The organism is Photorhabdus sp. RM323S, assembly GCF_042879375.1.
Taxonomy (GTDB): domain Bacteria; phylum Pseudomonadota; class Gammaproteobacteria; order Enterobacterales; family Enterobacteriaceae; genus Photorhabdus; species Photorhabdus tasmaniensis.
Window position 1 is genome coordinate 1 of sequence record NZ_JBHFKZ010000019.1, and the last position, 57,671, is coordinate 57,671.

General features: G+C 44.5%; 36 protein-coding genes (1 of these 36 running past the window's edge). 29 read left to right on the forward strand and 7 right to left on the reverse strand.

Translation table 11 applies throughout. The features are described from left to right. The coding region (locus tag ACGF7G_RS10410; RefSeq protein WP_387465254.1) for an amino acid adenylation domain-containing protein at positions 1 to 2,955 on the reverse strand (2,955 nt) is incomplete at its 3' end. Positions 2,956 to 5,347: 2,392 nt separating this feature from the next. Here ACGF7G_RS10410 and ACGF7G_RS10415 point away from each other — a divergent pair. From ACGF7G_RS10415 to ACGF7G_RS10440, 6 genes are all read left to right on the forward strand, one after another. Continuing rightward, positions 5,348 to 5,857: a fimbrial protein gene (locus ACGF7G_RS10415; RefSeq protein WP_387465255.1), complete on the forward strand. Its 510-nt coding sequence runs from the start codon at positions 5,348 to 5,350 to the stop codon at positions 5,855 to 5,857. A gap of 50 nt (positions 5,858 to 5,907) precedes the next feature. Continuing rightward, the gene (locus ACGF7G_RS10420) at positions 5,908 to 6,576 is read left to right on the forward strand and encodes a molecular chaperone (RefSeq protein WP_387465257.1); all 669 of its coding nucleotides are present in this window, start codon (positions 5,908 to 5,910) and stop codon (positions 6,574 to 6,576) included. A 23-nt stretch (positions 6,577 to 6,599) separates the two neighbouring features. Further along, positions 6,600 to 9,080 (forward strand): fimbria/pilus outer membrane usher protein, encoded by a 2,481-nt coding sequence (locus ACGF7G_RS10425; protein WP_387465259.1) that lies wholly within the window; start codon positions 6,600 to 6,602, stop codon positions 9,078 to 9,080. A gap of 27 nt (positions 9,081 to 9,107) precedes the next feature. After that, a complete protein-coding gene (locus ACGF7G_RS10430) occupies positions 9,108 to 10,073 on the forward strand; it encodes a fimbrial protein (protein WP_387465262.1) in 966 nt (321 codons plus the stop codon). 221 nt (positions 10,074 to 10,294) lie between these two features. After that, positions 10,295 to 11,308 (forward strand): fimbrial protein, encoded by a 1,014-nt coding sequence (locus ACGF7G_RS10435; protein WP_387465264.1) that lies wholly within the window; start codon positions 10,295 to 10,297, stop codon positions 11,306 to 11,308. A gap of 45 nt (positions 11,309 to 11,353) precedes the next feature. After that, a complete protein-coding gene (locus tag ACGF7G_RS10440; RefSeq protein WP_387465265.1) occupies positions 11,354 to 12,097 on the forward strand; it encodes a 4'-phosphopantetheinyl transferase in 744 nt (247 codons plus the stop codon). 77 nt (positions 12,098 to 12,174) lie between these two features. On the opposite strand, the gene hpaR is transcribed toward ACGF7G_RS10440, so the two are convergent. Next, positions 12,175 to 12,621 carry a homoprotocatechuate degradation operon regulator HpaR gene (gene hpaR, locus ACGF7G_RS10445; RefSeq protein ID WP_133813621.1) on the reverse strand — a complete coding sequence of 149 codons (447 nt, stop codon included), beginning with the start codon at positions 12,619 to 12,621 and terminating at the stop codon, positions 12,175 to 12,177. Positions 12,622 to 13,007: 386 nt separating this feature from the next. Between hpaR and ACGF7G_RS10450 the strand changes: the two genes are divergently transcribed. The 18 genes from ACGF7G_RS10450 (at position 13,008) to ACGF7G_RS10535 (ending at position 28,323) form a co-directional block, all read left to right on the forward strand. Beyond that, positions 13,008 to 13,640, forward strand: coding sequence for a fumarylacetoacetate hydrolase family protein (locus ACGF7G_RS10450; protein ID WP_387465267.1), 633 nt, complete (start codon positions 13,008 to 13,010; stop codon positions 13,638 to 13,640). Next, positions 13,637 to 14,401, forward strand: a complete 765-nt coding sequence (locus tag ACGF7G_RS10455) for a fumarylacetoacetate hydrolase family protein (protein WP_387465268.1) — start codon at positions 13,637 to 13,639, stop codon at positions 14,399 to 14,401. Before ACGF7G_RS10450 ends, ACGF7G_RS10455 begins: the two co-directional genes overlap by 4 nt. Continuing rightward, positions 14,398 to 15,864: a 5-carboxymethyl-2-hydroxymuconate semialdehyde dehydrogenase gene (hpaE, locus tag ACGF7G_RS10460; protein WP_387465270.1), complete on the forward strand. Its 1,467-nt coding sequence runs from the start codon at positions 14,398 to 14,400 to the stop codon at positions 15,862 to 15,864. The genes ACGF7G_RS10455 and hpaE overlap by 4 nt, the downstream gene beginning before the upstream one ends. 64 nt (positions 15,865 to 15,928) lie before the next feature. Further along, positions 15,929 to 16,807 carry a 3,4-dihydroxyphenylacetate 2,3-dioxygenase gene (hpaD, locus tag ACGF7G_RS10465; RefSeq protein ID WP_387465273.1) on the forward strand — a complete coding sequence of 293 codons (879 nt, stop codon included), beginning with the start codon at positions 15,929 to 15,931 and terminating at the stop codon, positions 16,805 to 16,807. A gap of 13 nt (positions 16,808 to 16,820) precedes the next feature. Next, positions 16,821 to 17,207 (forward strand): 5-carboxymethyl-2-hydroxymuconate Delta-isomerase, encoded by a 387-nt coding sequence (locus ACGF7G_RS10470; RefSeq protein WP_387465275.1) that lies wholly within the window; start codon positions 16,821 to 16,823, stop codon positions 17,205 to 17,207. 2 nt (positions 17,208 to 17,209) lie between these two features. Then, a complete protein-coding gene (locus ACGF7G_RS10475) occupies positions 17,210 to 18,439 on the forward strand; it encodes a Bcr/CflA family multidrug efflux MFS transporter (RefSeq protein WP_387465276.1) in 1,230 nt (409 codons plus the stop codon). Then, positions 18,429 to 19,901 carry an NAD-dependent succinate-semialdehyde dehydrogenase gene (locus tag ACGF7G_RS10480; protein WP_387465279.1) on the forward strand — a complete coding sequence of 491 codons (1,473 nt, stop codon included), beginning with the start codon at positions 18,429 to 18,431 and terminating at the stop codon, positions 19,899 to 19,901. The genes ACGF7G_RS10475 and ACGF7G_RS10480 overlap by 11 nt, the downstream gene beginning before the upstream one ends. Before the next feature lie 4 nt (positions 19,902 to 19,905). Next, positions 19,906 to 20,709: a 2-oxo-hept-4-ene-1,7-dioate hydratase gene (gene hpaH / locus ACGF7G_RS10485; protein WP_133813613.1), complete on the forward strand. Its 804-nt coding sequence runs from the start codon at positions 19,906 to 19,908 to the stop codon at positions 20,707 to 20,709. Between the two features lie 11 nt (positions 20,710 to 20,720). Continuing rightward, positions 20,721 to 21,527, forward strand: coding sequence for a 4-hydroxy-2-oxoheptanedioate aldolase (gene hpaI, locus ACGF7G_RS10490; protein WP_387465281.1), 807 nt, complete (start codon positions 20,721 to 20,723; stop codon positions 21,525 to 21,527). A gap of 98 nt (positions 21,528 to 21,625) precedes the next feature. Continuing rightward, entirely contained in the window at positions 21,626 to 23,002 is a 1,377-nt protein-coding gene (hpaX, locus tag ACGF7G_RS10495) for a 4-hydroxyphenylacetate permease (RefSeq protein WP_387465284.1), read from the forward strand. A gap of 26 nt (positions 23,003 to 23,028) precedes the next feature. Then, the gene (gene hpaA / locus ACGF7G_RS10500; RefSeq protein WP_387465286.1) at positions 23,029 to 23,919 is read left to right on the forward strand and encodes a 4-hydroxyphenylacetate catabolism regulatory protein HpaA; all 891 of its coding nucleotides are present in this window, start codon (positions 23,029 to 23,031) and stop codon (positions 23,917 to 23,919) included. Between the two features lie 365 nt (positions 23,920 to 24,284). Further along, a complete protein-coding gene (locus ACGF7G_RS10505; protein ID WP_133813609.1) occupies positions 24,285 to 24,602 on the forward strand; it encodes a YjeO family protein in 318 nt (105 codons plus the stop codon). 388 nt (positions 24,603 to 24,990) lie between these two features. Further along, on the forward strand, positions 24,991 to 25,470 hold the full coding sequence (locus ACGF7G_RS10510; RefSeq protein ID WP_387465288.1) for an Hcp family type VI secretion system effector: 480 nt from the start codon (positions 24,991 to 24,993) through the stop codon (positions 25,468 to 25,470). Between the two features lie 2 nt (positions 25,471 to 25,472). After that, complete coding sequence (locus ACGF7G_RS10515) at positions 25,473 to 26,342, forward strand: RNase A-like domain-containing protein (RefSeq protein ID WP_387465290.1); 870 nt, start codon at positions 25,473 to 25,475, stop codon at positions 26,340 to 26,342. Between the two features lie 16 nt (positions 26,343 to 26,358). Next, positions 26,359 to 26,649 carry a contact-dependent growth inhibition system immunity protein gene (locus ACGF7G_RS10520; RefSeq protein WP_387465292.1) on the forward strand — a complete coding sequence of 97 codons (291 nt, stop codon included), beginning with the start codon at positions 26,359 to 26,361 and terminating at the stop codon, positions 26,647 to 26,649. Positions 26,650 to 26,690: 41 nt separating this feature from the next. Next, positions 26,691 to 26,999 carry a contact-dependent growth inhibition system immunity protein gene (locus tag ACGF7G_RS10525; protein WP_387465295.1) on the forward strand — a complete coding sequence of 103 codons (309 nt, stop codon included), beginning with the start codon at positions 26,691 to 26,693 and terminating at the stop codon, positions 26,997 to 26,999. Positions 27,000 to 27,044: 45 nt separating this feature from the next. Continuing rightward, positions 27,045 to 27,359, forward strand: coding sequence for a hypothetical protein (locus ACGF7G_RS10530; RefSeq protein ID WP_387465298.1), 315 nt, complete (start codon positions 27,045 to 27,047; stop codon positions 27,357 to 27,359). A gap of 217 nt (positions 27,360 to 27,576) precedes the next feature. After that, positions 27,577 to 28,323 carry an SDR family oxidoreductase gene (locus tag ACGF7G_RS10535; protein ID WP_387465301.1) on the forward strand — a complete coding sequence of 249 codons (747 nt, stop codon included), beginning with the start codon at positions 27,577 to 27,579 and terminating at the stop codon, positions 28,321 to 28,323. A 271-nt stretch (positions 28,324 to 28,594) separates the two neighbouring features. Here ACGF7G_RS10535 and ACGF7G_RS10540 read toward each other — a convergent pair whose 3' ends face one another. From ACGF7G_RS10540 to ACGF7G_RS10555, 4 genes are all read right to left on the reverse strand, one after another. Further along, a complete protein-coding gene (locus tag ACGF7G_RS10540; RefSeq protein WP_387465304.1) occupies positions 28,595 to 31,609 on the reverse strand; it encodes a PfaD family polyunsaturated fatty acid/polyketide biosynthesis protein in 3,015 nt (1,004 codons plus the stop codon). Between the two features lie 2 nt (positions 31,610 to 31,611). Beyond that, a complete protein-coding gene (locus ACGF7G_RS10545) occupies positions 31,612 to 35,862 on the reverse strand; it encodes a beta-ketoacyl synthase N-terminal-like domain-containing protein (RefSeq protein ID WP_387465306.1) in 4,251 nt (1,416 codons plus the stop codon). A 127-nt stretch (positions 35,863 to 35,989) separates the two neighbouring features. Beyond that, positions 35,990 to 42,619: an SDR family NAD(P)-dependent oxidoreductase gene (locus ACGF7G_RS10550; protein WP_387465308.1), complete on the reverse strand. Its 6,630-nt coding sequence runs from the start codon at positions 42,617 to 42,619 to the stop codon at positions 35,990 to 35,992. A 137-nt stretch (positions 42,620 to 42,756) separates the two neighbouring features. Continuing rightward, positions 42,757 to 42,915, reverse strand: coding sequence for a hypothetical protein (locus ACGF7G_RS10555; protein ID WP_387465310.1), 159 nt, complete (start codon positions 42,913 to 42,915; stop codon positions 42,757 to 42,759). Between the two features lie 1,155 nt (positions 42,916 to 44,070). Here ACGF7G_RS10555 and hpaB point away from each other — a divergent pair. The 3 genes from hpaB (at position 44,071) to dtpB (ending at position 47,996) form a co-directional block, all read left to right on the forward strand. After that, a complete protein-coding gene (gene hpaB, locus ACGF7G_RS10560) occupies positions 44,071 to 45,633 on the forward strand; it encodes a 4-hydroxyphenylacetate 3-monooxygenase, oxygenase component (RefSeq protein WP_387465312.1) in 1,563 nt (520 codons plus the stop codon). Positions 45,634 to 45,653: 20 nt separating this feature from the next. Continuing rightward, positions 45,654 to 46,172, forward strand: coding sequence for a 4-hydroxyphenylacetate 3-monooxygenase, reductase component (gene hpaC, locus ACGF7G_RS10565; RefSeq protein WP_046975371.1), 519 nt, complete (start codon positions 45,654 to 45,656; stop codon positions 46,170 to 46,172). Positions 46,173 to 46,526: 354 nt separating this feature from the next. Further along, positions 46,527 to 47,996 (forward strand): dipeptide/tripeptide permease DtpB, encoded by a 1,470-nt coding sequence (gene dtpB, locus ACGF7G_RS10570; protein ID WP_387465314.1) that lies wholly within the window; start codon positions 46,527 to 46,529, stop codon positions 47,994 to 47,996. A gap of 240 nt (positions 47,997 to 48,236) precedes the next feature. On the opposite strand, the gene ACGF7G_RS10575 is transcribed toward dtpB, so the two are convergent. Continuing rightward, positions 48,237 to 48,956, reverse strand: coding sequence for a class I SAM-dependent methyltransferase (locus ACGF7G_RS10575; protein ID WP_387465317.1), 720 nt, complete (start codon positions 48,954 to 48,956; stop codon positions 48,237 to 48,239). Between the two features lie 1,070 nt (positions 48,957 to 50,026). Between ACGF7G_RS10575 and ACGF7G_RS10580 the strand changes: the two genes are divergently transcribed. Both ACGF7G_RS10580 and ACGF7G_RS10585 read left to right on the forward strand, forming a co-directional pair. Then, complete coding sequence (locus tag ACGF7G_RS10580; RefSeq protein WP_387465319.1) at positions 50,027 to 56,968, forward strand: neuraminidase-like domain-containing protein; 6,942 nt, start codon at positions 50,027 to 50,029, stop codon at positions 56,966 to 56,968. Between the two features lie 410 nt (positions 56,969 to 57,378). Next, positions 57,379 to 57,671, forward strand: partial view of a neuraminidase-like domain-containing protein gene (locus ACGF7G_RS10585; RefSeq protein WP_387465321.1) — the 5' portion only. Its footprint extends 7,174 nt past the window's final position; the window shows 293 of its 7,467 coding nt (coding positions 1-293); the start codon lies at positions 57,379 to 57,381; its stop codon lies beyond the right edge, outside the window.

The window sequence follows — 57,671 nt, forward strand, 5'->3', positions numbered from 1 at the left end:
GGCCAAATCCCCAGAGCGATACATCCGTTCGCCGGATACCGGACTAAAAGGATCCAGCATAAAACGTTCCACGCTCAACGCTGGCCGGTTGAGATAACCCCGAGCCACACCCACACCACCAATGTACATCTCGCCCACGCAACCCGCAGGTACCAGTTCGCCATATTTGTCCAACAGATAGATACGGGCATTTTTAGCCGGTCGGCCGATAGAACGGGCATCTTCCGGGGATAACACATCCTTATAGGTCACCGTCACGGTGTTTTCCGTCGGACCATAACCATTCAATAGCCGGGGCTGGTGGCCTGCCTGCTTAAACCACGCCTGAATGGCGCTCTTTTTCACCGCCTCACCCCCAATGATGATGAGCCGGAGACAATCCGGCAGCGGTAATCCCGGATCTCTGGCCGCCAGTTCAGACCAGAATAAAGTCGGCAGTGACATCACCGTAATACGATATTGCCGGGTTAAGGCAACAAATTCTGGTATCGAAGCCAGCCAACTATCATCCCGGATAACCAGTGTGGCCCCGTTGCATAATGACGAGAAGAAATCTTCCACTGAAACATCAAACGCAAACGCGGCAAATTGCAATAGCCGGTCTTGCGGGGTAACGGCATAGGTATCATTAAAGCCCAGATAACGTTGATAAATCGCCTGATGTTCCACCATTACCCCTTTCGGCTGCCCGGTTGAACCGGAGGTGTAAATCACATAGGCCAGATGCTGGGGCGTCAACGTCGGGATCTGCGGGTTGCTGTCAGGCTGGTTAAGTTGAATATTCGGGTCGAATATCGTCACGCCTACCAGCGCCTGTTCGCCCAGCGCCGCCCGGCCAGCTTCATCAACCAGCACCACTGACGGCGCACTATCACTCAGAATATACGCCAGACGTTCCCTCGGATAAGTTGAATCCAGCGGCACATAAGCCCCGCCAGCTTTCAGCACTGCCAGCAATGACACCACCATCATCGGGGAGCGCTCCACACAAATCGCTACCCGCCGGTCCGGTGTGACGCCCAACGCAATCAGTTGATGAGCCAGCCGGTTAGCACGGGTATTCAGTTCCGCATAACTGAGGGTCTGTTCTTGATATTCCAACGCTGTGGCGTGCGGGGCCTGTTCTGCCTGTTGCTCGAATAATTGGTGAATACATAATGGATCAGGATAAGGGGTTTCCGTGGCGTTCCAGGTTTCCAGTAGCAAGGTACGTTCAGCTTCAGACAACAAATTAAGCTGCCAGACAGGAACTTCCTCTCCCTGCCTTTTTGACTCTGCCAGCATCTGTAAATGTTCACCCATGCGCAGAACCTTTTCCGTGCTCAAGCGGTTTTCATCGTAGATCCAACGAAAACCGCCCTGCGCATTGATTTGCAGCGTCAGCAATTCGCCCGGCACCGCCTGATCACACGATTTGTCATCCTGTATCACAGAAACGGCGATCTGCCACGGTCGGCTTGTTCTTAATTCCGGGATAGCCCGCAGTGAAGGAGAACGGGAAAGAAGATCACGACTAAATGTGCAGTGCCGTGCCAATTGGATAAGCTCGTTATCAATCCAATCAGCTACCACAGACCACGGCTTATCAAACGCTACCTCAACAACCATCGGCACCACCGATGACAACCCGGTCAATATATCTGATTTATCTTCTGCCCCATCCACACACCAGCCGATTTGGAGTTCAGTCTGCTGAGTCAAGCGCGCAAGATAGATAACGAATACCTGCAATAATGCCTGTAATGGATCTTCTCCAGCATTTTTTAGTAATGGAGGCTGCCAGGGGCTCATCCCCCATCGGGGTTCTACCTGTTCCCCAATCATTTCAAAAGGCAACTGGAGTGGTTGCAATGAAGCAAGACGCTCATACCAAAATGGTTCACTGGGTGCGAGTACTTGAAGGGTATCTTTTACATTCTGCGCTTGTTGTGAGAAGAATAAAGGAAGCTGTTTGCCCGGTCTAAGTTCCGATATATCGGCAAGCTCTCTGGCAGACAGCAACTGACCTTCAAGGGTGGCGAATCCCCCAATCCGGACATCCTCACTGCCGGTCGTCACCTGCCAGGCATCCTCCTCCACACTAATCAACGTACCGGGTACGCTATCAGAGCACGTGTTCAACCGCTGAAGCCAGGAAATTTGTACCGGGCCCTGTTTCAGTAATAGCTTCGGGCAACCCAATGGATTTAAATAATTCTCCCCAAAATCTAATGCCCGCACTAAAGCTGACAGGACTTCTCCCGACTGCTCCCAACACAAATATCCCCCCCAATCGGGGCGACGTGACTGAGCATAAAAACTCCGTTGCAAGAGATCCTGAGGATAAGTCACCAGTGCGTCGCGTCCCAGATTTTTCAGTAGTTCAACAAATCCTTTTTGAGCCGCCTGATAGCATTTCAGATTCAATAAGAAAACCGTATCCCGTTCTTCAATCGATACCGGCCATTGCACCGCGATGTTTCCGGCATTCACATCGCCTTCAATACAGAGCCAAGAAACGGCATACGATGTTTCCCTCGCTAACAGCGCCCAAGACGTTGCATGACTGCCCGCATAACGAGGCAAAGGACTATCATGATAATTAAAAGCCCCGCCACGAATTTGTTCAATGAGCGACACCGGCAGGATGATTGGATTAACGATTGAAAAAAGCCAATCGGCAGGGTGTAACGTAATTTGTTCCTGTAATGCATCAACTGAGTTCACACAAACAATCCCTTGCTGGGCAGCCCATGTTTGTAGAACAGTATCAGTAGGCAGCACTGCTTGTATGGTATGTCCAGCCGCCAAAATTTGCTCGACGCAAAACACCGCCAGGGTTGTTCCCCCCACCACAATGCATTCTCGTGGTGGAATCGATGTATCATACGTATTATGAGTTATATTTTCACATGACATCTGAGAGAGAGCTTCGTCTTTAAGAACATTTCCCGCTGTAGCAATGTTACCTTTCATCTATTACCTCAACGAATTTGTTAGATATTTGAAGACTATTAATCCCGGGAGTCACCACAGACGTTTTTTCCTACTTTTTGTCTATTTGACTGGAGAAGAATGCAACGAACACATCAAGCATTAATTAAGATACTTAGGCAGCACTTTCTATCAGGCTTTAAATGCAATAGCCCGATTAATAGTTATAAAATCAACAACTACGTAACAATAATTTTCCTAACAACAAAGTAAATGATTCTTCTGGTGAATCGGAATAAGACATTCCATTTCTGTTCCTATTTTTTAGATAAACTCCTTCAACTTTTATTGACTGCACTTATCATGTGAATCCGCCACATTCGGTATTATTTCATGGCAATTAATACAATAAAATATTGCTTGTAATGAGATGTATTACAGTTAGATCGTTCCTTGATGCGATTTTTCAGACGTTCAGAAGTATTTACCAACACATGGTTCAAACTAAAACGAAATTCAATTCATATGCTCCTCCCAACATATTCATTTAGATTGCTCTCTACTGCGTTTTCACTCTTATTGTCTATTCCATAGGGTTATTTTATTTGTCATTATTTTTAATAAAGAACGAACCTATACAGTACTCAGACAAAAAAGAGCGCTTTTGAACGCATTTTAGTGTGGTCCGAAGGACCAACAAAGCAAATCGTTCTTACATACTGCATGTACGCACCGACAAGAAATATTTCCAATAATAACTCTACAATTAAGCATATGGTTTTGATACTGGGACGATCAACAAAACAAACTAAAACTAATAATAAAACTCGATTTAGATCACATAATAGATAATAACAGCAATAATAACGAAGAAATCTGACCAAATAATTTACATGGCAGTTATCATTTCCCTTATTTAGTTTCAATGTGAAAAAATCCGGTATAAAAAACACATACTGGATTATCATAGTTTGTTTTTCATTCAGGTACATACCGTTAAACTGCCGATGCAGGTCAGAGATGGAGGCGGTACAATTTCCTTTGCTCAACGCGGCTATCAGACTAAGAACCGGAGACTGTGGCCCAATATTTCTGAGTCGTCCGATAAAGTCACATCTGCGGACGGTTTTTTCAAGAAAAGTGTGACTGGAAGAATGGCATTAACTGAAGTTTTGTGGCGATAATTGTCATCGGCTTTATTCTCTGATCTCGGTATTTTGTTTGGCGACAATTATCAGATCATAAATAAAGCCTTTTTCTATCTAAAATAACAGGTTGGCGCTAAAGATCCTGTTTATGAGCCCTTGCTAACACAGTTATTTCTGCCTAGTTAATGATTAAATCTTCACAATTAAAGCTATCGATAATGATTTTGATCATAAAATACACGGACAGTTCATTAACAATAGAATATTCCAACAAACTACCAGAAAAAACGAACTAAATCGTCTGATTCATATCATTATTAATGATAAAACATTAGATTAGATAATAAATATCACTACTATTTACTCTGTTCGAATCATTCAATCAGTTGTTTAAATCTGAAAGTTACATACAAACACATCAAATCAAACGATTAATTTATAATTATAACATTATGAAATAACAAGATATTTTTATAAAACAGAAAAAAAACACTCTTTTTTAATTTAAGTTGTTGAAAAAGATCATATTTTAGTTAATACTCCTCTCCATCGCATGAGAATAGCCCTAAAGAAAGATGAAAGCTCCAACTTGAAAACAAGTTAATGATATTAAGAAAAATTCGTTGCTATCGTAGTTATAATCAAGATGGCAATTTGTCTAATTGTATTAATACTACAGCACTATGATTGACTCAGTCAGAACATTGGTGTAAATCTCTGTGTAAGATACATGTACCGAGCTTAACAGTGATAGTTCGTTTTTATTAATGCAGTTATTTCACTAGTGGACATCCGCTCAACAGACAATAAAAATAAATTTATCCATGTATATATCTTGCCCACAAGAGCTTTTCACTACATTATAACAATTACCTTGTAAAAATTTCGTGATTGGTATGAAAATTTATCGTGTCTTAACACTCGCGATATTTTAATAAGAATAAGAATCATTATTAATAACATTAAGAAACTTTCAGTCATAAATGATATTTTGGAGAAAAATCACTTCTTGGGTTAAAATTAATATCAAAGATTATTATTAACAAACATGATGATGTATATAGAAAAAATCACAGAAATTACTGATGAATTATTTATCAGTAAAAAACGCTGCGTAAAAAATCAAAGGCATATAAAAATAGGGGTAGAAACTCAATCGAGTTATATATCACTATGTAAATTAATTCAATTATATAATCAACCATTAAATTATAACTCTGGTTTGGTATATAGTTTTATTGTACAAAAAAATCACACACATCTTTATTAAGGTAAGGTATTTTTAAATGAGAAAGAATTTTATTTGGGTTTCTTTGGCTATGGTATTGGGGATTTTTACCAGTTTCAATGCGTTGTCTTATGATGGAGTCATTAAATTCAGAGGGACAATTATTAATAACGGCTGTACTATTAGTAGCAGTGGCGGGAAAGAGCAAACAATTGATTTTGGAAAAATATCTAAAAGCGCTCTTGGAAGTACACTAGGAACTGTGGCAATTACTAAGAGTTTTTCTATAGAACTAACTAGTTGCCCAGGTTCAGCTGTTGGTATCGAATTTATTGGCACAAAAGATGCTCATGATCCTACTCTATACTCCACAAAGGTTTCTGGTGCAGGTATTCTTCTAGCTAAAGATAATGGAACTAAAATAGATGCCAATACAAAAGTATCCGGTTATACAATCACAGCACAAAAAGCCACAATTCCTCTTATAGCAAAATTACAATCGACCCATACTACAATAGGTGATGGTGAGATTAATTCAGATGTAAACTTCACACTTATCTACCCATAAAATTTAGTTAAAAATTTTATTAAAGTTTATTTACAACTAAAGGAGTAAAAATGCTTCGCTTTATTACTCCCTTTTTACTTGTCCTTTTTATGGGACAAGTACAAGCAGGGATTACCTTAGGCGGCACTCGCCTTATCTATAATGGCTCACAAAAAGAAGCCACTATTTCTATCACCAACTCGGACACAGAAAGACCTTATCTTGTTCAGTCGTGGGTAGATAATATCGATAACAGTCAAAACAAAGTACCGTTTGTTATTACGCCACCACTGTTTAAAGTGTCGAAAGAGAGCGAACATCAGATCCGTGTTTCATATATCGGTAATCATCTGCCATCTGATCGGGAATCGATATTTTTGCTAAATGTCAACGCGATTCCAGCAGTGGAAAAAAATGACAACAGCAAAATGATTATCACGATAAAAAACATTATCAAACTGATTTATCGTCCAACTGGGCTATCTGATAATGACGCTAATAATGCAATCAATCGTTTGGAAATATCACGTAATACCAATGGTATTCAGTTAACCAACCCCACTGCCTATTACGTTAATCTTAATGAGATGAAAATTGATGGGAAATCAATCGATAAACCCGGATTTATCCCGCCTTTTAGCGATAAGGTATTTCCAACCAAAAGTAGCATAAAAAGGGTGACTCTGACTGCTATCAATGATTACGGCGGCACAACAGAAGAGCGCCTGTTTAGTTTCTAATAAAATGATCTGATGAGAGTATTGTGAAAAAGATAATCAGCTTTGCTTTAATTGCTTATTGTTTATCATTACCAGTATATGCAGAGCTGTACTTTGATATCAATGCATTACAATTATCAGATGAAGACCGAGAAAATATTAACCTGGATAGCTTGGCAAAAACAAACTCTCACATTCCAGGCATCTATAAAGTGAATGTTATTGTCAATAAGAAAGATATCGGCATTAAAAATCTCGCCTTTATTGAGTGTGGAAATAAACTTTGCCCTGAGTTATCTGTCAGCTTTCTAAAGGAAATTGGGGTAAAAATAGAAAGCTTTCCTGAATTAGCGTCACTTTCTGAACAAGAAATCATTTCTCAACCAGAGAAATATATCAAACAGGCATCAACAGAACTGGATTTAAGCCAGCTTACTTTGCACCTGAATTTTCCTCAGGCGGCAATGAGATCACAAATCAGGGGTGATATCTCTCCTGATCAGTGGAATGATGGTTTGCCCATGTTTTTCACCAATTATCATCTGACAGGGATGCAATCCTGGAATAAAAATCAACGTGAACAGAATCAATATCTGAATTTACGCAGTGGTGTTAATTTAGGTCCGTGGCGTGTTCGCCATAGTAGTTATTACAGCCGTAATAACACAACATCTGAATGGAAATCACTTAAAGCCTATGCTGAACGGGATATTCGCCCATTAAGATCCCGTTTGGTATTGGGTGAAACATCAACCGACAGTATGGTATTCGATAGTTTCACTTTTAATGGTGTCAAATTGATGTCTGATAGCCAAATGCTGCCAGATAGCCAGCAAGGTTTTGCTCCTGTTGTTCGCGGTATTGCCATGACTCACGCCAGAATAGAAATCCATCAGAAAGATAATCTTATTTATCAAACTTTTGTTCCACCGGGTGCTTTTGAAATTATCGATATTTATCCCAGCAACCTAAATGGTGATCTGGAAGTATCTATTTATGAAGAAAATGGCAAAGTCAGGAAATTTACTCAACCCTTTTCTGCCTCACCGTTGATGATCCGTGAAGGCCAAATAAAATACCTGGCTAATCTCGGTAAATTCAGTGGCGGCAAACAAACCAGTAAAAAAAGGTTTATTCAGACAGAGGCGATTTACGGGCTATGGGACAGCACCACGATTTATGGTGGCACCATTATTTCTCCTGACTATTTAGGCAGTGCATTAGGCTTAGGGCATAATCTCGGCTCATTTGGTGCAGTGTCAATAGATGTAACAAATGCAAAAACGCATTTCCCAACCGGAGAAAAGAAAACCGGCCAGTCTTATCAAATCCGTTACAGCAAAGGTTTTACCGCGACCAATACAACAGTGACATTAGCGGGTTATCGCTACAATACCAATGGTTATTACAGCTTTAGCGATGCCAATAATAACCACCAATTTACTGATAATCACCAAAATAACTCGCCAAAAAACCGGATGCAAATAACAATGGGCCAGAGTTTAGGTCAATATGGCAATTTTTCATTATCTGCCTGGCAACAAGATTACTGGCAAGATAAAACCAGCAAGAATCAGTCATATTCTATGTCTTATAACACCAGTATTCATGATATCTCTTTATCGTTGAGCTACAATTATTACCGTAATCGTTCACGAATTAATAACGATCAGGTTTTTTTACTCAATATCAGTGTTCCTTTGGACAAGTGGCTGCCATCAGGTTATCACAGTGCAACCGTAGATTATAACACCTCTTATAATACAAACGGTGACAGCCAGCATTCGATGACATTATCCGGTTCTTTACTGGAACAACAAAATCTAACTTATACGGTGTCTCAGGATTACAGTTACCAAAAATCAGAGAAAGAAAAAGAATCAGGTAATGCCGCCAGCCTGCATTATAGAGGTTCATATGGTTCAATTAATGCCGGTTACACCACGGATCATGGTAAAAATCAACGCATTAATTATGGATTAGAGGGAGCAATTATTGCCCATCCCTATGGCGTTACACTGGCACAAAATATCAGCGAAAGCGGTGCCAGTGCCTTAATCCGCGCCCCTGGGGCAGTCAACGCAAAAGTACTTAATAATACTTCTATCAGTACAGATTGGCGGGGATATACCGTTGTTCCTTATATATCGCAATATCGGGAAAACTCGTTATCTCTTGATACAAATACATTCGGTGATGACGTCGATATTGACAACCCGACAGCTAAAGTTATTCCAACCAAAGGCGCATTGGTACTGGCGGATTATTCGATTCGCGTGGGTCATAGAGTATTTTTAACTTTACAGCATAAAGGTAAAAAACTCCCTTTCGGAACGGTCATCACCGGTAAGAATGGCGTCGACGGTATGGTGAATGAAAGAAGTGAAGTCTTCCTTAGTGGCGTCAGCGACACAGCAGAATTAAAAGCTGATTTAGGCGATAAACAAAGCTGTTATATTAATTTCGACAGTAAATTATATCAGAAAAATAATGGTATTATCCTGGCTTCATTGAGTTGTCAGTAACTAAAATAATATTTATCCCGGAACAATATGAAAAATAAATTAATTATACTGGCAATATCAATACTGACACTACTCAATATTACAGAATCAATTGCTACATGTACATTAAACAAAAAATTTAAAGCTATTGATTTAAATGTTAATATAAATGAAATTATCAATGCGGATTTTAATATTCGAAGACCTATTACCATCGCTGAATATGGCCCAATGGAGCTGGCTAACAAAGCGGAAATTAAAGCCGATGCAATTGTTGCTACCTGTGATAATAATGAAAACATAGTTTATAGAACAAAATCAGGTGAAATTAAACTATCTAAAGATAGTGGCTGGATAAATACAAGTGTAGATAATTTATATTTTTTCGTATCTTATGATGGAAATGGTAGTTCTCATGATGGTATCAATAAAAAAATAACCTTAAGAGATATTGGGAAAATAAAAATTGAGCTTATTCAAGAAAGAGATATCCGATCAGGCTCTATACTAAAAAAAGGACTGATATCTTCTTTATCAACAGATGATGGTAAAAAATTAATAAATATCGTATATAACAAGGACAATATCATTGGCAGTCAAAGCTGCATGACATCAACCCCCTATAAAGAAATAAAACTCGGAAAAATTCATTCTTCTGCATTTAAAGGTAAAGGTTCTATAGCCGGTGGTAATGATTTTTATATTGTGATTCAATGTAAAGATGAAAATATCCCTGATATTAGTTTCTCAGGGGAGGTAGTAAGCCCAAGCCTAAATAACATTATTAAACTGCATCAATACGGCGATGGGAATACAGCCAACGGTATTGGTGTTCAATTGTTACATGAAAATAGACCTGTTTATATGAACACACCTCTTAATATAACCAAATGGGGAAGTAGTGAAGAAAAGCTCTATTATTTACCACTTACTGCCCACTATTATCAAACCGGTGATGAAATAACTGGGGGAAAAGCGAATGCCACAGTACATTTTACAATTGAATACAAATAGCTTTACAACTCCCTCTATTGAGATTAGCATATTAACATTATGTTAACATATAAAAAGCGAAACTCTCCGCAGTCGTGTTAACCTGGAATTAGACGCAGACTTATACAACAAATAAGTCTGCTATATTAATTTCATCAGTAAATTACATCAGAAAGATAATAGCATTATTCTGGCTTCATTGAATTATCGGTAATTAAGAATAAATCTCAACTGGAATATATATGAAACGCTACTTAATGATAATCACAATATTTACATTAATATTACTCAGTATTACAGAAACATACGCACGCTGCTTATTAAATGCAAGACAAATCAGCTTAGATATTGAACTTAATAGTGTTAACATTAATCCCAATATAAATGAGAAAAAAAGCATTCTTGTTGGCGAGTTCAGACCATTGCAACTCGCCCAACTGATGAATATTAATGAAAACACACCTCTTCTTAATCCCCATAATTGTGATCCAACCGGAGAGCCTCTTATTTTTATGGGAGATGTATATCCATCTAAACCTGGAAATACGCCTCATGGCACAGGCATGATAACCACAGGAATAGATAATCTCTATTTCTATCTTATTGCCTCTGGAGAAGAAGAAAATATGAAATTACCCACAACAAGCGGCAGTAATTACATTTATAAATATAAAGATGGAATAACCTTAAAAGATATAGGAAAAATTAGTGTCTATCTTTACCAAGCAGGGATGTTACCATCAGGGCAAGTACTCAGGCCAAGAAAGATTGCTATATTACAGACATTTACAGGTACAGAATTAATAAGAATAAAAACTAGAACTAACTATACGATAAAAACACAAACTTGCTCAACAACAACCCCAAGGCCAATGGTAGATTTTGGTCGTGTGAATAGTTCTTTATTTAAAGGTATAGGCTCTACTGTGGGTAATGCGGGTTTTAATATCGAAATTAAATGTACAAAAAATGTTAAGCCCAAAATTACTTTTTCAGGAGAAAAAGTAAATTATGCCCCAGATAGTGTTATTCAATTAAATAACCATAATAGTAAAAATACAGCTAAAGGCGTTGGTATACAAATCTTATATATGGGAACAACACCTGTTTCTCTGGAAAGTCCGCTAGTTTTCGGATATGCAACAGCAAACACTACCTATACATTACCTTTCACCGCCCGTTATTACCAAACCGATGAGAAAATAACAGGTGGAAAAGCTAACGCTATCGCACATTTCACAATTCAATATGAGTGATATTAAGTATAGACTGTAGCATATTTCATTATCAGGATAATCAACATGGAACAGACAGTTATACACACCGCTCAGGCACCGCTGCCAGAATATGGCAATGGCTTTATCACTCGAATCGAGTATGGAACCGTTATTCAGTATCCTCAGGTACATCTTTGGCAAGCCCGTTTTGATCTGTCACATTATCACGATGAACTGTTCGAACAGTTAGATCTCCCCTTCCCAGCTCAATTAGCCAAAGCCGTCAATAAACGGCGGGCTGAATATCTGGCAGCACGTTATTGCGCCAGACAACTTTTAGCACAATTAGGGCAACCGGAGTTTAATCTGATCTCAGGCAATGATCGCGCCCCAATCTGGCCTAAGGATATTTGCGGTTCTGTTTCTCATTCAGCTCATTGTGCAATTGTGCTGGCAGCACCGCAAACGAATAACAGATTAATTGGTGTCGATATCGAAACTATTGTTAGCCGTCAAAATATGGATGAACTCACAACAATGATCGTGAATGACCGGGAGATTCAACTCCTGAAACATTGTCATTTACCCTTTGAACAGGCGTTTACTCTCGCTTTTTCGGTAAAAGAAAGCTTGTATAAAGCACTTTATCCACAAGTAAAACGGTTCTTTGGCTTTGACGCGGCTGAAATTACTGCCCTATCCCTCGAAAATAATGAAATAACATTAGTGTTACGGGAAACACTCTCCCCTTATTATCCAGCAGGTACAATATTCCGTGGGCAATTTATTATCTATCCACAGGAAATATTAACGCTGATTATTCAGTAGTCCGAAATAATAATTGCTGATACCGCCCTGATCAGCAATTTTACTGTTATTCATCATCATCATTTTGAATAAAATTTTTATTTCGTTTCCTTATCCATATTTCCCGGCGAATTCTTACCTATAGCAATTAACTCCTCCAACAATACTGAAAGCTGAGCCATCTTCTCCGGTGAAAAGGCTTTTTCAATGGCCTGATATCCCTGTTCTACCTGCTCTTTCGCCTTTTCATAAAGTTTCTGACCATCCTGCGTCAAAGAGACATAAAGTTTGCGCTGGTCATTCATCGGTTTAAGACGAAAAATCAATCCATCACGTTCCATGCGAGTCAATATCCCCGTCAGACTTGGACGAAGAATACAGGTCTGGCAAGATAAATCATAAAAATCAATTGACCGGTTATCAGACAACACACGAATAATACGCCACTGCTGTTCAGTCAAATTATGACTCTTAAGGATTGGGCGGAAAAAACCCATCGCGGTTTCCCGCGCCTGAAGTAATGCAATTGTCAGAGATTCATGCATGGGTAATGAAGGCTCTCATCTTAGTTAATCACTGATTTACTCTCTGTCGAGAGTGTCTATGTCACTCTATAACCACAATAAAAAAGACTAGCACGTCACTCTATCAACCACAAAGAAAAAATCATAAAAATATTAATAAGTAAACAAAAATAAACCCTGAAAACGAGGTGAATAAAAAGTTAATACAATAGTAATGATTTTATTTGTAAAAATATTAACATGTTGATTAATAATGATAAAAAACAAATTTAGCAGAGATATTGTTACTGAGATCACAATTAAAATTAACAAACACATTAACATATTGCAACAAATCGATTTATGATTTATTAATATATTAATAAATGCATCTTAAAGCTGTCTGTTTAAGCTCAGAGGAGTCGTTAATGAAAGGCACTGTCTTCGCCGTAGCCCTCAACCATCAGAGCCAGGTCGATTTCTGGCATAACTCATTTCAACAAGCGCCTTATAACACCCTTCCTAAGACCCCGGTATGGTTTATCAAACCGCGAAATACCGTTATTACCTCCGGTGACGTTATTCCCCATCCTGCGGGGGAAGAGGTTCAGAGCGGCGCAACACTGGCGCTGGTGATAGGTAAAGCCGCACGTAAAGTCACCGCTGAAAACGCAGCCGAATATATCGCAGGTTATGCATTAGCCAATGAAGTCAGCCTGCCTGAAACGGCGTTCTATCGCCCGGCTATTAAAGCAAAATGTCGTGATGGTTTTTGCCCTATAGGTCAAATGATCAATCCTGAATCAATTGATGCGCTGGATATCATTACTGAAATCAATGGTCAGGAAGTTGATCGCTGGTCAACAACCGATCTGGTGCGTTCAACTACGGAATTGGTCGCAGCATTAAGTGATTTCGCCACCTTGAAAGAAGGTGATGTGATCTTGCTTGGCACTCCGCATCAACGGGTTTCCATCAAACCAGGTGACAACGTGGTTATCCGGGCAGCAGGTTTCCCATCGCTGGAGAATCAGGTTGTGCAAGCAGGAGAAAAAGCATGAAACACGCAAGAGTTCGTTATCAGGGGCAGGATCTGAATGTGACGGTTGATGATCAGGAAAATGTCTGCCTGCCGGATGGCAACAAAGTCAGCAGTGAATCCGTCCAATGGCTGCCACCCGCAGACGGAACCCTGTTTGCCCTCGGCCTGAACTACGCCGATCACGCCACTGAACTTGAATTCAAACCACCGCAAGAACCCCTGGTTTTTATCAAGGCAGCCAATACGCTGATCGGCCATCGTCAGGTTTCCGTCCGCCCGGATCATGTGGAATACATGCATTATGAATCCGAGCTGGTGGTTGTCATCGGTAAAACCGCCCATAAAGTCGCCAAAGAACAGGCGATGGATTACGTTGCCGGATACACGGTTTGTAACGACTACGCGATCCGTGACTATCTGGAAAACTATTATCGCCCTAACCTCCGGGTAAAAAGCCGCGACACGCTAACCCCCATCGGCCCGTGGATCATTGATAAAGAAGAGGTCTCGGATCCGCATAATCTGACATTAAACACCTGGGTCAATGGTGAATTGCGTCAGCGCGGCACCACCGCCGATCTGATTTTCGATATCCCATTCCTGATCGCCTATCTGAGCGACTTTATGACGCTGCAACCGGGAGACATGATCGCCACCGGGACACCCAAAGGACTGTCTGATGTGGTACCGGGAGATGAAGTTATTGTTGAGGTTGAAGGCGTTGGGCGTCTGGTCAATCGTATTGTCAGCCAGCAAGAATATGAGGATAGCCTGTCATGACAATGATTAATCATTGGATCAACGGCAAAAACGTCAGCAGTAAAGAGTATTTTGCAACCACCAACCCGGCTAGCGGCGAAGTGCTGGCAGAAGTGGCTTCCGGTGGTCAGGAAGAGATTGATCAAGCGGTGGCCGCAGCAAAAGAAGCCTTCCCCAAATGGGCTGATCTGCCGATGAAAGAACGTGCACGCCTGATGCGCCGTTTGGGTGAGCTGATTGATGAGAATGTGCCTGAAATCGCAGCAATGGAAACCAAAGATACCGGCTTGCCTATTCATCAAACGCAAAATGTCCTGATCCCACGCGCTTCTCACAACTTCAACTTCTTTGCTGAGATTTGTCAGCAAATGAATGGCCGGACCTATCCGGTTGACGACAAGATGCTCAACTATACGCTGGTGCAGCCAGTCGGTGTTTGTGCGCTGATTTCGCCGTGGAATGTGCCATTTATGACCGCGACCTGGAAAGTCGCCCCCTGTTTGGCACTGGGTAACACTGCGGTGCTGAAAATGTCAGAACTCTCCCCATTAACTGCAAACCGTCTGGGAGAGCTGGCGTTGGAAGCAGGTATCCCTGCCGGTGTTTTAAACGTAGTGCAAGGATACGGCGCCACTGCCGGGGATGCATTAGTGAAACACCACGATGTTCGAGCGGTTTCTTTTACCGGCGGTACCGCAACCGGCCGCCAGATCATGAAAAATGCCGGCCTGAAAAAATACTCAATGGAGCTGGGCGGCAAATCGCCGGTTCTGATCTTCGAAGACGCCGATATTGAACGCGCACTGGATGCCGCCCTGTTCACCATTTTCTCTATCAATGGTGAACGTTGTACCGCTGGTTCACGCATTTTTATTCAAGAAAGCATCTACCCTGAGTTTGTGCAGCGTTTTGCTGAACGTGCGAATCGTCTGCGAGTTGGCGATCCACAAGATCCAAGCACGCAGGTTGGTGCGCTTATCAGCAAACAGCATTGGGAAAAAGTCTCCGGTTACATCCGCCTGGGCATCGAAGAAGGGGCAACGCTGCTGGCCGGCGGCCCAGATAAACCCACTGATTTGCCGGAACACCTGAAAGGCGGCAACTTCCTGCGTCCAACAGTTCTGGCGGATGTCGATAACCGTATGCGCGTTGCGCAGGAAGAGATCTTCGGCCCTGTCGCGTGTTTGTTGCCATTCAAAGATGAAGCCGAAGGCCTGCGCCTGGCGAATGACGTGGAATATGGTCTGGCTTCTTACATCTGGACGCAGGATGTCAGCAAAGTATTGCGTCTGGCCCGTAATATTGAAGCCGGCATGGTATTCGTCAATACCCAGAATGTCCGCGACTTGCGCCAGCCATTCGGCGGAGTGAAAGCCTCCGGTACCGGTCGTGAAGGCGGTGAATACAGTTTTGACGTGTTTGCAGAGATGAAAAACGTCTGTATCTCTATGGGGGATCATCCAATCCCACGTTGGGGGATATAACGGTTTCATCAGCGTTAACCACGGCGAATTCCGGTTCGCCGTCCTGATATCAAATGAGGATTTTATGGGTAAGTTAGCGTTAGCGGCCAAAATTACACATGTGCCATCAATGTATCTTTCTGAACTGCCGGGAAAACATCATGGTTGCCGTCAGGGAGCCATTGACGGACACAAAGAGATCAGCCGTCGTTGCCGTGAAACGGGTGTCGATACGATTATCGTGTTTGATACCCACTGGCTGGTAAACAGTGCCTATCACATCAATTGTGCCGACCATTTCTCCGGTATTTACACCAGTAATGAATTGCCACATTTCATCCGCGATATGAGTTATGAATATGACGGCAACCCTGAATTGGGACAAATGATCGCGGAAGAGGCACGCAATATGGGCGTGCGCGCTCAGGCGCATGAAATCCCAAGCCTGACACTGGAATACGGCACGCTGGTACCAATGCGTTACATGAATAGCGACCGACATTTTAAAGTCATCTCTATCTCCGCATTCTGTACTGTTCATGCTTTTGAAGACAGCCGTCGTCTTGGGGAAGCCATTCTGAAAGCGATTAAGAAATATGACGGCACAGTTGCTGTGCTGGCCAGCGGCTCTCTTTCTCACCGCTTTATTGATGATCAGCGCGCAGAAGAGGGCATGAACAGCTACACCCGCGAATTTGATGAACAGATGGATCGCCGGGTGGTACAGCTTTGGAAAGAGGGCAAATTCAAAGAGTTCTGCAAGATGCTGCCGGAATATGCAGATTACTGCTACGGCGAAGGCAATATGCACGATACCGTGATGCTGCTAGGCCTGCTTGGTTGGGATAAATATGACGGTAAGGTAGAATTCCTGACCGAACTGTTCCCCAGTTCCGGCACCGGGCAAGTCAACGCGGTATTCCCGTTGCCTGATGACATTACCGATGCGCAAGCCACAGCCTGATTTGGAGTCACCTATGCCACATTTTTATGCTGAATGTACGGAAAATATCCGTGAACAAGCCAATCTGCCAGCGCTGTTTGCCAAAGTGAATCAAGCGCTGGCAGATACCGGCATTTTTCCATTAGCGGGAATACGCAGCCGTGCTGTCTGGCTGGATACCTGGCACATGGCTGACGGTCAACATGATTACGCTTTCGTCCATATGACGCTGAAAATCGGTGCCGGGCGCAGCCTTGAAAGTCGTCAACAGGTTGGCGAGATGCTGTTCAGCCTGATCAAAGAACATTTTGCCTCACTGATAGCACAGCGTTACCTCGCCCTCTCTTTTTCGATGGAAGAATTGGACCCAGTACTGAACTACAAACAAAACAATGTTCACGCTTTATTTCGTAAGGAATAGTGATGCCGAAGCCCTTTAATCAACATCCCCCGCGCTGGCTGATCCCATTATTGGGTGCGCTGGTGGCATTCGGGCCTTTGTCGATTGATATGTACCTGCCAGCCTTGCCGGAAATGGCAAGGCAACTACAGGCGACACAAGGGCAAATGCAATATACTCTGGGCGCATTTTTCGCCGGCTTTTGCATTGGCATGCTGTTATATGGCCCATTGAGCGACCGTTTAGGACGCAGAAAGCTGTTGCTCAGTGGCATGGCGTTATTCGTCGTCGCCAGTGTGGCATGTACATGGGTGACGCAAGTTGAACATTTGATTTTACTGCGTGCATTACAGGCATTTGGCAGCGGCGCGGCAGTTGTTATGGCCCGAGCCATCGCCCGTGATATCTATCGCCCAGCGGAATTACCCCGGGTGCTGTCACTGATGACGCTGGTGACAATGATCGCGCCACTTATCGCCCCCTTACTCGGGGGTTTACTATTAACCTATTTCAACTGGCAGGCCATATTTATTTTGCTGACGCTGGTCGGTTGTATCAGTGGGTTATTATTATTATTTTTGTTGCCAGAAACGCTGCCTGCTAATAATGATAGTGGAAAACTTATCACCGCGTTTAAAAACTACGGCAAATTGCTGGCTGACCGTGAAGCAATGGCAACTATCGGCACATTGGCATTCACTTGCGCCGCCATGTTCGCTTTTATCAGTGGTTCACCTTTCGTCTATATCAATTACTTTCAGGTTCCGGCGAACTACTATGGATTACTGTTCGGCTGTAATGCACTAGGCATGATAGCGATGGTGCTGATCAATGTTCAGTTACTGAAATTTTATAACCTTTCTGGTCTGTTATTTATCCAAACCAGCGCTCAATTACTGTTTGGTATTTTGCTGGTTATTTTTTATCAGCAAAATCTGACTGTTATCGTTATTTTGGTCATGCTGGTAATATCGCTGGTTAATGCCATTGGTACTAACGGCCTCTCCCTATTGCTTCAACATCGTGGTCAACTTGCCGGCAGCGCTAGCGCACTCGCTATCTCTTCGCAATTCGCGATGGCAGCACTCGCCAGCGTTGCCGTCTCTTTATTACAAGATGAAACCCCTTTTGCTATGGCCCTTGTGATGGCCGTTTGCGCCGGGTTGAGTTGGTTATGCCAGCTACTGGCAACTTCTTACCAACAGACGCAACTCATCCAAGTGTTTTCAGGAGAAAAAAACAATGACAAATAATGTGAATACAGAACTATTGCGCCAGCAGGCTTATATCAACGGGCAATGGATTGATGCCGATAACAAAGTCACGTTTAAGGTGACTAACCCGGCAAATGGCGAGGTTATTGCACACGTCAGTAATATGGGCGCGGCGGAAACAGAACGGGCAATTGCCGCTGCTCAACAAGCCCTGCCTGCCTGGAGAGCAATGACCGCCAAACAACGCAGCCAGCTTCTGCAACGCTGGTTTCGGTTAATGATGGAGAATCAACAGGCTCTGGCAGAATTGTTGAGTCTGGAGCAAGGGAAACCGCAGGCGGAAGCGATGGGAGAGATCGCTTATGGCGCCAGTTTCATCGAGTGGTTTGCGGAAGAAGGTAAACGGACCTATGGTGAAACGATCCCAAGCCCGCTGCCCGGTCGCCGGATCATCACGATCAAACAGCCTATCGGCGTTGTCGCCGCCATTACGCCGTGGAACTTCCCTAATGCCATGATCGCCCGCAAAGTTGGCCCGGCACTGGCCGCTGGCTGTACTGTGGTACTGAAACCCGCCGCAGAAACACCACTTTCAGCTCTGGCTTTAGCCGCACTGGCTGAACAAGCAGGCATCCCCGCTGGCGTACTGAATGTTGTCACGGGAAAAGATGCTAAGGCTATCGGCGGTGTTATGACCCAAAGCCCGATTGTGCGCAAACTCTCGTTTACCGGCTCAACGAGTGTCGGCAAATTACTGATGGCCCAAAGCGCCGATACGGTGAAAAAGCTGTCACTGGAACTGGGTGGCAATGCGCCATTTATTGTTTTCGATGACGCAGATATTGATGCCGCTGTACAGGGTGCACTTACCGCTAAATTCCGCAACAGCGGTCAAACATGCGTTTGCGCTAACCGTATCCTGGTTCAGGAAACCGTTTATGACACCTTCTCAGAACGTCTGGCACAAGCAGTCAATGCGTTGCAAGTTGGCCCGGCCAGCGATGTCAAATCACAGCAAGGCCCGCTGATCAATCAAGCAGCTGTCGATAAAGTGCAAGAACACCTCAGTGATGCCGTTGCTCATGGCGCACGCATACTGGCTGGCGGCAAATCACACGCTCTGGGCGGTTTATTCTTCGAACCTACCGTGCTGGTTGACGTCACTGAATCCATGCTTATCTCCCGTGAGGAAACATTCGGGCCTATCGCACCCCTCTTCAAATTCCGTGATGAGGCAGAAGCCATTCATCTGGCAAATGATACTGAATTCGGCCTGGCGGCTTATTTTTACTCCCGTGATATCGGCCGGATCTACCGTGTGGCGGAAGCGCTGGAAAGCGGTATGGTCGGCATCAATGAAGGTTTGATTTCTAATGAAGTCGCGCCATTTGGCGGCATTAAACAATCTGGACTGGGACGTGAAGGTTCACGTTACGGTATCGAAGATTATCTGGAAGTGAAATACCTCTGCTTTGGTGGCATAGAAGACACAGGAGCTTAACCGCATGTTACAGAAAGAAGTCGTATCACAGGTTGCACACCGTCTGCATCAGGCAGAGAAAAGTCGTGTGCAAATACGCCAGATCTCGTTAGATCACCCTAAAATCACCATTGACGACGCTTATGCCATCCAGCGTGAATGGGTGAATTTGAAAATTGCGGAAGGTCGCGTACTCAAAGGCCACAAAATTGGCCTGACCTCCAAAGCCATGCAAGCCAGTTCACAAATCAGCGAACCAGACTATGGCGCTCTGCTGGATGATATGTTTTTCCCTGATGGCAGCGATATTCCATGCGACCGCTTTATTGTGCCCCGTATTGAAGTCGAACTGGCATTCATACTGGCAAAACCGTTGCGTGGCCCGAATTGCACCCTGTTTGATGTTTACAATGCGACAGATTATGTCATTCCGGCGCTGGAATTGATCGACGCCCGTTGCCACAACATCGATCCGGAAACCCAACGCCCACGCAAAGTGTTCGATACGATTTCTGATAATGCCGCCAACGGCGGTGTGATTATGGGTGGCCGCCCGATTAAGCCAGACGAGTTTGATCTGCGCTGGATCAGCGCCCTGCTCTATCGCAATGGCGTGATTGAAGAATCAGGGGTCGCAGCAGCAGTACTTAATCACCCGGCTAACGGTGTTGCCTGGTTAGCAAACAAACTGGCACCACACGGTGTTCAACTTGAAGCAGGGCAAATCATCCTTGGTGGATCTTTTACCCGCCCAGTTCCGGCACGTAAAGGGGATACTTTCCATGTGGATTACGGCCCACTCGGTTCCATCAGTTGCCGTTTCGTTTAAGGGGGAGAAATATGGATCGATTAACCAACAAATTTAAACAGGCGTTAAAAGCAGGACGTCCACAAATCGGCTTATGGCTGGGGCTTTGCAGCTCCTACAGCGCAGAATTAGTGGCCGGAGCCGGTTTCGACTGGCTGCTGATCGATGGCGAACATGCGCCGAACAACGTTCAGACTATTCTGAGCCAATTGCAAGCAGTCGCACCTTATCCAAGCCATCCGGTTGTACGCCCGCCCTGGAATGATCTGGTGATCATCAAGCAGCTACTGGATGTGGGGGCCCAAACCTTACTCATACCCATGATACAAAATGCCGAACAGGCTTACGAAGCGGTTCGCGCCACCCGTTACCCACCGGAGGGTATTCGTGGCGTGGGCAGCGCTCTGGCAAGAGCTGCCCACTGGAACCGGATCCCTGATTACCTGCATCGCGCCAACGATGAAATATGCGTTCTGGTTCAGGTAGAAACCCGCGAAGCACTGCGTAACTTGCCGGAGATTCTTAAAGTAGACGGTGTGGATGGTGTTTTTATCGGCCCGGCGGATCTAAGTTCCGATATGGGTTTTACCAATAATCCACATCACCCCGAAGTGAAAGCGGCGATTGAGCAGGCTATCGCTCAAATCAAAACGGCGGGTAAAGCACCGGGTATTCTGATGTCAGCACCTGATGTTGCTGAACATTACCTGAAACTCGGCGCGTTGTTTGTCGCTGTTGGTATCGACACAACGTTACTGGCTCGTGCGGCAGAAGCGCTGGCGGCACGGTTTGGCGCAGGTAAAGACCTTCCGGCAGCACCTGCATCCAGTGTCTATTAATCTCAGCAATCACAGTATTAACAACCAATTTACCCGATAAGCTTTTGATTTCCTAAACAACGTAATACATATAAAACAGTAGATTAAGGAAAATGACAATGAGCGATTCATCCACTGCCGCGCAACAGCCGGATCTCCCGGCGGGTCAACATAAACAGCTAACGGCACAACAGCAATCTGTCATTAACAAGCTATTCCGTCGCCTGATTATTTTCCTGTTCGTCTTATTTGTATTCTCGTTTCTGGATCGAATTAATATCGGGTTTGCCGGCCTGACCATGGGCAAAGATCTTGGGCTGAACGCGACGATGTTCGGTCTGGCCGCAACGCTGTTCTATGCCACTTATGTCATCTTCGGTATTCCCAGCAATATCATGCTCAGTATTGTCGGGGCGCGACGCTGGATAGCCACGATCATGGTGCTCTGGGGGATCTCCTCCACCGCCACCATGTTCGCCACCGGGCCAACCAGTCTGTACATCTTGCGTATGCTGGTCGGTATCGCCGAAGCGGGCTTCGTACCGGGTATCCTGTTCTATCTGACCTACTGGTTCCCGGCTCACTATCGCGCCCGTGCCAATGCGCTGTTTATGGTGGCAATGCCGGTGACCATGGCGTTTGGTTCTCTGGCTTCCGGTTACATTCTGGCAATGGATGGCCTGATGAACCTTCACGGCTGGCAATGGCTGTTCCTACTGGAAGGTTTTCCTTCGGTCTTACTGGGGATTATTGTTTGGTTCTACCTTGATGATTCACCAAAGCGAGCCAAATGGCTGACTGATGAAGATAAAAAATGCTTACAAGAGATGATGGATAACGACCAACCTGCTCCGGCTCAACCGGCAGGCTCATCAACTCATCAAGCTATGCAAAAACGCAGTATATGGCATGAAATTTTCACGCCGATTATGCTGATGTATACCCTGTCCTATTTCTGCCTGACTAACACACTGAGCGCGATTAATATCTGGACGCCACAGATTGTGCAAAGCTTCAATCAGGGCAGCAGTAACATCACGATCGGTATTTTGACCGCCATTCCTCAGTTTTGTACCATCATCGGGATGGTTTACTGGAGTCGCCGTTCAGACCGGTTACAAGAACGTAAAATGCATACTGCTCTGCCCTACTTGTTCGCTGCTGTGGGCTGGATATTGACCTCACTGACCAACCACAGTCTCATTCAGTTGATTGGGATTATTATGGCTTCAACCGGTTCATTTACCGCAATGGCGGTCTTCTGGACAACGCCGGATCAAGCTATCAGCTTACGCGCCAGAGCGATCGGCATTGCAGTTATTAGCGCCACAGGTAACATAGGTTCAGCCCTCAGCCCATTATTAATCGGCTGGCTGAAAGATCAGACAGGAAGCTTTAATACGGGTCTCTATTTTGTTGCCGGATTACTGGTCATTGGCGCAGCCATTATTTGTGCGATCCCAATGAAACATTTCAGACCGAGAGCAACAACGTAATTTTCAATAATAAAGGAAAAACCCTCATGACCGGGCCTATCATTGCCAATATTGATATCAGTAAAGATTATGATGAGACCCAAGGCACAGATGATGTGCATTACCAAACTTTTGGCCGGATGGCGGCATTTTTCGGTCGTAATATGCAAGCTCATCGTCATGACGGTTTCTTCCAGCTTCATTTTTTGATCACCGGCCATATTGAATTGCAGCTGGATGATCAACACTATTCTGTACAAGCACCGCTGTTTATTCTGACGCCGCCCTCCGTTCCTCATGCTTTCTTTACTCAAGATGACAGTGACGGATATGTACTTACCGTGCGGCAGGAATTGATATTGCCGCTATTAGAATCCCTCTATCCGGCCAACAAAGATATTCTGGATATTCCGGCGATTTGCTTATCTGTCGCAGATAAACCGGAAGAGCTGGAAGCTTTTAACCATTATTGGGCGTTAATAGCTCGCGAATCATCCAATAACTTTATCGGGAGGACACAATCACTGACATTTTTGGCACAAGCACTATTCGCCCTGCTATTGCGCAATATTCCCCTTGATGACCACCCCGTTAATGGGGTACGCGGGGAAATTAGATTATTTCAGCGATTTCACCAATTAATAGACAACTATTATCGTAATCATCTTTCCGTACCGGAATATGCCCATAAGCTAGGAATTACCGAATCGCGGTTAAAGGATATGTGCCGTCGGTTTGCCAATCGCCCACCTAAACGATTGATTTTCGACCGTCAACTACGTGAAGCCAAACGGTTATTACTCTTCAGTGATTGCGCTGTATTTGAAGTTGCTTATCAGCTTGGATTCAAGGATCCCGCCTATTTTGCCCGCTTTTTTAATCGATTAGTAGGCTGTTCTCCCAGCCTTTGGCGGGAAAAAAATACTCGCGAAACATAAACAGCAATACTCTTTATAGCACGATAGGCACTTTTTATTCTAACCGTAATGAAAATATGAAACTTGAAAGTTTTAATATCGATAAAAAATCTTTACCTTAAACTACAAATGAGGTGACGATTACTACGCTATCTATCTTTTAAATCTTTATATTTCCCGCTATCAGATCACCCAAAATTTAATCATTTTTGTTACAAAATCTCTTCCCAGAATTAAAATTATGAATATACTGGAGTTATATGACTTACTGGAACTATTAAGGATAAGTTAATGGCGACTGGAGGGCTGATACTAAGGAAAAACCGCTATTTTACTATTTGTGGAAATAGAGAAAAGACAATGCATTTAATAATGAGAGTTTCAGAATGAGCAAATTAGCTATCGCTTTAGCTTTAAATATCAGTTATGCCATTTTTTGCGCGTTATTTATATTTTTGATGTCTTATTTAGAAGAAGAACACTACGTAGTTGGTAAGGATTTAAATAACATCTGTGCTATTTATAGAGCACTTATAGATGATAACCGTGATCTATTTGCACCAACATGCTTACTGATTATATCGCCATTAATTTATGCAACTGCAAAGAAAAGATTCAAATCACGTTCCCTTAATGTCATTACATTTACGTTACTGGGATATTGGATATGGCGGTTTTTTATCAGACTAATGGTGTGTATTTAAAATAATGTCAAATAAATAGGTAGCAGCTATCAGACGCTACCTAAATAGCCTGTCGGGTTTAAAATCCGTTTTATACTTTGATTTTATGACAATCATGGCATTTGAAAACCACGTATTTCCTAATATTCAAATCACATAGAAATCACAGAATTAAAAATGTCTTTATAAACACCTCGTTATGAAAAAAATAACTATCTCATTATCACTAACCATATGATATAAAAAAATAAATAACCTAATGACATTGATAATATCGACCCTATTTTTTCGCCATATTTCTTCTGTATCCGCCTTATTAATGTAAATTATTTCAAATTTATAAATTTTTGGTTGACTTTTCTACACACCCTACATAAGAATCAAACAAACAGTATAAGGAGTAACCAATATGGCGAATATAATTTATTTAACACTGAAAGGTAAAAAACAGGGTTTGATCTCCGCTGGCTGCGGCTCTTTAAACTCTATCGGCAATCATTACCAGCATGGTCATGAAAATGAAATCTTCATTTACACGCTTCAACATTTAATGACCCGAGAGCAACATGCTTCTCATCATCCGGTCATGATAATAAAGCCTATCGATAAATCTTCGCCTTTATTGGCACAGTGTTTTTCTGAAAATGAAGAACTGGAATGTTTATTTGAATTGTACCGAACATCGCCAACCGGAGGGTTAGAAAAATACTATTCTATCAGGCTAGGCTATGCTTTTATATCCAGCATAAAATCCAATTACCCGCACTCCAAAGACAATAATGCAGGCACACCACAAGAAGTTATCTGTTTCACTTACAAGAATATCACCTGGAACAATCTTGCTTGTTCAACAGGTTCTTATAGCTTCTGGGATGACAGGATCTATTAACTATGAATAACGTCAATTATTTGACTGATGATGCTGTTGATTCAGAATCTGAAAATGGGTTACGCATTGTTTTTTCGCCGGTTCAGTTGGCAGCAGTTCTGTCGGATAATACCGTTACTGAAGAAGAAACCTGGAGTAACCGAATATTAGGGGGTGCGGGTTTAGCCGCCGGGGTAGTTGAACTTATTGGCGCCGGCGGTCTTTGTCTGGTACCCGACCCGACCACACTCACTAAAGCGGCCTGTGTTATTGTCGGGGCACATAGTCTTGATGTAATGAATGCTTCTGCCAGTCAAATGATAACCGGCAGAGAAACAATGACGGAAACTTATCGCGCGGCGGTAGATTTAGCGAAAGAATTTGGTGCTGATGACTATACCGCGTCTGAAATAGGTCTTACCGTTGATATCGCTGTACCGTTATCATTTGCTTCAATAGTGGGAGCTGTTAGAGTTGCCTCTATTCGGGTAGGCAGGATTAAATTAATTGAGCATGAGTCAGAGACTGGATTAAAACCAGGTGGTCATACTTTGGCTAAACATGTTGGGTTATCGGAGCAGGAGTTGAGGGATAGGATACTAAACAGTAAAGGAAGATTAAGAGAAGTAAGCACATTTTATAACCAAGATGTGGCAGAGAAAGTAATTTCAAAAGCCTTAAAGAATAATCAGATAAAAATAACCACTTTACTAAAACATACTCCAAAAGGAGTAAAACAAGAGATTGAATATGTTTCAAGCACACCTGTTGGTTTTGGTCTTATTAATGGATCTAAAAATATACAGAAACTATATAAAGTTAGAGTAGTTCTAACTCACTCCGAATTCAATGGTAAACTATATTATATATTAACAGCATTTCCAACATATTAAACCTTAGGAAAGAGAAATGGAACTCAATCGTTTAATGTTTGCTTATTTCAATCAAGATTACGATATAATATCTGGCCCAGAACTTGATGACGTCATAAATGACTATCTTGATACTGCAAGCGAAGAGATGAAAAGAGAGTTAATGGAGGAGATAGAGTCTTTTATCCAGAATTCAGAAGATATAGAGAAAGACTTTCAAGCACTCTATTATAGTTCTAGTTTCTGCCCTAAATTATGGAATACCACAGCACTTGAATTTTTAAAATACGTATTGAAAAAGACACAAAATTGTTTAGATAAATATTAAAGTGTTCTTGAATGCAACAATAGAAAAGGAGGTTTAATTTAATGAACGGACAGTATCCTTTTCTAGATATTTTTATGTATGCTTATTTTAATCAAGATTATGCGATAATATCTGGACCAGAGCTTAATGACGTTATCGATGATTTTCTTCACGTTGCAACTCGAGGAATGATAAAAGGGTTAATAGAAGAAATCGATTCTATTATTAACACATCCGAAAATGTAGAGAACAGATTTGATTTTCTCTATCACGACTCCGATTTTTGCCCTGAACTGTGGGACACCACTGCTCTTGAATTTATAAATTACGCATCCAAATTAGCACAAGAATATTTGGATAAAGATGACTAACCATAGTAATTTTTAATGTGACAATAAACAAAGAGGTTAAATATAATGGAAATGAGAGAAAAATTGCAGTACATAGATAAGCTGAAAAATGCTATTGATAGGAATGATTTTGAATCATTTCACGAAATATTAAATGAGTTGCAAGGAAACTTTCTTAACATTGCACCACTAATATTATTAGACAATATTAATTATCTTATCCGTGACGCTAAAAATATAAAAGGATGTTTTAGCAACCATCATTATGATGCAGCTGATCCAAAGTTATGGGAAACCATTTCCGCCATATTAGAACATCTGAATCAGTCATCAAAAATAATGCAAAGTTATATAAGCAAACACCTTAAAAAGGATAAATAAATCAACCTTGAACCCATAAAATTTTCGAATAAAAAACGCTTTTGAAGGCAATAAATAATTATCTATTATACTTCAAAAGTGCTACTCAATAGTAATGACTTTTATTCTGATATATGGGAAACTGTAACTTTAAATTTTCTAAATTACACACTAAAAAAAGTAAAAAGTTATTTAGATAAGAATGAACAAATAACTGATCTAATTAAATGAGAAAACTATGCAAAAAATCACATTAATTACGGGTGGATCACGCGGCATTGGTCGTGCAACAGCTTTTTATCTGGCAGAAAAGGGACATCATATTGGTATTGGTTACCATACCAATCAAGATAAGGCTTTGGAAGTCATCGAAATTATCTGTCAGATGGGTGGTAAAGCTATCGCAATCCAAGTCGATGTCGCTGATGAAAAACAAGTTATCGAACTTTTCCAGAGAACCGATACAGAACTTGGATACATAACAGGTTTGGTCAATAACGCCGGAATACTTAAACCACAGGCGTCTATTGAGCAATTAACCGCTGATCGCTTAAATGATATTTTCGCCACCAATGTCGTGGGCAGTTTTCTCTGTGCACGGGAAGCCGTTAAAAAAATGTCTTTACGGCATGGAGGTCAAGGTGGATCAATCGTCAATGTTTCATCAGCAGCATCCCGGCTGGGAGCACCGCATGAATATATTGACTACGCAGCATCGAAAGGCGCAATTGATACTTTAACTATCGGCCTGTCTCTGGAAGTCGCAGCTCAGGGAATTCGGGTAAATGCCGTTCGCCCCGGATTTATTTATACCGATATGCATACTGATGGCGGCGAGCCAAACCGGGTTGAACGAGTGAAGAATTCTCTCCCAATGAAGCGTGGCGGACAACCGGAAGAAGTCGCACAAGCTATAGCCTGGTTATTATCGAATGAAGCCTCATACGTGACCGGGAATTTTATTGACCTAGCCGGAGGGAAATAAAACGACAAATTGGAAAAGAAACCAGAGAATGAAAGACGATCCACATTTTCAATTACCCCCAAGTTAATATCTGTAGTCCATTATTAATCAGCTGAATTGGCATATTAATAACAAGGCAAATTGCTGCTGCCTGGATAAATAATATGCCAGAACGCTCGTCCAGCTTAGTGTATATCCTACGCGGTCACCAGATAGCCGATATCCAGCAGCACCTCGACAACCGCCGAACCAAAACCGCCTACCGCATCCGTGATGACGGCAATTTGCCGACTCATGTATCAATTCCTTCTTTGAAAGTCGTGTCGATGATCTTGCGGGCGTTAACCATGGCATCAAAGATGCGTTCTTCGAAGAAGCGCACATCATCCTGTGATATCAGCAAGTTAGAATAGATACGCGACAACGGTGAGAACTGGATGCCGTAGTGTTTAGCCGTCTCGCGGATGATGTCGCCGCAGCACTTTACCTTATCTCTGTAACCCAGGGATTGCTCGACCGGCTCCTGCTGAGAGTGGTACACCAGCGCGGTTGGCATACCCTGAATCACCAGAGGTAGATCAACCGCTTCAGCCGCCTTGACGAAAACATTGGCGAGTTGACGAGTAATGCCAGCCATGCGGTCGTAACAACCCAGATCACGCTCAATCAGTGAAAAAGTTGCCTTGATAGCCGCCAGCCCCAGCGGATAACCATTGAAAGTACCGGTATGGATTACTTTGCCACGGGTATACAGGTTCATGATGTCGCGGCGGCCAACAATGGCGGAAATCGGCATTGCACCACCGCCCAACGCCTTGCCGAAGGTCGCCAGGTGCGGGGTGACGCCCAGCAGTTGCTGCGCACCGCCGAGGCCTAAGCGCACACCGGTGATAACCTCATCAAAAATCAGCACAATATTGTATTTTTCACACAGCGCCTTGGCCTTCCCCAGATAGCCTTCACGCGGGAAAATGCCGCCACCGTTGATACAGATAGGCTCCATCAGCACAGCAGCGATTTCGTTGTGATAGCGCTCAATAGTCGTCGCGAGCACGTCAATGTCATTCCACGGCAGCATAAAGGACTGACCAGCAATCGAACCGCTCTCGAGCCCCCTGGTATCGGGCAAATCGCCCTGAAACTGCTCTGGTGCCGGATAGTGAAGATCCTGCTCATTACACCACCCCATCATGTTATCGGCATTGCCATGGTAATGGCCGTAGAAACGAACAAAGCAATTTTTGCCGGTAAAGCCACGTGCCAAACGTAACGCATTCTGTACTGCCTCGGTACCACTCAGGCAGAAGCGGACCATCTCGGCACAGGGGATGTGCTTCACCATGGTTTCACACACTTCCACTTCCAGATCGCAGGTATCCACCGATGTGACCTTGCCCATGTACTGAATTAGCGACTCGTTGTAGGCTTCATTGTGATGACCAACAAACAGTGCGCCGAACTTACAGAATAGATCGAGGTGTTCATTACCATCCAGGTCCCAGACGCGCGAGTTGCGCCCTCGGTTGAACGGGATCACCAATGACTGTTTAGGATCGTCGAAGTTGTAATGAGTGCCACCAGGCAGCAGATCCCAGCATTTGTTATAAAACTCCTTTGAACTTTTCAATGACAGTTTTGTTACTGCGTCCATAGATTGCTTACTTTCCGCCTGTGTTTCTAGTGTCGAATTGCCGTTAGCATGATCTACACCTTTGGATAAGTTAAACGGCGCATACCGCTTAACCGGTTCCGGAAGCGTGACGTGCATAAGCTCAAGCAGTGCAATGCGAGTCAGGTAAGCAGCTCCACTCATCAGCAAGTGGGCAAGTTCCGCCACCTTGCGCTGCGCCACATCCTCCAGTGGCGAGCCCTGTAGCCACTCGTTCATCGCCCCCATCGCCGAACCGCACCAGATTTGATAATCCATATGGCGCGTCGCTTCACCGTTTATCGCCCAACCAGATGACTGGCCGAGATACCACTGAAACAGCAGCGCCATTTTTTTCTTTGGCTGCTGCTCCGCCTTTTCAATCACCGCAGACAGGTTGCAACGCTGGAAATAAGCCACCGTCTCCTGCCAGATTTCAGCCAGCGGCTTATGGAAGATCTGCTTTTCCAACTGGGCCACGTCCTGAGCCGGGAGCACGTCCAAGCTGTCGTACTGCTTATACAGCGCGTAGAGCTTCTGGGCGCGTATCGCATACATACTGCCCAGTTTCAGCACCTGTACTTTAGCGCCCAGCTCAAACATATCTGCCGACGGCGCCGTCGCCACATCACCTATCTGCGCCTTACCTAACATCTGTTTTACTGTCTCAGAAGTGCCAGCCTCCACGCAAGCCTGGTTTATTGAGCCGGTCACTACATACGCCGCGCCGAGGGCAAAAGCAGACAGAATGGCGTGAGGGGTTCCCAAACCGCCTGCCGCGCCAATCCGCACCCGGAAACGGTGGCCGGACTCGTGCTCAATGTCGTCGCGTAGCTGCACCACGGAGCGGAAGATACAGGACAGTACCCCTTGATCAGTATGGCCACCGGAGTCTCCTTCCACGGTAATGTCATCCGCCATCGGCACTTGACGCGCCAACGCTGCCTGCTCTGCGGTAATCACCCCCTCAGTCAGCAGTTTTTTCAGGATATTTTCCGGTGCCGGACGCAAAAAACACTCAGCAACCTCACGGCGTGATACCTTAGCAATGATGCGGTTTTGGCGCAGGATGCCGCCATCTTGTTGCCACTTCAGCCCACAAGTGCGGTAGTACACCAATGCCATGCTCAGTTTGATATAGGCCGAGGCCTCAACCACCCTGACCTGGTGCTCCATGCACAACCGCACACAGGCCATTTCCCACTCCGGGTTGCCGGGGTTGTGCAGAAGGTTAACACCAAATGGCCCGTTGGGCAGGTGCTGGCGCAGCGTGGTAATAGCCTCGGCAATGCGCGGAATGCTCAACCCACCAGCACCTAAAATACCAAGGATACCGTGCTGACCCAGGGCGATCACCATCCCTTCTGAATGAATGCCATTTGCCATCGCCCCTGCGTAATAGGCCAGACGTACGCCATAATCCCGGCGGAAACTGTTATCCCCCAGATCGGCTTCCGTCACCGCCGGTAACATACCGAGCACAACCGCCTGCCCGGAAGGAAGTGGTTCATTGGCCGGTAATAGCGCCACCCCGTCACCCAATTGCACCACTTGCAGGGCGTGTTCAAGATCATACAAACTGGCGGAACCCGCCGTCAGCGGCAGCGCAGATGCTGGGTATCGGCTACTGGATTGGTTAACAGATAAACGATGACTCATTTTCATGCTCCCTGTGTCAACAACGCCGCAGTGGAAGGCAGAGACAGACGCCGGGTAAAGCCTGTGCCCAAGTTATCACACAGACCAATGACGTTGCCGCGATAGATGATTTCAGCGATGAAGATCAGCGAGATAGCCGTCAAAGTAGTGCTATCATCCTGGTACTGAGCATCGATCGATTTACAGGTCAGGCGATAACGCAACACGTTGCGTTCGCACTTTACTTCACTGCGAAATTTAGCGCTGCACTGAAGGTTGTACAGCGAGTGGGAGACCAAATCGCTTTGCGAGTTCAGCCCAAGATAATACAGGTAGAACTTTACCAACTGTTCGCAACCCTCAACCAATAACGTGCCCGGCATAACCGGATCGTTTTTGAAATGCACTTTGAATACCCAGTGTTTGGGATCAATATCCATCTCACCGATCACCTCCCCCAGGCCAAAAGCCCCGCCGGATAAGTCAACATTCAGCACCCGACTGAGCATGCGTGAATGTGGAGCAGAAAATTTGACGGCACCGTCATGGGCATACTGCGGACCAAAACAGGTGGCAATGTCCCCTTGCATCAGAGCACTGATATGCTGTTCGTCAAAACGTTGGCGCAGGCAGCGCAACAGCGGCGTGAAGGGTTGGGCCAGTTTTGCTGCGGCAAAATACGGCGCGGTATCTATCTGCCTGACTTTGGCGATGTCGCGCATGGTAAAGAAGCCGGAGTTACCTACCTGTTTTAACACCAGTCGCTCACCGACGTAGCAGCAATATTCATAGGCAATCAAGACCATCCCTCCAGCGCGCACGCAGGAGTTGATATCGACCCGGCCACGCAGCACCTCACCCGCCTTCGGCATCTCGCTGTACACCGTGGTTTGACTGTCTACCGCGCGGTAGCCCAATAGCCCTTTGAACAGGTGATCACAGCCGATGACAGTGAAGGCCACTATCAGCGCGTGGGAGGATTCCAGGACGATAAAAGCCGGGGCCTTGCCGTCCACCACATACCAGGCATCAACAGGAATATCGTACTCCCACTCAATGTAGCAAGGCTCAAGCCGATCCTTAACCGCTGACAGCGCGGTAATACGCGAGACAAACAGGTACGGCGGGGACGGCATGCGAGTGCGTACCGGATAACAGTCCACCTTGGCATACTCTACCCCCAGCACATTTGCGACCAAACCGTCAGTCAGCTCAATAATCTGGCTCTCATCGAACAGCGGCGTACTCGCGGCAGCGGCGGCGGAATGATCACTGAGGATGTGTTTAAGCAACTGATAATAAGACTGTTCAAGGCGCAAATACTGTAGTTGGGTTTGTGCATTACGCACCAGGTACTTGAGCGCGGTAGCCGCAGGAGTCACCTGGGTATCAGGGTTCGTCGCGATGTTCACCGCACCCGAGAAATATGCCAGATTGGTTTCGTTGATAATAAAATCAGCCAGCGTTTTCTCCCTGGCGGTATAGACCGTGACCTTAAACTCCCCCGCAGCCGGTGCCGTGGCTTTTGCAGGCCGAGCACGCGGCCCATCCTGCGATTCGCGCAGGATCATATGACTGTAAGCGCGGTCGATACCGATATGGTTGATTGCCGCACGCCGCAACCCCTGTACCGATTGCGGCCAGAACTGTGTTTGCTTCGGCAAAGAAAAATGATCTCCGCCGCTGTATGTCAACTGGGTGGATTGTGCATAATCGGGTAATGCCGGCAGATAGCGCTGGGTAAGTTGCAACGCTGCTTTGATAATTCCCAGCAAACCGTTAGCCGCCGACAGATGACCATAGTGCGCCTTCAGTGTACCGAGGGTCAGCGGTGCCTGGCGCTGTGGCGAAGCATACACCTGGCCCAATGCGGCCAGCTCAGTGGCAATCTCATTAGGCCGCCCACCAGCGTAAATCTCAAGGTAATCTATCTGTTCCTCGGTGCAGCCCGCTGCCGCCAGCCCCTGCGTCATCGCCATAACCATCTCATCTTCGTCGGCGTTGAACACCAGTTGGCGATCCGCCGCATGACCGATCGCCAAACCTTCAACTACCGCATAGATGGGAATGGTCTCGCGCAGAGCATCCTGTTCCCGCCGCAACACCACGACACCGCCACCATCACCCACCGCTTGATTCGCCTGACACGACTGATGGTCCCACAAGACGTTTTCTACCCCGCCGGCAAAACTACAGCTGGCAACAATCACGGCATCAACCTGTTGACGGGCGAGCATGAACTGTGCCAGTTCAAAAGCTTTGAACGGCGCACTCTCTTCACTGTACAACGAGAATACCGGGCCATTCAGGTGCAGGTGAGCGGCAAGCCGACTCGCCACCACGTTACCAATCCCACCGGTAATGCCCTCTGGGTACGGGGTCGGGCACAAGCTATCCTTCAAGATGGTTTGTAATGCCTGCACATCGGTGTCAGGCAGTTCGATGTCGTGACTACGCAGACTCTGCGCCAATTGCCAGCTGATTTCATTACGGGCCTGGCTACGTAAACAGCCATAATCCACTCCTCCGGCAACAATCACGGCAATGTTGCGTTTACTACCGTCCAATGCATAACCCGCGTCAATGAAGGCACGCTCGGCCACCGGCAATAAAAATAGATGGGAAAGCAGATATGGGCCGACTACGTTCGGCGGCAGCTTGAAACGTTTGCAATCGAACTCAAATTTCTCAATGTAGGAACCTAGCGGTGGTTGCTCTACCCCGCGCATAGCCAACACATCGGCACGCTGTTCAATGCCCATCCAGCGCGTTGGCGGCAGCGTATACAAATGCTGTGTCCCTTGTTGCACCGCCTGATCCAGGGTATCGGTATCCTCCGTCTGCGCCAAGTGTACGCCAATACCCACCAGCGCCAGAGGCGCAATCACCAACGGGCTCCAAGATTCGCTTTGCGCGGCACGCAACCGTGGATGATCCTCACTGATCACCATATGGGCATTGACACCGCCGAAGCCGAACGCATTAATTCCGGCACGCTTTGGCCGACCATTAGCAGGCCACGGCTGAGTACTACGAACCACGTGTTCGAGACTAAGCTGACCAGCCGGCGTGGTCACCAATTGCTGCACACCAAGGGTCGCAGGAATCAGATCGTGCTGCATAGCCAGGATCACCTTCAACAGACTGCCCATACCAGACGCCGTCAGCATGTGACCATTGTTAGCCTTATTGGCCCCCAACAGCAGCCTCTTTTTCGCACAATCAAAGAAAGCTTCAACCGTCGCCAACTCGACTTGATCACCCACCGGGGTGCCGGTGGCATGGCATTCGAGATAATCTATCTCGGGACTGCTGTTGCGGTAGGCACGCTCCAGCGCCAACCGCTGTCCGTTGGCATCCGGCACCAGAATATGCTTGCCCCCAGCGTCGTTGGATAAACCGATCGATTCAATTACGCCATAAATTTTGTCATTATCACGAATGGCATCGGCATAACGTTTGATCGCCACAATGCCAGCTCCCTCACCCGCTTTCAACCCTTCGGAGGTGCGTTCAAAGGGCACCGAGGCACCACCATCCGGGAAGGCCCGCAGGATATTAAACCCTTGGTTAATATAGATATGATCGGCATGGCAAACTGCGCCGACCAGCATCATCTCTGCCTTGCCGAAAGCAAGGTAATCTGCTGCCATTTTTATTGCGTAAAGCGCCGATGAACAAGCGGCATCCAGGGCATAACTCGGCCCCTGCAAGCCCAATGCCTGGGCGGCGATGGTGGCATTATGCCCACCCGTTATCAGGTTAAGATCTGAATGCGCCTCTTCCGGCCAGAATTGATCGAAACTGAAATCTGGGCGTCCAATTAATTGCTGGACATATGGCGTTAATAAACGATGGTAAAACGGACTCATCAAACGCTTGCCACTATGCGTCGGCATACCTATATTACCAATTAACAACCCGGTCTTTTTTAACACGGCCTGTTTATCACGGTATCCACTATCATTCAGCGCCTCTGCCGCCGTATAAATCGTCCATTTAAACAAATTGTCCAAAGTAAGTATTTCATTCTCAGGCAACGCATAGCCTTTCGCGTCAAAGTGAAAATCGCGAACATGTCCATTTCGGTTATAACTTATTTTATCAACTGTGCCTGAAACTGGATGATAATAAAATGCAGGATCGACACCGACTTCCTTAGCAGATAACGGGGTTGTACTATCATTTTTCAGGCAAAGGTTTGCCCAGTATTTTTCAATGGTATCTGCCTCAGGAAACAGACAGCCCAGCCCCACAATCGCAATATTTTCCATGACAGAGTAACTCCTAAGCATGACAAGATTCTTCTGAGCGCTATGGCTGCGCCCAAGTACATATCAAACTGATTTTGTTTTATCCGGAAAGATTACCTTGTGTTTTTTCCACCTGTTTTGAGTCGGCTTAGGTGAATAATTCCCTCAACGCAACCGAAACGGTAAATTTGACATTATGCAAGCGACCGTAAACATTCCCTATTGAGTCATGCAAGGTAATATCAACAACCAGCGCCAAGGCAGTTTTGGTATTAATTCGCATAGAAGCATAAAATTCTTCACCAAATGCCAAGGTAGCATATTGTTCAATTTTCCCAATTGAGCATGGCAGGCCTGCTTTATCCAAACGCTGCATTAGCCAGAATAAGGGCAGTTGCAGAGCGACATCATAAATAAACAGGTTGAAGGAATTGACCGGAAACTGTCCCTGTAATTCAGGCGCTACGTCATCCAGCCGGCATTTCAATATCAGGTATTGATCATCAATATGGATAACCTTGCGTATTCCCTGAAATATGCTGCCGTGGAACAACATTCTGCCCTGGCGCATATCGCCATACAAAGGGTGCGTCAGAACAATCTGAGTGTACAAATCGGTATGCAGTTCTTCGCAGGCCGCTGTCCGGCGTTGAGTGGTGAGGAATAGCGTGGCCTGATAGTGTTCAACCGTGCCTTTTCCCTGCTGACTGGTGATGGAAATATCTACCGCCAGCCGCTCATCCCCCCGCACATAACCGCAGTTGGGCGTCAACACCACGGTGTAGTCGCCAGGCTGGTTACCATCAAACACAATCCCCTTCAATACGCTGAAATTCACCACGTCCTGAAGCTGGTAGCCCGGAAAGCGCTCTTCACAAATACGCGTCATCCAGCCAATAGCAGCGGTGGCCGGCAATACCGGGTTGTCACAGATGACATAGTGGTGCAGGAACGGATTGGCTTCCAGCGTCAACAAACGCTTAACTTGCTCCTCATCCGGCAGCGATTTCACCTGACGCGTGGCCTTGTAGTTTTCACCACCAACAATTACCTGCTTAGATTCAGTATCAGTAAATTCCTGTACGAAATAGCGGGTTCCCACGTTGCCAGGAATGATCACCATGTTGCGGGCACTATAGGTACGTTTTAATGTGTCGTTGACCATACCTCCGTCCCACGGCCCCCAGTTGATGGCACGAACGACCAGACTGCTGTCGCCCTCCAGTGGCAGGTAAGCAAATTTACTCAGGGTTTCATTGGCCATCGCATAATCGGCTTGCCCAGCATTGCCGAAATAACCGACAACGGATGAGAACAGCATTACATGGCGCAGGCTGGCAATATCCACGATCTGGCACAGGTTTTCCAATCCTTTGACCTTAACGTCAAACACTGAGCGTAAATCATCCAGCGTTTTCTTCTCAATACGCTTGTCCGCCAGGTTGCCGGCACCGTGAATGATACCCGTCACTGGTCCAAATGCCTGCTGTGCCGCAGCAACCGCCGCAGCAACCTGCTGCACATCGGTAATATCACAGTGCAGGTAACAGGCATCTCCCCCAGCCAGCCTGATCTTTTGCAAGGTTTGGTTAACCTCATCGGCATATAATATCCCGCTCAACATGGCATCAATTTTCACCGGCGTTGGCTGGACCTGTTGGGATTGCAGATAGGCGATCGCCGCAGCCTTGCGCTCATTGAGCGTGGTGGTACCGTGTGCCCATGTCGGCAAAGGCGCGTCCAAATCGGTTCTTCCCAACAGGACAAAGCGTGCCTGGCTGAATTTCGCCATCTCGATGATACATTGGGCCGTGATGCCACGTCCCCCGCCGGTCACCACAAAAACGTCCTCACGGCTGACCTGGAGTGGTGTATCAACGGGTTCCTTCGCTGCAAACGCTAGCGTCATGCGCTCACCATTCACACCGCGGCCAACTTCGGTCAGATCGGTACAGCTATCCTGCAACTCTTCAATTAGAATCAGGGCAACATCACGCGGTTTCACTTGGGCGTCGATGTCGAGAGTACGGCAGAATACGTTTTTCCACTCGATGTTCAATGACTTGGTCAACCCGCTGACCCCACTGGCGACGACTTCAGCCAGCCCGTTGTCATCCGATGTGGACAGCGCACCATCCCCACGGCCTACGATAAAGAAGTAGCCCGCATAGTTTTCATCTCGGTTCAGGCTGCCCTGCAAACGCTTGGCCAGCAGGAACGTGGTTTCAATCGACATATAACCCTGCGTGCTGAACACCTTAGCCAGCGTTTTCACACTCTGCCGTGGCGCTTGAAGATAGATCACGCCATCGATCGCCCCCTGCTCCTGTTCAATTTCACCGATTACTGTATCCAATGTGGCTTCATCAGCGCAGTTCAGCACGTAGTGGCCGGCGATTTTGACATACTTTTCATTTTTTGCTATTCCCGCACCCAGAGTTAGTACCGCCACCCGCTGGCCCCGCTGTTTCAGCTGTTTAACCACCTCATCGACAACTGTTTTACCTTCGTCCACCACCAGCCAGAGGCGCGACGAGGCAAACGCCAGAGGGTAACAGTCTGGAGTCGGTAACGATCGTAACATTACAGTATAACGTGCAACCCGAGGTTCAACTGACGCAACCTCTTCGGCAGGAATAGGCTGAACCGCAGGTGCAGCACTCAGTTGCGGTTCAGCCAAAGACTTTTTTGCGTTAGCGGCCTTTGACACAGAGGCGGTTGAGGTAACAAAGCCCAGCGTGCGCAGCGGTGTTTCTGCCCTCACATCTTCTGACGTTCTCAGGCTGTGCAAGGCCTGGTCGCTATCCTGTCCACGGGCATTGTCTTCAATAAAGGAATCCGTTGGCGATGCGGCTGCTTCCACCGGCGCATAGCCCGAATTTTTACGACGGATATCGGCGATAATCTCATCGTTCATTTGTTTAAAGAACACTGAGATCTTGCTGATATTGCTCAGTACTTCGATATCGAAGGTTTCCAGATACTTGTTCTTCAACGCATCGTGATAAATGCCAGTGTCTGCGGAAAATGCATCAAACATCGCGCCGAAAATTTCCAGACGTTTGATAGAATCAATGCCGAGATCGGCCTCAAGATCCATTTCTGCATCAATCATATCCTGCGGGTAACCGGTTCTATCACTGACGATGGCAACCAGTTTGCCAATGATTTTTGCCTCGGTAATTTGCTCAAAATGTTTGATTTGTTTTTCCAGTTCCGGGTCGCCCGCACTGGATTTAGTCGGTGCAACCGGCTGACTCACTATCGGCTCAGAAGTGGCGGCGGGTATGGTCAGGCGCGGCGCGACAATTTTTCCCATAGTTGGGACCTGCGCAGTGACAGGGGCAGCCTGAGGCGCCACAACGGCAACTACCGGCTGTATGGCCTGCCCCGACTGGAATAAGCTCTGCTGGGTGGCAAAATATCGTTCATGGTTGGCGTGATACAGCTCCAGGTTTTTATCCAACAACTGCACACTTTGCCCTAGGCTAGACAACATGACCGGCAAATTCTGGTGATCCTGGAACTTCTCCAACAGGGTGTATTGCTTGTTTAACAGCAACCCCAGCAGTTGGATATACTCTTTCTGGTTGGTTTGGAACTGTTCATGCAGTTGGCTCATAACCAACTGCGCCTGCAACAACTCATCCAAATTGCTCTTCCCCACGTTCTCATTCAATTGATTATTCTGTCCCATAGCGTTGCCTCGCTTCTGAATTGCAACCGACGTGCTTTGTTGAATAAATGGAGCAGAATCCTTTAGTGATCCCGTCTTTACCACCAACTCTGGAGCCGGCCTGGAGATCGCTGGTGCGGCCTCAGGCACACGGTTGGTGATAAACCGTTCCACCACAGCGGTGTCGCCGTCACGCATCGCGCGCTCGCGCCGCTCCTGATTCTTATCTGACATGAAAAAACCGCCACTGAGTTTGAAAGTCAGACGATTGTTTTTTTCCTCCGATGGCGGTTGTACACGGGCATGCCGATCCAGAGCATTTAACCTGACTCCCTCTGCCAGTAACCTGGCCTGGGCTCGCGCCAGTTGTAACCTCTCCTCGCCTTTATTACTGGCACTGACCGAGATGATGCTGTGCTCTCTGCCATTAAGGATATCCGCGACCAGCTTGCTCAATACCCCTTTTGGCCCAATTTCGACAAACAGGCGGCCACCATGCTGATAGATGGTTTCGATCGTTTCACGGAAACGCACTGGCATGACCAACTGTTCCGCCAGCAGGCTGGCAATATCCGCAGGTGATTCGCCGTAAGGCGCCGCCGTCGCGCTTGAAAACAGTAAGCACTGAGGTGGCTGGAAGTTGATTTGCGCCAAATAGTCACGAAATGGCGCATAAGCTGACTGGATAAATTCGGTATGGAATGCAGCCGACACGGGTAAAATGCGGCAATGAATCTGGCTGGCTTTCAGTTCATCATGCAGCTGATGGATAAATCTTGTGGCACCGGCCAGTACCACCTGCGAGGCAGAGTTATCGTTAGCGACGGTAATCCCCGGATAGAGCTTGAGCACATCTTCACGCTGCTCTGGTGTTAGAGACACCGCCAACATTGCCCCGGTATCTAAGTCTGCTCCCTGGTTAGCGGCGGCAAACGCCGCAGCCGTTCCCCGCGCCAGTGACACGCGGTAAAAATCAGCATCAGACAGAACGCCAGCCGCCCATAAAGCTGTTACTTCACCATAGCTGTGACCAGCAACAAAATCTGGGTTAAAACCATTCTCTTTCAAAATCGCAAAATAGCCGGCGCTGATAGCCCCCAATGCCGGTTGAGCATTGACCGTATCAGTCAGGAGCTCGTTTTGTCGCTGCCGTTCAGCATCGGAAAATACAGAGGTGGGATAAATCACGTGCGACAGCCCCTGACCACGCTCGTTGGCCGCCAGCACATCCAAAGCCTCCAGCGCCTGGCGCATTTCAGGGTAGTCATTGGCAATGTCACGGCCCATATTGATATACTGCGATCCCTGTCCAGGGAACAACGCCACCACTTTTCCATCCAAATCTTTGGCCGCAGGCTGGTAGTAAATTCCCAGTGGGTGTTCCCAGCCACTTTCACTCTTTTGCTTCAACTGTTTCACTGCCGCCGCCATTATCTCCGCCGCCTGTGCGCCAGATGTAGCAACAAACAACAGACGTGCTTGATGAGGTTGCAGCCCGTTAAGATCCTGATGTGCAAGATGCTCGCGTAACGCCTGCCCGGCAGACGATACGCTGCCAAAACGCGCCAGCGCCACCTCACACTTGGTCAGCAGTTGCTCAGGGTTCTCGCCGCTGAACAGCAACGTGACTACCTGTCCATTCAAACGATAAGCACCACGCGGCTCTCGTTCATACTCTTCCAAGATCGCATGGAAATTCGTTCCGCCAAAACCAAAAGCACTGAGGGCAGCGCGGCGTGGCGCAGCGTTAAGAGGTCGTAACCAGGGACGAGGTTCATTGTTGACATAGAATGGCCCGTTATCCTGGGACAGCATTTCGTCAGGCTGAGTGACGTTGATCGTGGGAGGTAACACTTTGTGATGCAGGGCAAGCGTCGCTTTGATCATTGATGCTGCCCCCGCCGCACTGCGAGTATGACCAATCTGTGACTTAATGCTGCCTATGGCCACCGATTTCGCCGCCACCTTGTGCTCATCGAAGACCATGCGCAGGCTTTTCAGCTCGGTATTGTCACCGGTGGCCGTCCCGGTGCCATGCGCCTCGACCAGTTGAATGTCCGCGGGAGTGAGGCCAGCACGGGCATAAGCACGCTTGAGTGCTTTTACCTGGCCTTCATAACGAGGGGCAAAAATGCTTTTCGCTTTACCATCACTGGATGCCTCGAGCGATTTGATCACCGCATAGATATTATCACCATCCAACTCGGCGTCTTCCAAACGTTTCAGCACCAGCATGCCAACACCATCACCAAGCATAATGCCATCGGAGTCACGATCGAAAGGGCGCGACAAGTTGCTTTTCGACAATGCCGGAGTTTTGCTGAAACACACGAAAGAGAACGCTGAATTCTCCAGGTTGACTCCCCCCGTCAGCACAGCATCACAGCTGCCTGAATTGAGCTCACCGATAGCAGCTTTGATCGCCGCCAGGCTGCTCGCACAAGCGGCATCCACCATGTAGGACGTCCCACCAAGGTCAAAATAGCTAGCGATGCGGCCACAGGCCACATTACCGAGGAAACCAGGTAAACAGTCCTCATTCCATTCAAGGCATGAATCATGTACCCGGTCGATCACGTCGTCCACAACCGCCTCTGGCAAGCCGGACTTGATCATGATTTTACGCAGGTACGGGGTTTGCTGACGGCCCGCCAGCGAGAATAAGGTATTGCCGTTACCGCCGCCACCCAGAATAACTCCAATGCGATCGCGGTTCACTAGCTTGTTTTCTTGACCAATTAATCCCGCATCCTGCATTGCCTGTTTAGCCACGTACAATGAAAATAATTGGACGGTACTAATTGAATCAACAATGGCCGGTGGAATTTTAAATTCCACCGGGTCAAAATCAATAGCAGGAACAAAACCGGCTTTATGACCATACGTTTTATCCTCAGCCGACGCATCTGGATCATAAAAATCCTCTTTGCTCCAATATTCTACCTCTGACACGGTGGTAATATCGGTCAAAGAATCTCTTTTAGCCATTATGTTTTCCCAGAATTCATGCAGGTTTGAGGCATCAGGGAAATGGCTGGCCATGCCGATAATAGCAATATCACCCTGGCCTTTCTTACCATGCATTAAATATGTCTCAGACATATACTCCTCACGCTTTAGGTGAAATAATCCCATGCGCAACACACACCAATAAATTGTGCTATGCATAGTGAGCTCACCGCTGTTGTTTACACCAAAATGATCTTTCCATGATCGTTTAATGACTCATCAAAAGTTATTTACTGCAATATTGTTATATTTCCTGCGACAACAGTTGAATTTTCACCCATGCCTGATAACCCTGATTTTTTCATAAGGATATTATTACCGAGGTTATTCTTATCCTCGCGTTCATATTTTCTGACAGTTTTCATCGCTCCATAAAAAATAATTTCCACTGAAACAGAAACAATCACCACCAGTAAATAGAATGCCAGAAAAATGCCAATGAAAAGTGGCCTCCTGCCATGTAGGGAGGAAAAAACAAATACCATCAATAGGTACAGTGTCAATAACGCTACGAATCACAGTATTAAAGAAAACCAATCTAGATAGCCTATTATCCCTAGAAATGACGGTCATGATACTCTTTTAATTACTAATAGATATACCCCGTCATTCGTAAGGCTTGTATAAGTTATATTGGTCTATTTCATGTTTTTCAAGGCAATAAAACTGACTTTAATTTTTATATAACTGGTATACATCGGTTTAACTTAACTTTCAAACCGCAGTGAAAATCAGCTTATATTAAAAGATAAAGACAACATAACCCTTTTAAATCAATTAAATATAGAAACAACAAAACACCAACAAATAATTATATGTATTAACAATGGTAAAAAAATGAAAGATAAGACCACAAAAACCATAAAAAAAACAAAAAATAAAATTTTATATCAAATTAAATTAAAATTTAAAAAATACAATAAAATAGATAATAAAACTGCAACAATTACGTGAGGTAGATTGGATTTTAATAAAAAATTCATCAAAAACCTTTACATAAAATGATACGAGGTGTGATAATTGGAAATATTTTCACCTTATCGATTAATTTAATTTTTTTATGTTTTCGGGAGTAAACTTTATTGCAAAGATATTAAAAGAGAAAAACCCAATGACAAGAAATTTAACTAATGATAAATCCAGCCATTATCACCAAGTTATTTACCTTTTAATTATAATGCAGTATTGAGGTTGCCTGATTAATCCTATTCCTTTCATTTAGGCAGCGATCCTCCAGAACCAACATGATATGGCGAGTTTCAACGAGACGACAGGAAATAACCATAAAACAGCTGGCATCCAGACCTACTGTGAAAAACAGATTAAATAATCGCTGCAAAAACATCGCCTAGATCACACTTTAGTCACAAATCGCCATTTCCCAACGAAAAGTACCCGCGAACCTTCCAAAAATCTATTCAAGAAAAGCCGTTATGAAGCTTCAATTAAGAAACACAAAATAAACATTAAATTAACATTTACGTGCCAATATTGATTATATTTATATCAAGACCGGCGCTTTTTATTCAGACTGTGAGGTAGACATGAAACCAGAAGATTTTCGCGCCGATAAAAAACGCCCATTTACCGGTGAAGAGTACCTGAAGAGCCTTCAGGATGGCCGCGAAATTTATATTTATGGCGAGCGCGTAAAAGATGTCACCACACATCCCGCGTTCCGCAATTCTGCTGCTTCAATCGGTCAATTATACGATGCCCTGCACGCCCCTGAGACCCATGATGCTTTATGCTGGAACACCGATACCGGCAATGGTGGTTATACTCACAAATTCTTCCGCTTTGCCACCAGCGCTGACGATCTGCGCCAACAGCGTGACGCTATTGCCGAGTGGTCACGTCAGACCTATGGCTGGATGGGCCGTTCACCTGACTATAAAGCGGCATTCGGCAGTGTGTTAGGCGCATTCCCTGAATATTATGGTCAATTTTCTGATAACGCTCGTCATTGGTATAAAAAGATTCAGGAAACAGGGGTTTATTTTAACCATGCCATCGTTAACCCCCCCATTGATCGCCATAAACCCGCCGATCAAACCCGTGATGTTTTTATCCAACTGGAAAAAGAGACGGATGCAGGTATTATCGTCAGCGGCGCAAAAGTGGTCGCGACCAACTCGGCGCTGACTCACTATAACTTTATCGGTTTTGGTTCCGCGCAAGTCATGGGAGATAACCCTAACTTCGCCCTGATGTTTGTCGCCCCCATGGATGCCGATGGCGTGAAACTGATTTCCCGCGCATCTTATGAACTGGTAGCCGGTGTGACTGGTTCCCCGTTCGATTATCCTTTATCCAGCCGCTTTGATGAAAACGATGCGATCCTGGTGATGGATAAGGTCCTTATCCCTTGGGAAAATGTCCTGATTTACCGTGATTTTGACCGCGCACGTAACTGGGCGGTTAAGGGCGGTTTCGCCAGCCTGTTCCCATTACAGGCTTGTGTACGTCTGGCAGTGAAACTGGATTTTATTACCGCCCTGCTGCAAAAGAGCCTGGAATGTACCGGCGTGATAGAATTCCGTGGTGTCCAGGCGGATCTGGGGGAAGTAGTTGCCTGGCGTAACCTGTTCTGGTCGCTGAGTGATGCTATGTGGGCAGAAGCCAAGCCGTGGCAAGGCGGTGCTTATATGCCGGATATTCAGGCAATACAAACTTACCGCGTGATGGCCCCAACCGCTTATACAAAAATTAAACATATTATTGAAAAAAACGTTACCAGTGGCCTGATTTATCTGCCATCCAGTGTCCGTGATATGCATAACCCAGAAATTAATAAATATCTGGAACGATATGTTCGTGGTTCCAACGGTATAGATCATGTTGAACGGATCAAAGTGTTAAAACTGATGTGGGATGCCATTGGCAGTGAATTCGGTGGTCGCCATGAGTTATACGAAATCAACTACGCCGGCAGCCAGGATGAAATTCGTCTGCAATGTCTGCGCCATGCCCACGGCTCCGGTAATATGAAGAAAATGATGGATATGGTTGATCGCTGCCTTTCTGATTATGATCAGAACGGCTGGCTTAGACCACACTTATACAACAATAACGATATTAACCAGTTAGATACGCTGCTGAAATAATCGGTAGCAGGAGGCCAATTATGTCTGTAGAAAATGAACATCGCCTGCGTTTCAGAGATGCGATGGCAAGCCTGTCAGCAGCAGTGAATATCGTCACCACCGATGGTCCTGCCGGATGCTGTGGTATTACTGCCACCGCGGTATGCTCGATCACCGATACGCCACCCACTCTGATGGTATGTCTTAACCGCAATAGTGCTATGAACGTGGTTTTTCAGGAAAATGGCCGCCTGTGTGTCAACATCTTAAACCATGAGCAAGAATTGATGGCACGCCACTTTGCTGGTATGACCGGAGTCAGTATGGAAGAACGCTTTCGCTGGAATATCTGGCAAAAAGGTCCGCTGGGCCAACCTGTGTTGACCGGCACCCTCGCCAGCCTCGAAGGTGAAATTGAGCAGGTTCAGGAAGTCGGCTCTCATAATGTGTATCTGGTTCACATCAGGCATATTACTGTGAGCGAACAAGGCCATGGTCTGATCTATTTCAAACGTAATTTTCGTCCGGTTATGCTGGAAACTGTTGCTGCCGCAGTTTAACAACCTATTGGTTAGGCTCTAAGCTGCTCCGCCAATATTCAGGCCCGAAACGGCCTGAATAGCCTTTTTTGCTTGCTTTATTCAGTTAACAATTCAACTAAATCCTTTTCCTAACCCTTTTTGATATTCACTTGATGAATATGCTGTTAAATTTTATACGCAATCTTTATGTTCGTGTGATCGACCATTGAGAACCTATTTTAACCCTATAATAATCTACCTCGCTCAATGTTCACCTAAATAAAGTGCATAAAAACATAATCTTAGCGATACATCATTTCACGGGGATGTTAACTACCCTGCGTTTCCTGGTGTATTCCAAGATAAATAATCACTAATCAGAGGTAATCAACTATGAATAAACCCGCTTCGCTCGGTTTATTACAACAACCCAAGCCGTTTTTCATGATCTTCTTCGTCGAACTTTGGGAACGATTCGGCTACTACGGCGTACAGGGCATTCTTGCCGTTTATTTTGTACAAAAATTGGGATTTTCTCAGGAACAGGCGTTTACTACCTTCGGGGCATTCGCAGCGTTGGTTTATGGCCTGATCTCTATTGGTGGCTATGTCGGTGACCATTTACTCGGAACTAAACGAACCATTGTGATAGGTGCTATCGTTCTGGCAGTGGGCTATTTTATGACTGGCCTTTCCATCCTGAAACCTGATTTAATTTTCTACGCATTAGGAACGATTGCCGTTGGTAATGGTCTGTTCAAAGCCAATCCGGCCAGCCTGCTGGCTAAATGCTATCCACCCAAAGATCCTCGTCTGGACGGGGCTTTTACTTTGTTCTACATGTCAATCAACATCGGTTCGCTGTTCTCACTCGCTATCGCGCCGGTTATTGCTGAAAAATTCGGCTATGCCGTTACCTATAATATTTGTGGTATCGGTCTGATTATTGCTTTATTGGTCTATATCTTCTGTCGCAATACGGTTCGTAATATTGGCTCTGAACCAGACCATCAACGAATCAACTACAAAAACCTGATCCTGGTTCTGGCGGGAACTGTTGCGACGGTTTTCGCCTGTGCATGGCTGATGCACAATGTAAAAATTACTAATATTGTTCTGATTGGCTTGTCTGTGATCGTAGTGTTTATCTTCTTCCGTGAAGCATTGAAGCAGGATAAAGTTAGCCGTAACAAAATGTTTGTCGCTTTCATTTTGATGCTTCAGGCCATTGTGTTCTTCATCCTGTATGCTCAGATGCCAACTTCTCTAAACTTCTTCGCAATCCATAACGTTCATCATCAGCTACTTGGTTTTAATATCAATCCGGTCAGTTTCCAGGCGCTTAATCCATTCTGGATTGTTGTTGCCAGCCCGATACTAGCGACTCTGTACACTCGCTGGGGTTCTAAAGGTAAAGACCTGACCATGCCGACTAAGTTTACCGTCGGTATGTTCCTGTGTTCTTTAGGTTTCCTGACTGCCGCTGCTGCCGGTTTGTGGTTTGCTGATGAGCAAGGTTTGACTTCACCCTGGTTTATCGTTCTGGTTTATCTGTTCCAAAGCCTGGGTGAATTGATGATCAGTGCATTAGGTTTGGCAATGGTTGCTGCACTGGTTCCTCAGTATCTGATGGGCTTCATTCTGGGGATGTGGTACTTAACTCAAGCAACCTCATTCTTACTCGGCGGCTATGTAGCAGCCTTTACTGCGGCACCGAAAGGCATTACTGATCCACTGCAAACATTACCTGTCTATATCAGCGTATTCGGCAAAATTGGTATCGCTACCTTTATCGTTGCGATCATCATGGCAATCACGGTGCCGTTGTTGAACCGTATGATGAATGAGAAACAAAAAGTATGATTTGTTCTAATTGACATCCTCTCCAAAGGAGGTAATACCGCCCGTTTGAACATTTTTATTCGGGCGGAGTACTTTCGTTTTCCAATTAACGTCTCTGTTCAAAGTAAAATATTAATCATTTTACTTTTCATAAAATACCATTCAAAACAATATTAAATCACCTTCAAAACTAATCATGTGGAATCCCTCACCGGCATTTTTGTAACAAGCAAGGAATTCCATCAGTCAGATATGGAGCATCTAGAATTTAGTCGCTTTGAACATTGCGAAAGGTGGGTAATATCGTAGACCTTCAGTATCCTTTGAAGCATCAGCGTCACTGTGTTCAAAAAGCTCAATAGTTTTGAACCCGGCCTCGTTCAAGGTTTTGTAATATGTATCTTTATGCCAATGCGTATCTAAAATCTTAAAAATACGTCCATTTGGCAGCTCTAAATACACTGGCTTGGTTTCTCCATCACTGTATTTTTTATTTAGATCACCGCTCATAAAAGAACTGAACTTAATCCCAACGGAATCCGGATTGGTATCCAATACGTAAAAAATGCCACCAGGTTTTAATGTCCTGTGAACTTCCTTAGCGATTTTCAAAAGATCAGACTTTTCACTGTTAGTAACGAACACGTAACAGCATATAGCTGCGTCGAAAATATTATCATTGAAGTTAAGGACATCAGTTGTGATTTGATGATAAGAACTATTGCCACGATTGATGTTGCTAGAGGCTTTATCCACCATGGTTTGTGAGATATCTACTCCCGTTACCGTTTTTATGCCTCTAGCAATTAGCCGACGTGACACTTTCCCGCCACCACAACCGTAATCAAGAACTGATATGTTTGGCCCCAAGCTCTCCTTAAGGTTCTCAATCAACGGTGTGTACCCAAGTCTCTCTTCCAAATAATCATCATATTGATCAAATAAGTTTGAAGCCTCTTCATTCATCCAGTCAGTATTCATTTGTTATCTCATATTCATTTATGTGTAGTAATAACCCAAAAAGGAGTAGATTTGCCTATTTCAGCCCGTTCAATAAAAAAGATCTGTGATTCAGAGCGACGAATTTTCTTCTCATATTCCAGAACCTGGGATACCACTGAAAAATCCGATTCAGGTATTACAGGTGGTAAACATATTGACTCAAATGTTTCAAATGGACGATCCCGTATGGATTGGACTTTCTCTTGAATTGAGAGGGTATTTTCGGGGCACATCATAATATCCTTAAAGCTCCAGTTTCGGAAAATAAGCACTCTTTCGAATTTAGTTTTTAAGGGCTTTTAAGAAAAAACATAACCGAGTTAAATAAACAGGTTTAACAGGACCTAAAATAGCAACTTGGCTTTTGTCAACACCTACATCATATTTGGCAATATTGCTTTTTCTTTAAATTGATCACATTTCTCCAGAACCCCATTGTGAAAAAAATTCAATATCAAAATGACACAAATACAACCATATGTATATAGGCATTATCTATATATTGAGTTCAGTCACAATATTCATTTTTTTACAGGAGGTTTATTGCATATATACAAAATTAACTTGAATTCTGCATCTTTAAATTAATTGGCTATATCACCATTCTAAAAATAGTTTTAAAAAAATAATCACTATACTTATTGAAAATCATTATTTCATACAGAATGATATATAGTCGAGATAATGACTATGTTCTCTTCGCTCATCACAAAATATTAATCATTTTACTTTTCATAAAACACCATTCAAAATAATGGCAATTATTTCATATCTTTATCATCAACAAATGTAATTATTATTTATGTTATTATAAATTTTGTTATTGCATTACCACAGTCATTTAGAGAAATAATAGATAATAACGCTATGAAATAGTTAATGTCCGAATGATACCATTTTATCTACCCATTATTTTCAACCTATTTCAGCCCGTTATCAGACGTCATATTTGCTGCCTTATTTTAATGAATATCAATAACTTCTTTATTGTATCCATGATACGCAGGGCAGCATAAGTGTTTTATTTTTAACATCTAAAAGGAATCAACATGAGTACACTCACGCCCGAACTCCTGGAAATCACCCCGCAGGAACAAAAAGCTAACCGACTGCATGAAGCGAGTATTCTCAAACGCGCCAATCCTCAATTACAACATGCGGTACATCTTGCCATTACAGAGCCTCATGCCGATCAGCAAGGTTATAACAGTAAATTTGGTGGCCGTGCCAGCCAGTATGTAGCCCCCGGCGCAGTTGCTTCCATGTTCTCTCCCGCGGCTTACCTGACTGAGCTTTATCGTCAGGCTCGCGATTTACATGCGGAAAGTTCCGATTATCATCTGGATAAACGCCGCCCGGATTTACAATCCTTGGCTCTCAGCCAAAAAAATATGGATTCAGAGATTTCCACGCTTTCTCTGTCCAATAAGGTGTTGCTGGAGGGTATTAAGAATAAACTGCTGGAGCATATTAAAACTCTGTCCAAGGACAAGCTGCTGAAAGATATTGCACCTTTGTTCAAGGACAAGCTGCCGGAGAATATTGAAACTCTGTTCAATCTGGACAGCCACACTAAAGTAATGGAAGCGTTACCCAATTTCCGCGTTTCTGGCATGATGCCATATCACGATGCTTATGAAAGAGTACGTAAGATTATTCAATTACAGGCTCCGGTGTTTGAACAAGTCAGTACATCATCGGAAACAACTATCGCCAATCTGATGTATCAAGCTTCCCTACTGGGAATTAATGCTTCTGTCTCGCCTGAATTATTTAATACTCTGACGGAAGAGATCACCGAAACTAATGCAAATGAGAAGTTTAAGAAAAACTTTGGGGATATAAAGCTAGCAGAACTTCTCACTCTGGATGCCTTGAAATACTATTACAATTTAACCAATGAAGAATTAGAACAATTTTTAAAATATATATTAATAGAAAGTAATTCTACTTATACAAATAATCAGCTTATTAATATAAGCATTGATACGTCAGGTAAAATACAATTGAGTCGTATAACACGAACACCTGGCTCAAATTATAACAACCTCAATTACATGAATTTACACCCTATTCAAAATAAGCATTTTTATGTTGATATTAGCTATAAGAAAAAAGCTGGGCAAGTTAGTATTAGACTCAACTCTCCTCAGTCTAAATATCTCACAGGTATATATAACAACACGACCCTAGAAAACACGAATTATTCTTCCCCAAGGTTTCAATTAGCCAAAGAAGACATTCAAAAAGAATTTATTCTTTTAAGTTATCGTTATAAAGAAAATAGCCATTCAGATATATCTGACTCATCTTATGCCAAGTTCCAAATTCAGAATTATTCACCTGCAATTTTTCTGTTAAAACTTAATAAAACCATTCTCTTGTCCCATGCAACAAAACTTCTTCCAGCAGTACTGGAAAAAATTGTCTTCGGTATCAATCAGGAACTAGATATCAACGCAGAAGTATTAAAGAAAGTCTTTCGCGTTAAATATTATATGCAACGTTACGGTATTGATGCCGAGACTGGACTAATACTGTGCAAAGCACCAATTTCAAAAAATACCCATGACGACCACTCCAGCCAGTTTGATCGTTTGTTTAATACTCCAAAACTAAATGGTCAGGTTTTTTCCGACAAGAGTGAGGAGATGATTGATTTAAATCCAAGTGGTACCAGCGACTGGAAAAACACTGTGCTTAAACGTGCTTTTAATGTCGATGATACCTCACTCTATCGCCTGCTAAAGATTGCCAACCGTGACAATTCTGATGGGAGGATAATCAACAATATAGAGAATCTTTCTCATCTTTATCTGGCGAAATTACTGGCGGACATCCATCAGTTAACTATCGATGAATTGAGTTTACTGCTGAAAACCATAGGTGAAGAAAAAACTAATTTATCTACAATCAGTCATACTGCTCTGGAGACTCTGATTGATAAACTCTATGCCGTCATCAGTTGGCTGCGTACACAAAAGTGGAGTGTGTATCAGTTGTTTATGATGACTACCACTAAATATGACATAACCCTGACTCCGGAAATCCAGAACCTGCTAGATACTGTCTACAATGGCTTGCAGGGCTTTAACAGTGAAAATGAGGCAAATCTGCTGTTGAAAATGTCTCCTTATATCGCCGCCGCTCTGCAATTGCCGTCTGAAAATGTTGCTCACTATGTACTCACTTGGGCAGATCAGCTAAAACCTAGCGCAGGAAAAGTAACAGCCGGAAAATTCTTAGGATGGTTGCAGGCTCTACGCGATCCAAAACAACCAAAATCCGCTGTAACACAAGAGCAGGCTGTTCAATACTGCCAATGCCTGGCACAACTGACGTTGATTTACCGTTCCACCGACCTTAGCGAAAGCACTTTACGTCTGTTTGTCACAAAACCGCAGCTCTTTGGCATTAAAGCGGGAACAGCACCAACGCATACCACCTTGATAACGCTGACACGTTTTGCTGACTGGGTTAATTCTCTGGGTGAAAATGCCTCTTCTGTACTAACCGAATTTGAAAAGGAAACATTAACAGCAGAGCAACTGGCTAAGGCAATGAATCTTGATGAAAATCTGCTATTGCAAGCCAGTACCCAAGCACAGAAGGATTTCTCCCTCTGGACATCTCTCGATACCATCCTGCAATGGGTTAATATTGCGCGTCAATTGAATATTTCCCCATCAGACGTTTCAGCGCTGATGAAATTACAGGCTGAAAAATCCACTTATGATCAGTGGGAAAATGTAGCTACGATATTAACCGCCGGATTGAACACCCAACAGGCCAACTCCTTGCACGCTTTTGTGGATGAGTCTCGCAGCGCCGCATTGAGTGAGTACTATATCGGTAAAGTCTCCAGTCAAAACCCAGCGATTAAAAACCGTGATGACCTGTACCAGTACTTATTGATTGATAACCAAGTTTCTGCTGCCATCAAAACCACGCTGATTGCTGAAGCTATCGCCAGCATCCAGCTATATATAAACCGGGCATTGAAAAATATGGAGGGAAATGCAGTTTCACAGGTTGTCAACCGACCATTCTTTACTGATTGGGATAAATACAACAAACGCTACAGCACCTGGGCCAGCATTGCTAAGCTCGTTTATTACCCAGAAAATTACATTGATCCGACCATGCGCATCGGACAGACAAAAATGATGGATGCGCTGCTGCAATCCATCAGCCAGAGTCAACTGAATACCGATACCGTAGAAAATGCCTTTATGTCTTATCTGACATCGTTCGAACAGGTAGCTAATCTGGAAGTCGTCAGCGCCTATCATGACAATACCTATAGTGATCAAGGACTAACCTATTTTATCGGGCACAGTAAAACAGAAGTTAACCAATATTACTGGCGTAGCGTGGATCACAATAAATTCAGCGACGGTAAATTCCCTGCTAACGCCTGGAGTGAGTGGTACCAAATTGATTGCCCGATAAATCCCTATAAAAACATTATCCGCCCGGTAATCTTCCAATCCCGCCTGCATTTAATTTGGCTGGAGCAGAAGAAGGTTGTTAAGCAGGCAGAAAATAATAATCAAACCGTCGAAAAAGATTATCATTATGAGCTGAAACTGGCACATATCCGTTATGACGGTACTTGGAACACACCAGTAACCTTTGATGTGAGTGACAAAATATCTGCTGTTTTGAAAACATTAATGCTATTAGAACAATTGAAAAAATACCAAAAACAGTTAGAAGAGACAATAGAGGGAGCGCAAAGAGCTAAAGAGGAAGCGAGCAGAAATAGGGATCTACCACTGCCTTTAATAGTGAACCCACCAAAGCCACCAGAGCTATTAGATGAGTTAATTAAACAATTGGAGACGCAGCTACAGGAAGAATACTATTTAGATAGACTGGAAGAACTGAAGAAGTTGATTCAACAGGAAATAAAGCAGCAGCAGAAGCTACTACAATTAGGGTTCTATTGTACAAATCATCAAGACAATAAATTGCTAGTAATGTTTTATCAAAAACAGGATTCCTGGGATAAATATACAACAGAAGCACCAATAAAAGGGCTACATATCTTCTCAAATATGTTATTTGAAGATACAAATCCTGAAGATTATATAACTCACATTTGTAAACAATTTGATACTAATACTGAAGCCAATTACATCATAAAGGTGAATAATCAGTATGAAATCTCTTCATTAGCAGAAACGGATGACGATAATATCCTGACCATTAACCATGATGCAAACGGGGCACAATATATGCAATGGGAAATCCATCGCATTCGCCTTAATACGCTGTTTGCCCATAAATTAGTCAGTCGCGCCACCGCTGGAATTGATACTATTCTGAATATAGAGACCCAGAATATTCAAGAGCCTACTTTATGGAATGATAATTTTACTGCAAAATTACCAATATATAGCTCAGATCTTCACGGTAACAGCAGAAATATCACAATAATGTTAGGGAATAATATAGAAATACCTGATGAAAAAAATGTCATTTATCAGGGTGAATTAAAGGATGACATTAAATTAATTGATCTCTCTGAAACTTATATATCCGTAATAAATGGTAGTAATAGTACTAAGCCAGGAAATGAGCAGGGGAGTAGCTATTATTGGATTTATTTATTTGTAAAGTATTCTGACAAACCAATAAACATTGGAGGGTTTTGGTTTATTAATGAAACTGATTTTAAATGTTATTATCCAGTAAGTTATAAAGAAGATATTGTTCCTATTTTTACAGAAAATAAATTGGGAACCGAACCCATGGATTTCAGCGGTGCCAATAGTCTCTATTTCTGGGAACTGTTCTACTATGTCCCAATGTTGATTGCCCAGCGTTTACTGCACGAACAAAACTTCGATGAAGCTAACCGTTGGCTGAAATATATCTGGAACCCGTCCGGTTATATTGAGAACGGTCAGATTCAGCATTACAACTGGAACGTTCGCCCACTGCTGGAAGATACCAGTTGGAACGATGATCCATTAAATTCGATCGATCCTGATGCTGTAGCACAATATGATCCAATGCATTACAAAGTCGCTACTTTTATGCGCACTCTTGATCTATTGCTGGACCGTGGAGATTACGCCTATCGTCAGTTAGAACGAGATACGCTCAATGAAGCCAAAATGTGGTATATGCAAGCACTGCATCTGTTAGGTGATAAACCCCATCTACCGCTCAACTCAACATGGAATGATGAAAAAAGCCTGAGTGATGCCGCTAACCCTGAGAGGCAAAAGGCACATTCCCATGCAATAGCAGCCTTACGACAGGGTGAATCTACACAGGTGAGTAACCAGACAGATCTTTTCCTGCCCCAGGTCAATGAAGTCATGCTGAGCTATTGGCAAAAACTGGAACAACGGCTGTACAACCTGCGCCATAACCTCTCTATTGACGGTCAGCTTCTACATCTGCCTATTTACGCTACACCGGCGGATCCGAAAGCATTGCTCAGCGCCGCTATCGCCAACTCCCAGGGTGGAGCAGCTCTCTCACAACCCTTTATGTCACTGTGGCGTTTCCCACACATGCTGGAAAACGCACGCGGTATGGTGAGTCAGCTCACTCAATTTGGCTCCACGTTACAAAATATTATCGAACGTCAGGATGCTGAAGCCTTAAATGTCCTGCTACAAAATCAGGCAAAAGAGCTGATATTGACCAATATAAGCATACAGAACAAAACCATTGAAGAGCTGGATGCTGAAAAAACTGTGCTGGAAAAAACACGCCTGGGAACACAATCACGCTTTAACAGCTACAGCAAGCTATACGATGAAAATGTTAATGCTGGTGAACATCAAGCACTGGATATGAGAGTGGCTTCTCACAGTATTACAAGCGGATTGAAAAGTCTGCATATGGCTGCTGCTGCACTGGATATGGTACCGAATATCTACGGCCTGGCGGTTGGGGGATCACATTATGGTGCTATCGCCAATGCGATTGCTATTGGTGGTGGCATTGCCGCCGATGGTTTATTGATTGAGGCCGATAAAGTCTCGCAATCTGAAATATGGCGCCGCCGCCGTCAAGAATGGGAAATCCAGCGTAATAATGCACAAACCGAGCTGAACCAAATCGACGCTCAACTTGGTTCACTGGCAGTGCGCCGTGAAGCCGCAGTATTGCAGAAAACCAGCTTAAAAACTCAGCAGGAACAGACTCAGGCACAACTGACCTTCCTGCAACGTAAGTTCAGTAATCAGGCACTGTACAACTGGCTACGTGGTCGGCTAGCCGCCATTTACTTCCAGTTCTACGATTTGGCGGTATCACGTTGTTTAATGGCCGAAATGGCCTATTGTTGGGAGACGAATGAAACCACGACAAGCTTCATTAAGCCTGGTGCCTGGCAGGGAACCCATGCTGGCCTGCTCGCAGGTGAAAACTTGATGCTGAATCTGGCACAAATGGAAGATGCCCATTTGAGGTGGGATAAACGCGCTCTGGAAGTGGAACGTACTGTTTCATTAGCAGACGTTTATACGGAGCTTGGTAAGGATAGAATTGATTTAGCCGCCGAAATCACAGACTTACTCAAAAAAAAGAAAGATAACTTGGGCAATGACAATAATAGCATCCGTCTCAATGACAATAAATTGATAGCCACAGTCAATCTTGCCAATTTGAACATTCGGGAAGATTACCCGGCATCTGTTGGCGAAACCCGGCGCATCAAGCAGATCAGTGTCACCTTGCCAGCCCTATTAGGGCCATACCAGGATGTACAAGCCATTCTGTCCTACGGAGGAAGTGAAACCAGGCTGGCCGAAAGCTGCAAATCACTGGCAGTTTCCCATGGAATGAGTGACAGCGGACAGTTCCAACTGGATTTCAATAATGGCAAATTCCTGCCATTTGAAGGAATTGCCGTTGATGATAAGGGAACATTGATATTGAGCTTCCCAAACGCGACTGACAAACAGCAAGCCATGTTACAGACTTTGAGTGATATTATTCTTCATATTCGCTATACCATTCGCTAATTAACTCTCTCAACCAGACACTAAAACAGGCCTCTAAACGGGGCCTGAATCTTTCCTAATTGCTCCCTTTGCTCACCACAAAATATTAATCACCTTATTTTTCATAATACACCATACGCAACAAATGCAATTATTTCATTTTGTTATTGTAACTAAACTATATTACTTTGGGTGTAATTATAAATTTTGTTATTGCATTACCACTGCCATTTAAAGAAATAATAGATAATAACGTTATGAAATAGTTGATAGTTGAATGATGGCTTTTTATTCGTTGTTTATTTTCAACTCACTATCGAACGTTATATGTGTTGCCTTTACTTTGATGGATATAAATAACTTTTCTATATATCCAAGCGATGCAGGGCAGCATAAGTGTTTTATTTACTTAACATTTAAAAGGAATAAACATGAACACACCCACAATCAATATCAGTGACATTTTGAAAAGTAAAGGTTTTAATTCCGAAGCCGAAATTTGCCACCTCTCTTTTGACGAATTTCGCCAGAAAGTACGCGACAAACTCTCATGGTCACAGACCCTCAGCGCATATCTCAGCGCACAACAGGAACAAAAGAAAAATCGCCTGCATGAAGCCCGTATTCTGAAACGTGCCAATCCTCAGTTACAAAACGCGGTACATCTTGCCCTGATAACACCTCATGCTGACCAGCAAGGCTATAACAGTAAATTTGGCAATCG

Coding starts and splice junctions, on each gene's coding strand:
- ACGF7G_RS10415 (WP_387465255.1), top strand. CDS start 5,348: ATGAGAAAGAATTTTATTTGGGTTTCTTTGGCTATGGTATTGGGGATT.
- ACGF7G_RS10420 (WP_387465257.1), top strand. CDS start 5,908: ATGCTTCGCTTTATTACTCCCTTTTTACTTGTCCTTTTTATGGGACAA.
- ACGF7G_RS10430 (WP_387465262.1), top strand. CDS start 9,108: ATGAAAAATAAATTAATTATACTGGCAATATCAATACTGACACTACTC.
- ACGF7G_RS10435 (WP_387465264.1), top strand. CDS start 10,295: ATGAAACGCTACTTAATGATAATCACAATATTTACATTAATATTACTC.
- ACGF7G_RS10440 (WP_387465265.1), top strand. CDS start 11,354: ATGGAACAGACAGTTATACACACCGCTCAGGCACCGCTGCCAGAATAT.
- hpaR (WP_133813621.1), bottom strand. CDS start 12,621: ATGCATGAATCTCTGACAATTGCATTACTTCAGGCGCGGGAAACCGCG.
- ACGF7G_RS10450 (WP_387465267.1), top strand. CDS start 13,008: ATGAAAGGCACTGTCTTCGCCGTAGCCCTCAACCATCAGAGCCAGGTC.
- ACGF7G_RS10455 (WP_387465268.1), top strand. CDS start 13,637: ATGAAACACGCAAGAGTTCGTTATCAGGGGCAGGATCTGAATGTGACG.
- hpaE (WP_387465270.1), top strand. CDS start 14,398: ATGACAATGATTAATCATTGGATCAACGGCAAAAACGTCAGCAGTAAA.
- hpaD (WP_387465273.1), top strand. CDS start 15,929: ATGGGTAAGTTAGCGTTAGCGGCCAAAATTACACATGTGCCATCAATG.
- ACGF7G_RS10470 (WP_387465275.1), top strand. CDS start 16,821: ATGCCACATTTTTATGCTGAATGTACGGAAAATATCCGTGAACAAGCC.
- ACGF7G_RS10475 (WP_387465276.1), top strand. CDS start 17,210: ATGCCGAAGCCCTTTAATCAACATCCCCCGCGCTGGCTGATCCCATTA.
- ACGF7G_RS10480 (WP_387465279.1), top strand. CDS start 18,429: ATGACAAATAATGTGAATACAGAACTATTGCGCCAGCAGGCTTATATC.
- hpaH (WP_133813613.1), top strand. CDS start 19,906: ATGTTACAGAAAGAAGTCGTATCACAGGTTGCACACCGTCTGCATCAG.
- hpaI (WP_387465281.1), top strand. CDS start 20,721: ATGGATCGATTAACCAACAAATTTAAACAGGCGTTAAAAGCAGGACGT.
- hpaX (WP_387465284.1), top strand. CDS start 21,626: ATGAGCGATTCATCCACTGCCGCGCAACAGCCGGATCTCCCGGCGGGT.
- hpaA (WP_387465286.1), top strand. CDS start 23,029: ATGACCGGGCCTATCATTGCCAATATTGATATCAGTAAAGATTATGAT.
- ACGF7G_RS10505 (WP_133813609.1), top strand. CDS start 24,285: ATGAGCAAATTAGCTATCGCTTTAGCTTTAAATATCAGTTATGCCATT.
- ACGF7G_RS10510 (WP_387465288.1), top strand. CDS start 24,991: ATGGCGAATATAATTTATTTAACACTGAAAGGTAAAAAACAGGGTTTG.
- ACGF7G_RS10515 (WP_387465290.1), top strand. CDS start 25,473: ATGAATAACGTCAATTATTTGACTGATGATGCTGTTGATTCAGAATCT.
- ACGF7G_RS10520 (WP_387465292.1), top strand. CDS start 26,359: ATGGAACTCAATCGTTTAATGTTTGCTTATTTCAATCAAGATTACGAT.
- ACGF7G_RS10525 (WP_387465295.1), top strand. CDS start 26,691: ATGAACGGACAGTATCCTTTTCTAGATATTTTTATGTATGCTTATTTT.
- ACGF7G_RS10530 (WP_387465298.1), top strand. CDS start 27,045: ATGGAAATGAGAGAAAAATTGCAGTACATAGATAAGCTGAAAAATGCT.
- ACGF7G_RS10535 (WP_387465301.1), top strand. CDS start 27,577: ATGCAAAAAATCACATTAATTACGGGTGGATCACGCGGCATTGGTCGT.
- ACGF7G_RS10540 (WP_387465304.1), bottom strand. CDS start 31,609: ATGAGTCATCGTTTATCTGTTAACCAATCCAGTAGCCGATACCCAGCA.
- ACGF7G_RS10545 (WP_387465306.1), bottom strand. CDS start 35,862: ATGGAAAATATTGCGATTGTGGGGCTGGGCTGTCTGTTTCCTGAGGCA.
- ACGF7G_RS10550 (WP_387465308.1), bottom strand. CDS start 42,619: ATGTCTGAGACATATTTAATGCATGGTAAGAAAGGCCAGGGTGATATT.
- hpaB (WP_387465312.1), top strand. CDS start 44,071: ATGAAACCAGAAGATTTTCGCGCCGATAAAAAACGCCCATTTACCGGT.
- hpaC (WP_046975371.1), top strand. CDS start 45,654: ATGTCTGTAGAAAATGAACATCGCCTGCGTTTCAGAGATGCGATGGCA.
- dtpB (WP_387465314.1), top strand. CDS start 46,527: ATGAATAAACCCGCTTCGCTCGGTTTATTACAACAACCCAAGCCGTTT.
- ACGF7G_RS10575 (WP_387465317.1), bottom strand. CDS start 48,956: ATGAATACTGACTGGATGAATGAAGAGGCTTCAAACTTATTTGATCAA.
- ACGF7G_RS10580 (WP_387465319.1), top strand. CDS start 50,027: ATGAGTACACTCACGCCCGAACTCCTGGAAATCACCCCGCAGGAACAA.